This window comes from uncultured Tissierella sp. (assembly GCF_902479755.1).
Lineage (GTDB): Bacteria > Bacillota > Clostridia > Tissierellales > Tissierellaceae > Tissierella > Tissierella carlieri.
Genome location: NZ_CABSQO010000022.1, coordinates 1 through 57671 on the forward strand (window position 1 = coordinate 1; position 57671 = coordinate 57671).

The window sequence follows — 57671 nt, forward strand, 5'->3', positions numbered from 1 at the left end:
TTGATTTGTTTTGTTCAATGTCGCAGCCGACTTTTACTATAATACTCTCTTTAGTGACCAAAGTCAATACTTATTTTAAAAAAGTTTTCAAGTTTTTCAAAATAAATGAATAAAGGCGAGCACAGCTCACCTTACATCCTTATATAAACTATTTATTTTCTTATTTAACGTTATACATTCCATGGGTATGCATATAATTGAAAAGCTCTTCACCATGTCTTTGTTCTTCCTTTTGAATATGCTGTAATGCTTCCCTTACCTCCTTATTTGCAGACTCAAACACTCCAATATCATAAAATCCAGATACATATTTTTCAGTGGCTAATAGGTCACTACAAAGTAAAGCATCTTCAGGATTGTTAAAAGACATATTATTAGCGGTAAATATAGCAGGGGTCTGGTCATTACTCATGCTTTGATCACTATGTGTTAAGTTTGGCTTCTTGCCTTGCAACAACTCATTAATAATATTATAGTGATGTTGCTCCTCTGAAGCTAATTTATTTAGTAATTGCTTTAGATTAGGATCTTTTGCTTGATTGGCAAAGCTTTGATATTTTTTAACACAGACATCTTCTTGATGTTTTCCATCCTCTAAAATCATTCTTTCTTTTTGACTCAAATTTATTTGCATAATATACCTCCCATTTGTTCTATTTAATGGTAGTTTTTACTTTGAGCCATGTTTTATTCATTGATTGGTGTTAGAAAATAAAAAAAGCTTCTATCAAAGTGTTAATGAATTAAAGAAACCTTTTTTTGAACTACATTTGGGTTAAGTTCATATTAAAGCAAGTAATATTTTCTTATAAGTTATAATAAAGGCTTTATATAAATAAGGACTAAAAATATTTTTCTATTCTATCAAATATACTATCCCAAGACATTTTCTTTATCTCTTTTTCAATGCTATAATCTATAATATATCCTCTATATATCTTTTGAATTTGCTTTTCAATTGCAATTTGAAGTCTATGTTCAAATAATGGTAACTCTTCTTCTAATGGTTTATCCACTTGAATCATTCTAGGTAATCCAACATATTCTATTGCTCCACTATTATTAATAATATTCCCTAAGTTAGATATTAACCCCGGAATTTCCGTTACAACTATTAACAATCCACTAGCTAAAGCTTCTATTGTGACTAGAGATAGACCTTCATAGAAGGAAGGTAATACAAATATGTCCGCCTCTCTAAAAATTCTCCCTAAATCTTCTTGGCTCAATTCACCTAGAAAATTTATATTTCCCTTCAGCCTAAATCCTAACTCTTTAATATACCGCTCTTCTTCTCCTGTACCTGATCCCACTAACAAAAGTTTAATATTATATTTTTCACTTATATTCTTAAATACCTTAAGTAAGGATACTACACCTTTAGCGTAACTTAATTTACCTGCATATACTATTTTTATATTTTCATCATATACTTTATTTAATGGAGGGAAGAATATATCTCCTTTATACCCTCCTCCCATAACTATTATTTTGTCATTAGAAATACCATATACCTTGTTAATGAGCTGTCTTTGTTCTTCGCTTAAGGATAAGATCAAATCAAGCTTTCTACAACCATTTAATACTTCTTTTCTATATTGAGGGCATTTTTCAAGTTGTCTAATATCTGTACCATGGCATATACCTATTACCTTAATATCCTCAGCAATTTCCTTTACTAAAGAGGTAGATAGCCATAGATGATGAGATAATATAATATCAGGCTTTAAATTCTCTATAGCATTAGTTATTGCTTTTATAAAACCTTCTTTCCATCTATTTAACATATCCTCAGTTAAATCACAATACTTAGTACTTTCATAAGGCATGATATCACTCATGCCTACTATTGGGAATGGAATCTCTTTTGTATTAAAGGTTACGGGATAGAAGTTGTCTATATTTTTCAAATTAATAATATCTCCATTATGTATTCCTGAAACAAGGCCTTGAATATGTCCTTTTTTCTTTCCCTCAGATATTAATGCCTGTAAATATGTTCCACTTCCTGTCTTTCCAGGATATTGAGATATAATATGCAAAATCTTCTTCATTTGTATTCCTCCTTATTTAAGGCAAGAGATTCATATAATATGCTCAGATATAGTTAAAAAAATAAGGCAGGAATTTTTTATCCTGCCACATAGTTCAATGACTTATTATTCATCTAAAAATTTCATAGTTGTCCTACGACGCTCCTATCTTATGGACTATTCGTCCAAAGGCTTCATGGTTGGAAATAACAATATATCTCTAATGCTTGGTTGATCTGTAAGTAGTATTATCATTCTATCTATACCAATACCAAGCCCTCCTGTAGGTGGAAGCCCTACCTCTATTGCATTTAGGAAATCTGTATCCATAGGATGTGCTTCATCATCTCCTAGATCCTTTTGTTTAACTTGATCTTCAAATCTTTGTCTTTGATCAATTGGATCATTTAACTCTGAGAAAGCATTAGCTAGCTCCCAAGTATTGATAAATGCTTCAAACCTATTGGTCTTTCTCGGATCTTCTGGATTTCTCTTAGCAAGAGGTGATATCTCTACTGGATGTCCTGTAATAAACGTAGGCTGAATTAAATGTGCTTCACAAAATTCTTCAAACATCTCTGATATTATATGACCTCTAGTCATACCAGGTTTAACCTCAAGTCCCTTTGCCTTAGCAATAGCAATAGCTTCTTCATCAGTATTAATTGTAGAGAAGTCTACACCAGTAAATTCTTTTACTGCATCTTCCATATCTAATCTTCTCCATGGCGGAGATAATTCTATTTCAGTACCTTGGTAATTTATTTTAGTCGTTCCTAAAGCCTTCTCTGCTACATAAGCAAAAAGGTTTTCGGTTAATCTCATCATTTCTTCATAATCAACATATGCCTGATAAAGCTCTATATTCGTAAACTCAGGATTATGTTTTGGACTCATACCTTCATTTCTGAACATTCTACCCATTTCATAAACTTTTTCAAACCCACCAACTATAAGTCTTTTTAGGTATAGTTCATTTGCTATTCTTAAGTACATGTCGATATCTAATGCATTATGATGTGTAGCAAAAGGTCTTGCATTTGCTCCGCCTGCTATTGGACTTAAAATTGGAGTCTCTACTTCCAAAAATCCTTTTTCATCTAAATATTCTCTTACTGCCTTAATAATCTTTGTTCTAATAATAAAGGTTTCTTTAACCTCAGGATTTACTATTAAATCTACATATCTTTGTCTATATCTTAAGTCTTGATCTTTTAGTCCATGGAATTTTTCTGGTAGGATTTGTAAGGATTTGCTCATTATAATTATTTCTTCAGCCCTTATAGATATCTCACCAGCGTTTGTTTTAAATACTTCTCCATTTACTCCTATAATATCTCCAAGATCTAAAAGACTTAAATCTTTGTAAGCTTCTTCACCTAATACATCTTGTTTTGCAAAGATTTGAATACGTCCTTCGCTATCTTGTAAATCTATAAAACTAACCTTTCCATGTCCACGTCTAGACATAACTCTTCCTGCAACTGCTACCTTCTTCCCGTCTAACTCTTCGAATTTGTCCTTAATAGTAGAGCTATGATGTGTATAATCAAATTTTTCAACTAGGAAAGGATTCTTGCCCTTTTGAATTAATTCTTTAAGCTTTTCCCTTCTCATCATCAGCATTTCATTTAAGTTTAATTCCGTTTCTCCCATTACTCTACCTCCTTAGTTTGTTAATACTTTTTATCTAGTAATAGTTAGTATTTGATATTCTATTTTCCCGTCTGGAACTACTACTTCCACAATGTCACCAGACATATGTCCTAAAAGTGCAGACCCTACAGGAGACTCATTTGATATTTTACCATTATAGGGATCAGCCTCTGCGGACCCTACTATAATAAATTCCATTTCTTCATCATATTCTAAATCTTTTACTAAAACTTTAGAACCAATACCTACAACATCAGTTGTAATATCATCTTCATCTATTATTTTTGCATTTCTCAGCATCATCTCTAATTTTGCAATTCTTTCTTCCAATTGAGCTTGATCATTTTTCGCTTGGTCATATTCTGAATTTTCACTTATATCTCCAAAGCTTAAAGCTTGCTTTATCTTTTCAGCAATTTCCTTTCTTCTAACAGTCTTTAGATCATCTAATTCATCTTCTAGCCTTTTTAATCCATCTTCTGTTAAGAATACATCTCTTTCTGGCATTTCACTCTCTCCTTTAACTAATAAATATTAGTGCTTTTTAAACTTACTTATAATATTATTTATCTATGCAAAACTATTAACATTAATAGAAATAAAGTACATTTCCTACTTGTATGCAAGATATTATAATCAAGTGGAACCATAATGTCAAGTACTTAGAACTTTCCTTTGACTTTTATAAACAAATTTACATAATCTTTTATTGAATAGTAGTTTCCTTCTGAATATAAATATTTTATATCTTTTTTTCTATCCTCTACTAAAGCCTCAAATAAATTAGAAAGAACCCTATTTTGCATCATTCTATTTTTATTAACGCCTAAATCATTGAAATTAAATGCAAAATCTTGGATAAAAGGAGGTCTTTTATTATTATGCAAGGAGTTTCCCTGTCCAAAGTCAAAGACTATACAATTTCTCCTTACCTTAGAAAAATCTAGACTCAAATCATCCATTAAGTTAATTATCATACTATAATTTTCTAAGATTCTATCAATATTTACTGGATAAAATAGAGATAATCCTGTTTCCTCCAAAATATATTCATAAATTTCATCATTATATTCTTCACAGCCTATTGCAGTTACAAACCTAACATCCTTTGAAATTTCTTTGATTGTTCGTTTTGTTTTCTCTTTGTCATCACATATAACTAAAATCTCCTTTTCAGCTATATCCTCTTTCATTAAATTACATATATCTTTCATTACTAAAGGAAGATTATTTATTCTAGTTTCTTCTCCATCTAGTATTTTCATATTTGTAAATTCTTGAATATGATATATAGTTTCCTTATTTAACTTCTCATATCCTTCAATAAATAATTTTGTACAGTCTTCATCCTTAAGTTTCATTATAGCATTTAAATATTCTTTAAGCTTATATTCATCATCAAAATCAATAGGTTTCAAATTTATTCCAGCCATCCTACCTATTATATCATTTTCTCTCATAATATTATCTATTATTTTAGGCTTAATTCTAGGTAAAATAAACTCTGGAATATATTTTATAAATCCTTCTTTATAGTACTCTAAATATTTCTCACTATCTAATATATATAAAAGTCCTATAATAACCCTCCTCTCTAATTTTAACTCTATTATATGAGAAAGGCATTATATTCATTACATATTGCTATGAATAAAGACCAATATATTCAAGCAATATTCTTTCCATCTCTTCTTTATTATCAATTGTATATATAAGATTTTTTACCTCATTTGAATTCCTCAACCCTTTTAAATACCAAGCAGTATGTTTTCTCATTTCTCTTACTCCAACTCTCTCACCTTTTATAGAACAAACAAGATTTAAATGTTTTATACACATACGAACAATTTCTTCAGGAGAAGGTAATATATCTTCTTTTCCTGTCATCAAGTTAATTATCCTTTTAAATATCCATGGATTTCCTTGAGAACCTCTACCTATGGCTATAGCATCACAATTAGTCAACTCAAACATTCTAACCCCGTCCTCTGGTTCAAAAATATCGCCATTTCCTATGACAGGTATAGTAACACTTTCTTTAACTTTCTTGATAAAATTCCAATCAGCTTCTCCAGAATAAAACATATCTCGAGTTCTTGCATGAACAGTTAATGCAGAAATTCCTTCTTCCTCTGCTATCTTTGCTAAATCTACCCCATTAATATTATCATGATCCCATCCCATTCGTATCTTTAGGGTAACAGGCTTATTGGACACCTTCACCACCTCTCTTAGTATTTTTCTAGCTAATATAATATCTTTCATTAAAGCACTACCATCGCCATTTTTAACTATCTTAGGTGCAGGACAGCCCATATTTATATCTATAATATCTATATCTTCTCTAGGATTTAAATATTCTTCTACAATATTTGCCATTATTTCTGGATCAGATCCAAATATTTGAATTGCTATCGGTCTTTCTTTAGGATTTACTTGTAATAAAGTCTTAGTTCCAGGATCCTTATAATATATCCCCTTGCTACTAACCATCTCAGAAACTACTAATCCCGCTCCCATTTCCTTACATAGTATTCTAAAAGCTAAATCTGTGACTCCTGCCATAGGAGCTAAGAATACATTATTCTCCAATTTTACATTTCCTATTCTCATACATTCACCTCGAATATTAGAAAAGTAAGTAGCTATTTAGCTACTTACTTATTTCTTTCAAATACTATCCTCAAGCCTTCTAAAGTCAGTAATTTATCTATCTTTTTAATATATTTACTTTCTGCTGCGATAAGGTTTGAAAATCCTCCAGTTGCTATGATATTTACTGTTCTTTCATTTTCTCCCATTTCCTTAATCATCTTTTCTATTATATAGTCAACCATTCCTATATATCCAAATACTAATCCTGACTGAATACTATTTATTGTATTCTTTGCTATTACTCTATCTGGCTTTGCGATTTCTACCTTAGGAAGTTTTGCTGTTCTCATAAATAATGCTTCAGAAGAAATTTTAATTCCTGGAGTAATAGCACCTCCTAGATAATCTCCTTCTTTAGATACTGCACAAAATGTAATTGCCGTACCAAAATCTACGATTATTAAAGGACCACCATATTTTTCATAAGCGGCTACAGCATTTACTATTCTATCAGCCCCTACTTCTCTTGGGTTATCATATTTTATATTCATTCCAGTTTTAACTCCAGGACCTACTACAATAGGATCTATACCAAAGTATTTTATACTCATAGCTGGTAAAGTATGCATCAATGGTGGTACTACAGAAGAAATAATAACATCTTTTACTTCTTTTGGGTCTAATCCATGATATCTAAAAATTTGCTCAAATAAAAGTCCATATTCATCAGACGTTCTATCCTTTTCTGTTGCAATTCTCCAATCGTATAATAATTGTTTATCTTTATATACTCCGAATACTACATTAGTGTTACCAACATCTATTACTAATAACAATAGCTTCACACCTCGTTTCTTATCCCTTACTCTTCAAAGCTCCTACTACAGAAGTCACTATTATAATCCCTATAATAGCCTCAGGTATACCATTAGTTATACCTATCCCAAAAATAATTTTTCTTGCAGTGGAAACATCTCCCCCTATAGCTTCTACAAATCTTTCAGCATAAAACAAATATATCATGGAAAGAACTCCCATAGTATTGGTTAATGTTCCTATAGCAGAAGCTATTACAACATCTAATGCTTTATCCTTAAACTTAATCTGAGTAAAATAAGCTATTACTAAAGTCAATATTATAAGAACCATATTCATTAAAGTCATCCACATGCTCTGTGAATTTATAATATTTATATATATTCCATAAGATAAATATCCTATTATTCCTACCCACATCAAATATAATATTGCCATAGTCTTATTCTTACCTAAATTACTTAGAGCATTATATACATAGTATGACACTATTCCTATTAATACTCTTGGTAATACTGAAACCAATGGATTTAAAAATACAAATGATACTGGTGTTGGATTAGTTAGAGCTTGAAAAATACTAAATAATCCAAATATCAAACCTACAAATCCACCCACTATCGGACCTTCCATTACTGCCCCAATAATAACAGGTATATGCATTATTGTTGCCCTTGTAGGCCCTACAGGTATAAAGCCTAATGGAGTCATACCTAATACTGCCGAAATAGCACCTAACACTCCAATAATGGCCATCTTTCTTACATTAAATCCTTTTTCTTTTACCATTAAAATCCCTCCCGCTCTAGTTCCTTTTATTTTTGGATACCAGTCGATAAAATATTCAACTTTAAAATCCATTCAGTCCAACTCTAGTTGATGTTGGCCTTCTGACAAAAACATTATAATTCTATTTTTATATTAATGCAATATTATTTTTATGACCTAACCCGATTTATGGTGAATTTCCATAAATTGATGGTAGGTCAAACGGAGCGTAGGTCCTATCGGACACCACTGAATTATACCCTACGGGGTAGATAGAGGCAGCAAGTAAATAGATTGGAGTTGCGAGACTGCGAAATTGTTCATTATTGATTATCAATTCTCAACTTTTAATATCTCTATATGCATTTAATCCGTGACTACCTTCTGCAAACAATACTCCATTTATTATAGCCTTACTCATAACTTCAGCTGCTAATGTTCCTATAAGGCTAATGTCTGCCTTTATTTCATTAGTGGCCATAGTAAATATAGTATCGCCATCTAACATGGTATGTATTGGATCTATAGATCTTGCATAACCATTATGAGCCATTTCAGAAATTTTATTTGCTTCTGCCTTAGTTAGAATTGCATTTGTTCCTATTACACCTATAGTTGTATTCTGTACATTAAATCCTAAATCTTTATTCATATCTTTCATAATTTCTACAGTGTTTAATAGGCTATTATTTTTATAATCATATACTCCTGCAATTTGCCTATTCAATCTAAAATCATATATATCACCAAAACTATTTACAGAAACTATAGCTGATACCATCAAATCCCCTACTTTTACAGTTGCTGAACCTAGTCCCGATTTCATAGCCCCCTGTGGTCCTAGAATCTTTCCTATTGTAGCTCCCATGCCACATCCTATATTCCCTTGCCTATTTTCATAAGAGGTTGCAATTTCAGCAGCCCTATATCCCATATTAAAATCAGGTCTAATCTTATAATTTCCGATATTTAAATCAAATATAACAGCAGAAGCCACTATGGGAACTTTAGTCACTCCCACGTCAAGTCCAATATTTTGTTCTTCTAGATATTTCATAACACCAGATGCAGCCTCCAAACCAAATGCAGACCCACCGGATAAAACTATAGCATGAACCTTATCTACCATCTTTTCTGCCTTAAATAAATCTGTCTCTCTAGTCCCCGGAGCCGATCCCCTTACATCTACTCCACCTGTTGCCCCTTGCTCACATATAATCACAGTACACCCAGTCATGCCTTCCTCTGACTGTACATGGCCTACTTTAATACCTTGAACATCAGTTATATAACCTTGATACATAATTTCACCCCTTTATTCAATTAACAATTCACAGTTCACAATTCACAATTAAAAGATAAAACCTTAAATAATACACATATACAAGATATTGATAACAAATAATAAATAGGATTACAATAGATGTTTTTTCTATTGTAATCCATAATTTATCATCTTTTAATAATTGTGCACTATGCATTGTGCATTGTGAATTGTCTTTAGCCTCCGAAGAAATTCAATAGCAGACCTGCCGCTATAGCTGAACCTATTACTCCTGCTACGTTTGGTCCCATAGCATGCATCAACAAGAAGTTTCTTGGATTAGCTTCCTGCCCAACTTTTTGAGATACTCTAGCTGCCATTGGCACCGCTGATACTCCAGCAGATCCTATAAGTGGATTAACCTTACCACCTGAAACCTTATACATAATTTTACCAAATAATACTCCTGCTGCTGTACCTATACAAAACGCTATAAGTCCTAACCCTATTATTTTTAAAGTCTCCAATTTTAAGAATGTCTCAGCATTAGCTGTAGCTCCTACTGTTGTTCCTAAAAATATTGTAACTATGTTTATCAATTCATTTTGTGCTGTTTTTGACAATCTATCAGTTAGTAAAGATTCTCTAAATAAATTACCCAACATTAGCATACCTACTAAAGATGCTGCTGATGGCAATAGTAAAGAAACTATTATTGTAACCATAATAGGAAAAATTACCTTCTCCTTTTTTGATACTGGTCTTAGCTGATCCATTACTACTTCTCTTTCAGCTTTAGTAGTCAAAGCCTTCATAATTGGTGGCTGAATAATAGGAACTAAAGCCATATATGAATAAGCCGCAACTGCTATTGGCCCTAATAAATGTGGTGCTAGCTTAGATGTTAAATATAATGCTGTTGGTCCATCTGCACCACCAATGATACCAATACTAGCTGCTTCTGGGCCTGTAAACCCTAATAAAATTGCACCTACGAAAGTAACAAAAATACCAAATTGCGCTGCTGCTCCAAGTAATATACTTTTTGGGTTTGCAATAAGTGGTCCAAAATCTGTCATAGCTCCTACACCTAAGAATATAAGCGGTGGATATATACCTAGTTTAACACCTTGGTATAAGTAATATAAAAGTCCTCCATTTTCCACAGTTTTGGAGACTAACTCTCCAGTTACTGGGTCTGGAACTATTTGTACAACTGGCGGTGCCATTAGACCTGCTTCAGGTAGGTTAGCTAACAGCATACCAAATGCAATTGGAATAAGTAACAGTGGTTCAAATCCTTTAGCGATTGCTAAATATAGCAATACACAGGATACCAAGATCATTAAAGCCTGTCCCCAAGTTAAGGCAGCAATTCCTGTGCTCTGGAAAAAATCCAGCAATATATCTCCTAAGTTCATGAAATTTACCTTCCTTTCTTAGTGGAATTAGTCTAATACTACTAATCTATCACCTGTGTTAACAGTAGCCCCTTGTGTAGTATTGATACTAGCAACAACCCCATCTCTAGGAGCTAGTATTTCATTTTCCATCTTCATAGCTTCTAGGATTAATAAAATATCTCCAGCCTTAACCTTATCTCCTTCTTTTACTTCTATCTTCCAAATGTTACCTGGCATCGGAGCTTCTACTACTTCTTGTCCATCTGATACTACTACTTCCTTTTTCTCTTCCTTTGGAGCTGGTGCTGGCGTAGCTTTTGGTGCTGGTGCCGCTACTGGTGCTGGCGCCACTGGAGCTGCTGGTCTTTTTGACTCTCCCCCTGCTATCTCTTCAACTTCTACTTCATAAGAATTACCGTTAACACTTATTATAAACTTTCTCATTGCTATGCCTCCTTAGAAATTTTTATTATAACGAATAGGAAAATTCTACTTTTTTATTTATATCTAGGAATTTTCCGTCAATGAGTTTTAAGCAGATTACCCAAATCTTTGATTTTGTGCAAGTCGCTTATGCAATAGCCAATAAAAGCTTCCTTAGTTATACTTCCAATGAAGCTTCTATTATAGTTTACCGTATATCTGTTCTTGTCTGCCAGCTGTTGCCCAAGCAGGAGAATTTTGAGGTATTCTTCTAATACTTTTTATATTTACCTCTGGTGCACTAACTCCTAAACTTGCCGCTATAGCCGCAGCAATAACCGCTACCAATTCCTCATCATTTGTAGTAGCTTCTTGTCTCTTCTCCTTCACTGGCTCTTTAGCTTTAATCGGTGTTTCTGGTTTCTTAGTATCTTCAGCTTTATTTTTCCCACCTATACTCTTCAGCACAGATATAAACATTGCCAGTACTATTAAACCTACAAACACTACTACCATACTAAATACCGTGATTATTAAACTATCTCCAAAACTAATAATATCACCCAATTATTTCACCTCTTTATACTGGCATGTTGCCATGTTTTTTTGCAGGTCTATTTTCTCTCTTAGACTCTAACATATCAAAAGCAGAAATTAATCTAGGTCTTGTAATGCTTGGAACTAATATATCATCTACGAATCCCCTTTGAGCTGCAATATATGGATTAGCTACAGTATCTCTGTATTCGGCAATCTTTTCTTGTCTAGTTTCTATTGGATTATCAGAGTTCTCAATATCCTTTTTAAATATGATATTCGCAGCACCATCAGGTCCCATAACTGCTATCTCAGCATTTGGCCATGCAAATACTTGATCTGCTCCTAAATCCTTAGAACACATTGCAAGGTAAGCTCCGCCATAAGCTTTTCTAACTATTAAAGTAACCTTTGGTACAGTTGCTTCACTATAGGCATATAGCATTTTAGCACCATGTCTAATGATTCCACCATATTCTTGCTCAGTACCCGGTAAGAATCCTGGAACATCTACTAAATTAAGTAGTGGAATATTAAAAGCATCACAAGTCCTAATAAATCTTCCTGCCTTATCTGATGCGTTGATATCTAAACATCCAGCTAATATCTTAGGTTGATTAGCAATAACTCCTATGGTCTTGCCGTTTAATCTAATATATCCAGTTATTATATTTTGTGCATAATATGGCTGAATTTCAAAGAAATCTCCACTGTCAGCTAAAAGTTTTATAATTTCTTTCATATCATAGGGTTTATTAGGATTAACAGGAACTATTTCATTTAATTTTTCTTCTACTCTATTTATTTCATCTTCTATAGCATAGATTGGTGCTTGTTCTAAATTATTTGAAGGTAGGAAAGATAATAACTCTTTAATTCTTTCAATACATTCAGCTTCTGTTTTGTCCACAAAATGTGCAACTCCAGATATTTTGTTGTGAGTATTTGCACCGCCCAGTTCTTCCTGTGTAACCTCTTCACCTGTTACAGATTTAATTACTTGAGGTCCAGTAATAAACATCATACTAGTCTTATCTACCATAAATATAAAGTCTGTTAAAGCTGGCGAATAAACTGCACCACCTGCTGAAGGCCCCATTATAACTGAAATTTGAGGTATAACTCCAGATGCAATAGTATTTCTATAGAATATCTTTCCATATCCTGATAAAGCATCTACTCCCTCTTGGATTCTAGCTCCACCCGAATCATTAAATCCTACAATTGGTGCTCCCATTTTCAATGCCATATCTTGTACCTTACAAATCTTAGCAGCATGCATCTCACCTAAAGATCCACCTACTACCGTAAAGTCTTGGGCATAAGTAAATACAAGTCTTCCATCTACTGTACCATAACCAGTAACTACCCCATCTGCAGGAGCCTCTACCTTTGCCATATCAAAGTTTGTACATCTATGTTCTACAAACTTGTCAACTTCTACAAAACTACCTTCATCAAATAGAAGGTTAATTCTCTCTCTTGCAGTAAGCTTTCCTGACTTATGATGCTTTTCAATTCTTTGCTCCCCACCACCAAGCTCAATTTTCTTAGCAGTTTCTAGAAGCCTTTCAATTTTTTCCTTCATATTTACCCTCCTTTTTTTGTTAAGTACTTAATCCCTTTGACAAAGCTCTATAAGCACTCCAAATGTTGACTTTGGATGTAAAAAGGCAATTTTTGCACCGCCAGCACCATATCTTGGTTTCTCATCAATCATCTTAATTCCTTTTTCCTTTAGTTCTTCTATAGCCTTTTCAATATCATCTACTCTATAAGCAATATGTTGGATTCCTTCACCCTTTTTCTCGATAAACTTAGCTATGGGACCATCTTCTTCAGTAGATTCAAGTAATTCTACTTCCGTATCTCCTATAGGCAAAAAAGCCACCTTAACTTTTTGCTCTTCAACTACTTCCTTATCTACACATTTCATACCTAGGATATCTTCATAAAATTTTAATGTTTCATCTAAATTTTTTACAGCAATACCTATATGATCAACCTTACCAACCATTTGATTACCTCCCTTTCTTCAATTATCAATTAATAATTAACGATTAACAATGTTTAAGCAATAGTCAATTAACTGTTAATTGTTCTTTATTAATTGTTAATTAATTTTATTATCTCATCTCTGGCAGTATAAGGATCTGTTTCTCTTAAAGTAACTTCCCTTGCTAGGTTTTCAATTAGATCTTCCTTAACTGCCTTATCTAATATCAATTTCATTAAATCTTCTTCAACCATCTTCAAAATTTCTAATTTATTATTTCTTATTCTTATCTTTTCTAGCTCATTATTTTTTTCTAGATATTCTCTGTGCTCTAAAATCTTTTCTAGAAGAATATCTATATCTTTATTTTGTCCTGCTGATACTTTAATCACTGGTGGTCTATAATCACTATATTCATTTAAGTCTAAATTCATCTCTATTTCTACCTTAGTTTTATCTGCACCGTCTAAGTCAGATTTATTAATTGCAAACACATCTGCTATCTCCATTATTCCTGCTTTTATAGCTTGAATATCATCACCTAAATTGGGAACCATAACCATAAGTACAGTATCTGCAGTCTTTACTATATCTACTTCTGATTGTCCAACTCCCACTGTTTCTATGAAAATGTAATCACAACCAAAAATATCTAGTACCTTTATAGCACCCCAAGTAGCTTTTGACATACCTCCTAAAGAACCACGGGTACCCATGCTTCTTATAAATACATCTTTATCTAGGGCAAGATCACTCATTCTAATTCTATCCCCTAATATAGCCCCGCCGCTAAAGGGACTGGTAGGGTCCACAGCTATTATACCTACCTTTTTACCTTGTTTTCTAAGTTCCTTAGTCAACTTATCAGTTAAAGTAGATTTACCAGCTCCAGGAGGTCCTGTTATTCCGATCACATAGGCCTTACCTGATTCCTTATATAGTTTCTTTAATATATCTATTGCTTCCTTTTCATTGTTTTCCAACATAGTAATAAGTCTTCCACATGCTCTCTTACTACCTTGTAATAAACGTTCGCTTATATTCAAATAAGACACCACCTATTTTCTTTTAAGGTTATTTGTAATAAACTCTATTACATCCTTTGTTGGTGTACCTGGAGTAAAAATAGCCTCTATACCTGATTCTATTAGATAAGGAATATCATCTTCTGGGATAACTCCTCCTCCAATTACAAGCATATCATCTACTCCCTCTTCTCTTAATAAATTAACTACCTTTGGAAATAAGTGATTATGAGCTCCTGACAATATACTCATAGCTACTACATCAACATCCTCTTGAACAGCAGCAGCTACTATTTGTTCAGGTGTCTGTCTTAGCCCTGTGTATATAACTTCCATACCTGCATCTCTTAATGATCTTGCAATTACCTTTGCACCTCTATCATGTCCATCAAGTCCAGGCTTAGCTACTAAAACTCTGATTGGTCTATCCATATTTTTATATACCTCCCGATTTATTCAGTTCACAATTCACAATTGTTGTGGGTCTAGCTGTAGGGTCCCTTCTCAGCAGCCTGTGGTCGTTGTTTTAATTGTGAATTGTGCATTACTCATTATTATAATATTACTGATTGCTGATATTCACCGAATACTTGGCGTAAAACATTACAAATTTCTCCAAGGGTTGCGTATGCTTTTACAGCATTCAATATAAATGGCATTAAGTTTTCTTCCGTATTAGCCTTTTCCTTTAGTGTACTTAATGCTCTTTCTACTTCTTCATTATTTCTTTCCGCTCTTAAGGTTTTTAGTTTCTCTCTCTGATTTATTTCAACCGTCCTATCTACCTTTAACAATTCCTTCTTGTCCGTTTCTTCAATTTGGAATTTGTTTACCCCTACAACTATTCTATCAAGGGATTCTACTTCCATTTGATATCTATACGCTGCATTTTGAATTTCTTTTTGAATATATCCTTTTTCTATCGCTTTAGGCGCTCCACCTAATTCATCTATTGTTTCTATATATTTAGTTGCTTCTTCTTCAATCTTATTAGTTAAACTCTCGATATAGTAGGAGCCAGCCAATGGATCTATTGTCTCAGTTACTCCAGATTCATGAGCTACAATTTGCTGAGTTCTAAGTGCTATTCTAACGGAGTCTTCAGTAGGTAGTGCCAAAGCCTCATCCCTTGAATTTGTATGAAGTGATTGAGTTCCACCAAGAACTGCCGCTAATGTTTGAATAGTAACTCTTATTATGTTATTATCAGGTTGTTGAGCCGTTAGTGTAGATCCTGCTGTTTGAGTATGGAATTTAAGTTGCATTGATTTTGGATTTTTTGCATTAAATCTTTCCCTCATTATTTTGGCCCAAAGTCTTCTAGCTGCCCTATATTTAGCTACTTCCTCTAATAAGTCATTGTGAGCATTAAAGAAGAAGGATAATCTTGGTGCAAAATCATCTACGTCAAGTCCAGCATCAATAGCTGCTTCAACATACGCTATACCATCTGCTAATGTAAATGCAACTTCTTGTGATGCAGTAGAACCTGCTTCTCTTATATGGTATCCACTAATACTTATTGTGTTCCAAGCTGGAACTTCCTTTGAACAATATTCAAAAATATTAGTAATTAATCTCATAGATGGTTCTGGCGGGAATATATAAGTTCCTCTTGCTATGTATTCTTTCAAAATATCATTTTGTATTGTTCCTCTTAATTTCTCCTTTGAAACACCTTGCTTTTCTGCAACAGCAATATACATTGCTAACAAAACAGATGCTGGTGCATTTATAGTCATAGAAGTACTAACTTTATCTAAAGGTATACCATCAAACAATACTTCCATATCCTTTAGTGAATCTATAGCTACTCCAACTTTACCAACTTCACCTTCAGATAATCCATCATCTGAATCATATCCTATTTGTGTAGGCAAATCGAAAGCAACACTTAATCCAGTTTGGCCTTGTTCTAGCAAATATTTATATCTCTGATTTGATTCTTCAGCAGATGCAAACCCTGCATATTGTCTCATAGTCCAAAGTCTACCTCTATACATCGTAGATTGAACACCTCTTGTAAATGGGTATTCTCCCGGAAGTCCTAGATCCTCATTATAATCCATATCTTCTATGTCTATAGGAGTATATAGTCTATCTACTTCAATATTGGAACCTGTAGTAAACTTCTGTTTCCTTTCAGGAAATCTTGATAAAGACTTCTGAACTACCTCTTTATCCCATTGCTCAACTGATGCTTTAACTTCTTCAATCTTATTATCATCAAACAACTCATTTACCTCCTTATTATGGTGATTTTGTAAATTTCCTCAAAAGTTATCTTCATAGTCTATTATAGTAATAAGTAGTAGAATTTTGCAACATATATTTCAATATATTTTAAAAATGAATGGAATATTGCATTTTTATATATGAGTATGTATAGATTCCTTCAGAAATGCATAAAAGAAATGCATAGAAAATAATACTAATGATATTTATCTTTCATTAGTATTAAACTTCAAATCGTTAGCAAAATATTTTTTATTTAATAAACTTTTTTATTTGTTTGCTTCCATTGTAAATATCTAGCATGTACTCCTTTAACACATACCATAATTGCTTTTTGAGAATATCCAAAAAAACGTTTATCAATCTTGTCAACAATTTCATCTACACCATCTTTATCAATATTATGTCCAACTATTAAATATGCTAAAAATTCCTTACACAAGTCAGAAATTAATGTTACCATGATATCTTCTATAATTCCTGTTTCTGTGTTAATTAAAAACCCAACCCCTACTACTTTATGTACATAGGTGGCAGAAATATCATCTGGAAGTTTAGAATAATGAACAAAATATACAGTTTCTTGACCAAAATCTTTTACTTCTCTCATTAGATACATCCTTTCTATATATTTATTTAGAAGGCTGCACTAAAATGCGCAGCCTTCTCTTCATTATTGTATACCCAATGTTTTCCTTGCTTCATCTGGAGTTGCAATTTCTCTCCCTAGTTCCTTTGCTATTCGTACTACCCTCTCTACTAGCATTTGATTAGTTGCTAATAATCCTCTATCATATAATATTGTATCTTCAAGTCCTGTTCGTGTATGTCCTCCTAACAATATGGACATAGTCAGCATAGGTATTTGACTATATCCAATTCCTGATACTGTAAATGTGGAGCCTTCTGGTAGAGACTCAATCATATGCAAAAGATTCCTAGGGGTGCCCTTTACTGATCCTCTTACATTCATTACTAGGTTAAATTGCAATGGTTCCTTAAGTACTCCTTCCTTTAATAACAATGCTGCATTATCGATCATACCTAAATCAAAAGCTTCTATCTCTGGCTTTATATTATTAGCATACATTTTAGCCGCTAATTCTTTTATTAGCTCAAAGGAATTAGCATTTACTTGTGAAGCAAAATTAGATGATCCAGTAGATAAGCTTGCCATTTCAGCATTTAGATCCAACATTTGCCCACGCCACTCAGCAGTATTGCCTCCACCCCTTGCACCAGTAGATAATTGAGTTATAATATTACAATCTCTTTCCTTCAATTTATTTAATACTTCATTATATAAATTTTTATCACAAGTAGGTTCTCCTTTTTCATCTCTTACATGAATATGAGCTACAGATGCTCCCGCTTGTCTGCATTTAATAATATCTTCCACTATCTCATCTACAGTAATAGGCGTATATGGATTCATTTCTTTAGTTGGAACATTTCCTGTTAGTGCTATAGTTATTATTAACTTTTCCTTTCTATAGGTCATGCTATTACCCCCTGCAATTCCTCAGATGTTTTTTTTATTGCATTTTCTAATTTTTCATATAGTAAATCTATTTCTTCTTTAGTTATATTTATTGGAGGAGCTAACAATATATGATCACCTCTTACTCCATCAACTGATCCTCCACCTGGATATGGAACTAAACCTTCCTTTAAACAATTATTAGTAATTTTACCTCTCACATTGCTGGATACATCAAATGGCTCTTTTGTTTCTTGATCTTTAACAAACTCAACACCTATCATAAGACCTTTTCCTCTAATGTCTCCCACTATAGGATAATTATATAAATCTTCTAATTTCTTCATTAGATAATTTCCTTGTACAGCACAATTTTCAATAAAATTATCTCTTTCAATGATTTCCATTACCTTATCAGCAATTCCACAGGACAATGGATTACCTGCGTAAGTATGACCATGAATAAAATTACCTGAACCTCTAACCATAATTGTTTCAAAGACTTCAGAACTACATACTGCTGCACCTATTGGAGTATATCCACTACTTAAACCTTTGGCAACTACTATGATGTCTGGCTTAACATCGAAATGATTTGATGCCATTTTCTTTCCTGTTCTACCTGAGCCTGACATGACCTCATCCATTATAAATAGAATGTCATATTTATCACAGATTTCTCTTACCATATCAAAATAGATTTTTTCAGGATAGGAACCCGGTGCTGCCGATCCTACTACTGGCTCAGAAATAAATGCAGCAATATTATCTGATCCATGACGCTGAATCTCTATTTCCAATTCTTTGGCAGCAAGTATACTGGTTTCTTCTAAAGTTTTTGCTCCCCAAGGGTTTCTATAATGATAGAATTGGCTGATCTTAGGGAAATTAGTTAACAAAGGATCATAAATTTTTCTTCTTCCTATGGTTCCTGTCATTGATAGAGATCCTAATGTTGCACCATGATAAGAATTCCATTTGGATATAATCTTCCACTTACTCGATTTGTTCCCATCTCTTTCGACATAATATTGCCTTGCCATCTTCATTGCAGTTTCTGTTGCTTCAGAACCACCAGATACAAAATATACATGATTTAATCCCTTGGGACACCAAGACACAATTCTTTCTGCACATTTTTCAATTGAGTCAACTGTCCATCTAGATAAGTGAGTAAAAGCAATTCTTTCAATATGTTCCTTTGCAAACTCAGCAATCTCCTTATTGCCATGACCTATATTCGCTACTGCAGACCCAGAACATCCATCTATATATTTTTTTCCATCTTCCCCAATTAAATATATTCCTTCTCCCTTTTCAATCCTAGGATAAATCCAATTTTGATTTCTATAAAATACACAGTTCTTTGGTGCCTTGTTTGAACTCATTGTAATTCTCCCTTCTTAAGATATACAGTTAATATTTATTTCTAACTAACTTCTTTTGCCGTGAGAATGCCTCCATATTTAAATATTTCTCTATTCAAGTCTTTTTCTAGTGATGCTACAGAAACCGCCACTACTAAATCACCAACAGAGTTAGTAGAAGTATGAATTTGATCAACAATTCTATAAACTCCAGCTATTAATGCTATACCATCTAATGGAATTCCTAGATTGGTTAATAATGCTATTGAAATAATAAGCCCTGTCTGAGGTGCAGCAGCACACCCGATAGCCAGCATTGTGGCTGTTAAAACTAACATTATCTGTTGACTCAAAGAAATATCTATGCCATAAAGCTGAGCAGCAAACATTACAACAACTCCAAAATATATACCAGTTCCGTTCATATTTGCAGTCGCACCTAGAGGTAAAACAAAACTTGCAGTCTCCTTTGGAATTCCCATTTCATTAGTACCTATCTTCATGGCCACTGGCAGAGCAGCAGCACTACTACACGTACTAAATGCTATGGCCCAAGACTGAAATGCTTTTTTAAAGAACTTAATAGGATCTACCTTTCCTATAAAATATAGTATTAATGAATAATACACTGCAATTGTAAATATATTTGCACCATAATCAACTAATATAAACTTAAATACAGGGCCAAATATTCCTACACCAAATGCTGTAACTGCTTTTGCCATAAGTCCAAATACTCCAATTGGAGTAAACTCTATAACAATATCAACTACTTTATACATCATTTCAGAACATCTATCTACCAAATCAATAATAGGTCTTCCCCTTTCACCCATTAGTAATAACCCCGCACCACAGAAAATACCAAATGAAATTATATGAAGCATCTCACCTTGTGCTAATGATTCAAAAATGTTCGCAGGGAATAATCCTAATATTGATTCGAATACTGTTGGAAGTTCTCTAATAACAACTTCACCAGCATTCAACTCTGTAATATTTAGTCCAGCACCTGGTTTAAATATATTAGCCATTACAACACCAGTTCCTATGGATAAAAAACCTGTTAACATAAAGAAAAATAGTGTTTTTATACCAACTGATCTAAGTTTTCTAATTTCACTTAAATTTGCAACTCCGCTAATTATTGAGAAAAGCACTAAGGGAACAACTATCATACGAATAAGCCTCAAGAAAATATCTCCTAAAAGTCCCAGCCACGGTACCAAATAAGTGACAAAAGGCTCATCTTTACCTATTGCTGATAATATAGCTCCTGCCATAATACCTAAAAATAAACCGATGAAAATTTTATGAAACAATTTCAGTTTTTTTGGTTTTGACATTAATATACCTCCTCTTTTCTCCTATCAATAATTAATCTACTACCCTCCTTTCACAAAAATAAAAAACCCAGTATTAATGGAAATGGCAAACCATTAATACTGGGTTTTATTTGCTTCGCAAACTGGGGATACCATTTTGCTACAAATAAAGCAGTATTGCTCTATTATTTAAAATTATCTAATAACATTATATAGCATTCTGTTAAAGGTGTAAAGTGTTTTTCAGAAAATTGTATAAATTTTGTCACAAATTAATATTTAGTAAATTTGTATATAAAAAATGGGCTCCTCCTAACTGAGGATTGCCCAACTTTTATGCTCCAACAAATAGCTCTTCGAATTCCTTACCATCTATGGTTTCTTTTTCTAGTAAAGTTTCTGCTACTTTATGAAGTTTATGAATATTATCTTTTAATAATTGTTCTGCTTTATTATATGCAGTATCAATTAGTTGTCTCATTTCTTTGTCTATGGCAGCTGCCACATCTTCACTATAATTTCTAGTTCTACCAAAGTCTCTCCCTACAAATACCTCTTCATCATCAGTACCGTAAGTCATAGGTCCAAGTTTATCACTCATACCATAATGAGTAACCATAGATCTAGCAATCTTAGTAGCTCTTTCAATATCATTTTGAGCACCTGTACTTATATCTCCTAAAACTAAAGCCTCTGCTACCCTACCGCCAAGAAGAGTTACAAGTCTTCCTTCCATTTGTTTTTTCGTTAAAAAGCTTCTGTCTTCTTCTGGTATATAGGCAGTAAACCCTCCAGCCATTCCTCTTGGTATAATCGTTACCATATGAACTGGGTCTGTATCAGGAGTAAGCCTAGAGGTAAGTGCATGACCTGCCTCATGATAAGCTGTAAGTTTTCTTTCTTTTTCACTAACAACTTTGGATTTCTTTTCAGGTCCTGCTTGAACTTTTATAGATGCTTCTTCTATCAAATGCATAGGTATAGTTCTTAGCCCAAACCTTGCTGTAAGTAATGCTGCCTCATTTACTAAGTTCTCTAAGTCTGCAGGAGTAAATCCTACTGTTCTCTTAGCAACTACTTGTAAGTCTACATCACTATCTAATGGTTTGTTCTTTGTATGAACCTTTAATATTTCCTCCCTACCTCTTACATCAGGTAATCCTACATAAATTGTTCTATCAAATCTACCTGGACGAAGAAGTGCTGGGTCAAGTATATCAGCTCTATTAGTTGCTGCCATTACAATTATTCCTTCATTAGTCGCAAATCCATCCATCTCAACTAATAGTTGGTTTAGTGTTTGCTCCCTTTCATCATGACCTCCACCAAGTCCTGCTCCTCTTCTTCTACCTACAGCATCAATCTCATCAATAAACACTATACAAGGAGCATTTTTCTTTGCCTGCTCAAATAAATCTCTAACACGACTGGCACCAACACCTACAAACATCTCTACAAAATCAGAACCTGATATAGTAAAGAAAGGCACTCCCGCTTCACCTGCTACAGCTTTAGATAAATAGGTCTTACCTGTTCCAGGAGGTCCAACTAATAATACTCCAGTTGGAATTCTAGCACCAATTTCAATATATTTTCTAGGCGTTCTTAAGAAATCTACTATTTCTTTTAGTTCTTCTTTTTCTTCTTCCAATCCTGCTACATCAGAAAATGTAATTATTTTTCCATCTTCTTCCTTGACCATCCTAGCTCTGGATTTTCCAAAGGACATTACTTTTCCTCCACCACCCTGGGACTGCTGCATAAATACAAACCAAAATACTGCAAAAACAAGAAGCATTAATATAGTTGGAATCGCACTTACAAACCAAGGAGTTGTAGGTTCTAACTCAGAACTTAGGGTAATTTGTTTACTATCTACTAAGTCCTTTAAATAATCGGAATAAAACGTATATCTCATTTCATCAGGTAATATGGTGGTAAACTGGGTATTATCCTTTAGTTTACCTTGTACTTCTTTACCTATTATCTTGATACTTTCAACTCTACCATTATGCAAATGTCCTACCAATTCAGTTACGTCGATTTTCTTGACCTGTTCTACATCATTTCCAAACGTTGTTACTAGAAACATTATTACAATTACTATTAGTAGGTACACACTAATACCTTTGAAAAATCTTCTCAATACAAGTCCTCCCTCCTCTTATGAGTAGATAATATCTTTTTATTATACCATCATTATATAGTTTTTTCAACCTTGGCCTAACTATATACTTCTTCCTTAAGTGCTGCTACATAAGGTAGATTTCTCCCTATTTCAGAATAATCTAGTCCATATCCTACTACAAATTCATCTGGAATAGCAAAGCCTAAATAATCTACAGATACATCAACTTTTCTTCTCTCTGGTTTATCCAAAAGAGTACAAACTTTAACAGATGCAGCTCCTCTTTTCTTTAAATTGTCTGTTAAATAAGCTAATGTATAGCCAGTATCTATTATGTCCTCTACAATTAGTACATCCTTATTCTCTACACTAAAATCTAAATCCTTTATTATTCTAACTTCACCAGTAGAAGTTGATGATCTTCCATAGCTTGACACAGCCATAAAATCCATACCTATTGGCATCTTTATATTTCTAGCTAAATCTGACATGAAAATAACAGCACCCTTCAATATCCCTACCAAAATTAAATCTTTACCTTTATAGTCCTCCATAATTTGTTTTCCTAGTTCTTTTACCTTCTCTTCAATTTCATCTTCTGTTACTAATACGCTCTTGATTATATTTTCCATTATAATCCTCCTTCTTATGTATTGTTAATTAATTATTAAAAAGGCTTCTATCGAAACATTATAAGGTTGCCTTTTGGGAATCTATGTAGGTCAAGTTCATATTAACATAAATTATAGAGTAAGAACTTTCCTATAGATTATAAGATATGGATAAAATTCTTTTTGTTTTCTTAGTAATTTTATATAAATCATTAATCCTATATCCTACTACCCATAAAATATTTTCATCATCTACTATTAAAGGAATCTTATCTCTTATTTCCTTCGGAACTTTTTCATCAATAAAATAATCTTTAAGCTTTTTTGTACCTCTCATACCAAATGGCATCAATCTGTCTCCATCTAATCTATTTCTTACAGCTAAGCTCCCTCTAATCATATCAAAATCAAAATATTTAATATTTGTACCCTTATTCATAGTAAAACCATCATTCATAGGAAGAATTTCAATATTAAATGAATACCCTATATCCTCAAGATCATTAAACCCTGGAAATTTTAACCTATATAGATATTTCTTTACCTCTTTTTCAATATCGTTTTTAATTATCAAATCCCCATAACTAATCTTACCAACTATATTATTTGACAAATGAACTTCTTTTCCTGTATCGGAGTTCATAAAAAGATTTATAACTGAAGATATTTGAGTTTCTGTAATTCCCTGTAAAGAACCATTGATTTTTAATATAGAATGCCTTATAACCCTTTGCTGAATACTTCTATGCTCCTGTAATAATTTCTCACCATCTAAAATTATACTATGTTTATCCTGACTTTTCACTATAATATTATATCTTCCCTCAGAAAATTCTTCTAAAAACCTACTATCCATAGAAGAAATTCTAGACATCCTCCAAAGAGTATTTACTATATTAGGATTGAAATTTTCTTCTATATAAGGCATCAACTCTAATCTAATCTTATTTCTACTATAAATAGGTTCTAAATTTGTTTTGTCCAATACGGTTTCTATCTTATTATTATCTATATATGCTTCAATTTCCTTTCTATCTATACCCAGTATTGGTCTAATTATATCTTGAGTTATAAAATCCATACCCTTTAATCCATCAATTCCTGTTCCTCTCAAAAACCTCATAAATAAAGTTTCTGCTTGATCATTCATATTATGAGCTACGGCTATCTTTCCACCTGATTCGGAAAGGATTTCTCTGAAAAATCCATATCGTAATTCTCTTCCAGCTTCTTCAGCTGATATTCCTTCTTCTTTCCCATACTCAATCATATTTACATTCTTAGTATAATAAGGTAAATTAAGTTTTTTGGCAATCTTTTCAACAAATAGTTGATCTGATTTAGCATCCTCACCTCTTACACCATGATTTACATGAGCAACATGTATATTAAAGTTAATTAAACTTCTAATCTCCAGTAAAACATATAGCAGCGCCATAGAATCTGGTCCCCCAGAAACTCCCACCACTATATTATCATTTTCTTCAATCAAATTATACTCCCTAATAGTAAATAATACTTTATTTTTCAAAATAACCACCCTTAATTATAGAACTTAATATGAACTATACCCTTATTATAACCTAATTGTCAACAGAATTTAAGGTTGCATGAATAATATTTATTCTTTGCAACCTTATTTTATAAACCAAAGATATTACCTACTATTTTATATTTACTATTTTATACGTTTTTCCAAACTTTTGTTACTAAAACTGTCATATCATCTCTAGTGTTAGATGCCGTCAATTGAGCTCTTTTTAATATTTCATTGGCTATAGTCTGAGGATTGATACTATTTATATTTATTATGATATCTTTCATCCAAACTTCTGCATTCTCTATATCTCTATTTGCATCTAATACTCCATCTGACATCATAATAATAATATCTCCATCTTCAACATACTCCTCATAAAGATTGAAATCAATATCTTTTAATATCCCTACAGGTAAAGTCCCAGAATTAATTATTTCAACTCTATCCTTCTTTTTTATAAAAGTTGCAGGTGCCCCTGTTTTTATCATCTGTAATTTACCTAGATACAAGTCTATAAAAGAAATATCTAAAGTGGCAAACATTTCTTCGTTAGATTTTGCTCTTAGAACAGAATTTATTGTCTTCAGTATTATATCTTTATCTACATTTGCTTCCATCAACCTTTCTAAAAGAGAAATCGCCACTTTACTTTCTTCATTAGCTCTTCTTCCAATACCCATTCCATCACTTAATGCTGAATAATGAGTGTTTTCAATTTCTCCAAAAGTAAAGCTATCTCCCGATATTTTATTCTCTGAATTAGACAAAACTGCCATTTTAGTCATAGCACTAAATCTATTAGATCTTAAAAGTTTAAACCTTTGCCTTCTGTTAGATATACTATTAAAACTAGAATCACTTATCACCGGAAAATCCAAGCTTTGAGATATCATCGCTTTTAATTTATTATCATTTCTTACTGGTGTATTTAAATCTATAAATATCTCGAAATCTTCTTCTCCTATTTGTACTACAGATACATCTTTAATATCTATCCTATTATTTTTTAAGTCTTTATATAAATTCTCTTCTATTTCTTTATTAAATGTAGGATTTGTATAAATATCTGTAGTTATATTTTGTATTACCTTACCAACCCCATCTAATTGCTCTGATAATAAAATCCTGTTTTCCCTTAATTTCAATTCCCAGTTATGGTTTAGTTTAAGTCTTTCTACAGCTCTATCTACAGCCTCTATTATTTCTCCATGTCTGATACAAAACTTCCTTGCTTCTGAATCAACAGATTCATTGTCAGTACTTTTTATTTCTGCAAGGGCTACTAGGTTAAAAAAATTCTGATAAGTACTGTAATAATTTCTCTCCCAACAACTTTCATATTTGGAACAGCCTGTACATATACAATTCGCTATGCCGTCCACCATGCTATATACCTCTCCTGTAGAGTGAAACTCTCTTTCCTCTGCAGATTCTTTAAATGTAGCACTTAAGTTATTAAATAGTTCAATCATTCTATTCAGCTTTTTAACTACAATTTCATCTCTCTTCTGAGCATAATCTTTCTTAAACTCTAAATCCATATTAAATATCTCTGATACTTTTATGCCTATTTTATCTACACTCATTAAAAAGAATAATGTTGCTATTATTATTTCCTTAAAATTAAGAAAAGACGTTCCTAATCCGTTTATATAAAAAGAAATAATTCCATTTCCAAGTAAAAATCCTAATGCTGACCCAAAACTTCCTAAGTCTTTAAATATGCCTGATAATAATCCTGCAATTCCAAATATTCCTATAATAAAAGGCATTTCTGGATGGGATATATAGGCTACCATACCCAGAATTATTCCTGTAGTTCCGCCAAAAAATGCTCCATAGCTATAGGATAAATATAATATTATGACTATACTAACTAAGTTTTTGATTGCAATGCCTAATATCATAGTATTTTTAATTCCTGCTAATGCTAGTGCCAATGTTATAAAGGAACAAATTGTTTTTTCATTATTTAAAATTGCTCCACCAGTTCTTTCTATAGGAAGACTAAAAGAAAAAATATAGGTCATAGTAAAGACAATTATTCCTTCAAACAAGGCTAAAAATAGATCATAAATAAAAATTGTATTCCCTAATACAACCCCAAGAACTCTGCAGCTAGTAAATATTAAAGCTGCCACCAAGGATGCTTTTAATAAGGAATAGGATTTTTCTTCCTTTAACAGAGCAAAAAAGATATAAATCAAAAGGTAAGCCAATATATAACTTACTCCTCTTGCTCCCTGTATCGTTAAGGTTCCAACTAGCACTGATAGTAATATGTGAATATTCAAGCTCTTCATTATTATATAAGCAGATAAAAATGCAAATCCAAAAGGAGTAAGCTTATTAAGTATATTTGCTCGAGCTAGAAAAAATCCCATAATCATTGTTATGATTATACCTTTATCCATCCTAAGTCCTAAATCGTACCAAGATCTTTTAGCAGTTAAAGAATCAGTCCTCATCATAAAAATCACTCCCGTTATTTGTATTTAATTCAATACTAGCAAAATAAGTATTAATAATTTGTCAAATCACAGTATGTACTTTTAAGAAATTTCAGACATAAAACATGGCTATGTCCTATAACCTTAAGTTTTCCTAAGGAAATCTTAATATTATTTACTTTAACTCCTAAGTATTATATTTTCAATGTTTATAACTGTAAGCACCTGCTTTTATATTAAATGTATAATTTTGTAGTTTTATTGTAGTAAAGAGCAAATCAAAAAATAAAAAAACCGGATTTAACCGGTTTTATGAATCTATTCCACTCATTTTCTTTTGTTTAATACTACTTCTTCTATTATCTCTTGTTTTTAATTGATCTTGTTTCTCATTACTATCTTTCAAAAATTTACTAATCTTGTCTTCGAAAGACATATACTTTTGTTTGTCATCTGGTTTATTCCACTCAATCTCAACTGGCTTTGTAGTTTTAGGCTTTGCTTGTCTTATGGAAAGGCTAATTTTGCCTTCATTTGAAATTGACAGAATCTTAACCTTAACTTTTTGATCTTTTTTTAAATGATCACTTACTTTTTCCACGTAATCTTGTGATATCTCTGAAATATGAACAAGTCCACTTTTCCCTTCTGGTAGTTGAATAAAGGCTCCAAAGTTTGTTATCCCTGTTACAGTGCCATCAACTACTTCTCCTACGGATACCGGCATAAATTAATGATTCCTCCTTAAAAATAATTTTCTTAGTTTAGTATATATTAGAAATCTTTCAATGTCAATTAGTTCTGGTTCTTTATAACACTTAAGAAAGGATTTTTCTTTTTATTTTTATCAATATAAATTATTTCCCTTGGTTTTACCATTCCTAAATCGTCTCTTGCTACCTTTTCCACAAATTGCAAGCTATCACTATTTTCAATTTCTTTATTTAAATTCTCTATATCTTTTTCTAAAGCTTGAACTTCAGATGCAATCTCTTGTTTTTTAAATTCTAAATTCTTCATCAAATTCCTTTGATTCCAAAATATAACTCCCACATATATAAATAAAAACCAAACTGCTATATGCATTAGTTTTATTTTTTTCTTCTTTCGATTTTTTTTCACACTATCACCACCTATATATACTATTCTACAAAAATTTAAAAAATCCTCTATTTTTTTGTAGAAATTATTTTTTTATATTTTTTTGTTTGTCTTATGATTTCTATCGGAACTTTTTTTATTTTTTTTAGAGCTGGAGATGACTTACTTTTCAAAAATTTAAAAGGATATAAGATTAAAGATATAATTCCCATTGTAGTTTTTTTTATGACTCCTCCTATCTTAATACAAATTGTATAAATAAACTTACTAAATATCTTGTAATATACAAAAATACCTAAAATAAATCCAAGTATAATATATCCCCTAATCTCTCCCCAGTTAATTTTTATAAGGACATAAAAAGATACGGAAGCAATTACTGTCCAAAGTAAAAGATCACCTAGGTAAGTAATAAATTTACTAGGCTTAGAAAAATACCTGATTGTCCTATATATATCATAAATAAACCCAGCTATCAATCCTCCATAAATAGCAGTAAAGAACATATGTATTTCTAATATTAATGAAGTATCCATTTTCTTCTCCTTAAATAGATTTATTTGAATATCTTACCCATTATATTCTTTGGTGTTGCATCCTTAGTCATATAGTTTACTCCATTAATTTTTCCCTCTATTTTCACACTGCCATCATCCAAATTTAGTTTAGATATATTTAGACCCTCTCCCTTTATGGTCATTCCTCCCTTTACAGTTGTTAATACGATCGTATTATCATTAAAACTTTCCACCTGCTCTACACCTGTTACTGTCATCCTATCCCTATCTTCAATTACTATATTTTGATTTCTAAATTTAATTTTGTTTTCAGTCATTCTTATCCCCTCCATTTTCTCGACTACTAATATTTATGAAAAAAAAAAGACTTTTATTACAAAGTCTTTATCCTATCTTCTTATATAATTCTAATGCATTATCTTTTCTTACATTATCTGATATATCTAAAACTTGAATCTTCATAGATTCATTCCCAAAGGTAATATTAATTATATCACCAACCTTAACTTCATCTCCAGGTTTAGCCTGTCTTTCATTTATGGATACTCTACCCTGTTCACATGCTTCCTTGGCTATAGTTCTTCTTTTTATAATTCTTGCATTCTTTAGAAATTTATCAATTCTCATATTAATCCTCCTGATAAAAAAATCAGGTCAGAGACCTGATTTTATTATTTATTTACTATTTCTTTTAAAGCCTTTCCTGCTTTAAATACTGGTGCTTTTGAAGCTGCTATTTTAATTACTTCTTCTGGATTTCTAGGGTTTCTACCTTCTCTAGCTTTTCTTTCTCTTACTTCAAAAGTACCAAAACCAACAAGTTGTACTTTTTCTCCTTTTGCTAATGTTTCTTCTACTGCTTTCATAAATGCGTTTAATGCACCTTCTGCATCCTTTTTAGTTAAGTTACTTTTCTCTGCTATACTCGCCACTAATTCAGCTTTGTTCATAATAATTTCCTCCTCATAGTTTTATTGTTTAATTTAGTAATTCTATATAAATTTAAAAAATCCTTCTTTTATTATATAATTGTTAGCATTTTAATGGATTTTATGTATTTTTGCTTGATTCCATAATTCATCCATTTCATCTAAGGTCATTTCTTCGAATTTTTTGCCAAGTTCTCCTAGTTTTTCCTCCATAAATTCAAATCGCTTAATAAACTTATTTATAGTTCTATTTAAAGCCACTTCTGGATTTACTTTTAAAAATCTAGAAAGATTAACTATTGCAAAAAGTAAATCTCCTAATTCCTCCTCTGTTCTTTGATCACCCCCTCCAAATTTTTCCATAGCTTCTAAGACCTCTTGATACTCTTCAATTACTTTATTTAATGGTCCATCTATATTGTCCCAATCAAATCCAATTTCTGCTGCCTTTTCTTGAATTTTAAAACTGGTCATGAGAGCTGGTAGCTTTGGTATATCTTTTAGTTTATCTGTGAAACTATGGATATCCCTTTTAGCATATTTTAGCATATTCCAATTATATACTACTTCTTCAGAGTTTTCCACACTTTTTTGAGAAAAAACGTGTGGATGTCTATAAATTAATTTATTTGCAAGTGATGATGTTACATCATATAGACTAAACTCCCCTTCTTCAAATGCAATTTGCGAATGAAATATAACTTGAAGCAGTAAATCACCTAATTCTTCCATAAGTCCATCAATATCATTTTTATCAATTGCATCAACTACTTCATAAGCTTCTTCAATTACCGATTGGCGTATAGATTCATGAGTTTGCTCCATATCCCAGGGGCAGCCATTTTCAGATCTCAATATTTTCATTATACCCAATAAATCATTGAAATCAAATACTTTCTTATGCTTTTTGTCTATTTTTGGGACGAATATACTAGTTAGAGGCCCAACTTCTTCAAATCTATCCAATTCATAGATAGGTACAAGGTGCTTTTTCTCGTTTTCCTTCACTCCAGCACTATTGACTAAATAGACTTTATACTCATCACCATAAATCTCTGATAGTATAATCTTAACTTCAGATATTATTCTATAATTATACACTTGTGTGATTATCATGTCTACATTAATATCTACTATTAATCCATTAAATTCTGCACCATCTACTATTTTAAGACCATTGATTGGATCCCTTCCTACTAACTCAATCATAGGTTCAATAAAGCTCATGCCAGATATTACTTCTATATCTACCTCTCTCTCCATTAAAAGCTCTACAGTTTTCTCTGCAACTAAAGGATTCCCAGGTACCAAGTAATTTATACTTGAATTTTTCTTGGATTCTTCAATTAAATCTTCAGCTATCCTCTCATATACCTGTCCAAAACTATCTTTAGTATCATATAAAAAATCATATGATTGATAAGGAATATTTTTATCTACAAAATATTTAACAGTGGGATGTTTTTCTGTTCTTAAAAAATTTTTATCTCCTGCATTTATTCTATCTACCGCTCCTAACGTAAGAGAGTCAATGCTTCCAGGCCCTAAACCTATTATATATATTTTACCCATAACTCTTCTCCTTTGTATATGCCTTAACTATTTAATTAATTTAAATTTTTCTAATTTTTTTCCTATTTTATCACCTTTAGGTAATAAACTCCAGTCCTCTTCAGTAATAGAACCTGTTAGAACTAAGAGTACCACATAAACTATAACACCAACTAAGACTGCACCTAGTGTAGAAAGTTTTTCTAGTCTAGTTATCATTTCATTTGCAGCATTTATTTTAGCTACAATATTAATTAATCCCAAATAAGAGATAAATGCTGCTATGGCCATACCTAATGATGCAATAAATGGCTTAATGAATATATCCTTAATATTTAATCTTATCTTAGCATATTTTATTACACTAATTAAATCTAAAATAGCTGCAATCCCAAAAGCCACAACAGTAGAGATGGCCGCACCATAAATATTTATGCTTGGTATAACAGTTAAAGTATATGAAAGAAAGATTTTAACCACTGCTCCAACAAATAAATTAATTGCTGGTACACCAGGTCTACCTAAACCTTGTAATATAGCAGATAGTGCTTGAACCATTGTCAGGAATATTACACTAAAGGCTAAAATAGATAAAGAATTACTAACATTAATTATAGTTGCCACATCATTCTTATAATATAACAATTCTATTATAGGTCTTGCTAGTACAAATAATCCTAATGTACATGGCAATCCTATTAATAGAGTAATCCTTATCCCTGAAGCAATGGTAGATTCCATCTCCTTCTTATTTTTTCTGGCATTTGCATCAGATACAGCAGGTACTAAGCTCATTGATATGGCTATAGAAAATACTTGAGGTAGATTGATTAATGTCTGTGCCATTCCCTTTAAGTTTCCATATAAACCATTTGCTTCTGCCTCTGTATACCCGATAATTTGAAGTCTTGTAAGTACTAGTTCTAAATCTATATAATCCATAATAGGCACAATAGAAGCACCTATTGTAATTGGAATAGCTATTATAAGAAGGTCCTTTATAATTTGATTTATCTCATACTCATCAGTATCTATGCTGCTCTTTAATTCTTTTTTAATTTCTTTTCTTCCATAAAAATAAATAAGTGCCATAGTAGCAGCTCCTGCTATAGCTCCTGCAGATCCTCCAAATGATGCTCCACCTGCTGCCATGGGAATTCCTTTATCTAATAACAAATATGTTAATGTTAATCCTGCCCCTACTCTAAATAACTGCTCAACTATTTGAGATAAGGCCGTTGGTACCATTAGTTGTCTTCCTTGAAAAAATCCTCTGAAAGCCGACATAATTGGTACGAAAAATAAAGCTGGTACTAGTGCAATCAAGGCATAATAGGCATTTTTATTTCCAAGTCTATCTACTATACTTTCTGCTCTAAAAAACAAGAATAAAGAAGTCAATAATCCTCCTATTGTTAATCCTAAGAGGGTTACCTTAAAAACCTTATATGCGGCCTTAAAATCTCCTACTGCTCTTTTCTCTGATACTAATTTAGCTATGGCTATAGGGAAGCCTGCTGTAGATATAGTAAGCAATAGTGTGTACAAAGGATAGGCTGTTTGATAATATCCCATACCCTCTGACTTTATTATATTTGATAATGGTATTCTATAAACTGCACCTAAAATCTTTACAATTACTCCAGCTATACTTAAAATAGCCGCTCCCCTCAGGAAGTTATTTTTCTTAGTCATGAAATTTCCCCCTAAAACATAATCTTTTATATTATATCATTTAATTTAATAAAATAATACAAGTAAAAAAGGCTTCTATCAACTGTTATTAAGATAGCCTTTTTCGAAATTCATTTAAAGCAAAATTTTTCTATTCGTTATAAAAGATAAACCTACCCTTATGGGTAGGTCTACTAATTTTCCATTTGCTTAGATAAAAAGCCTGCTGCTGTTTCTGTCAACTTTATTTCTAATTCACCCATAACTGCATTTGATTCTTTCGATATTAATATCACAGATCCAATAGGATCACCTTGCATAATTATAGGTGCAATAACTTGTGCTGTGTACTTATCCTGATTAGGGTCCTCATATGTTATTTTCATAGGTTTATTATCATCATTAGTTGAATAAGTACTTCTGTTTTCTGTTAACTTCTCTAACTCTGGGCTAATTCTTTTCTCTAAATATTCTCTTTTAGATCCTCCAGATATAGCTATTATAAAATCCCTATCTGATATCATAGCCGTATGATTTGTACTTTCATGAAGAGAATCGCAATACTCTTGAGCAAACTCATTTAATTCTCCAATAGGAGAATATTTCTTAAGTATAACCTGACCTTCTCTATCAGTGAATATCTCTAGAGGATCTCCTTCTCTTATCCTCAAGGTTCTTCTTATTTCTTTCGGAATTACAACTCTACCTAATTCATCTATTCTTCTAACAATTCCTGTAGCCTTCATTAGTTAACCTCCTATAACAATAATTGTGTAGTGAGATTATTATTTAACTAAAAGGAAATTTTTATACATCTTTGTAAGATTAGGTTAAAGTATTTACATTAATTAACTTAAAGTTAAAAATATAGACCTGACATAATGTCAGGTCCTTTGATATTAACATGTTTTTTATTATTTAGCTTTAATATCTAAATAAATCTTAACCTTAGAGTTATCTCTTAATTTTTGAATTTTTTCTAGATATTTATTATCTTTTAATAGTCCGATTATATCATCCTTTAATGCTTCATAAGTATCCTTTTTATCTTCAACATGAATAATATGATACCCTACTTCAGTATGAACTAAATCACTGGTTTCTCCAGGATTTAAAGCAAAAGCAGCTTCTTCAAATTCAGCAATCATATCTCCCTTACCAAAGTAGTTTAGACTTCCACCTTCTAAAGCAGATGCCTTATCAATAGATACCTCTTCTGCGAGTTTCCCAAAATCTTCTCCTGCTTTAAGTCTCTCTAATACTTTCTTACCCTCATCTTCAGTCTTAACTAAAATATGAGATGCTTTTACTACAACTAAATTTTCTTTATTATCATCAAAATATTTTTTGGCTTCTTTTTCATCTATAGAAGTACTATCTATAAAAGCTTCTCTATGTTTATTAAATAGTAACTCTTTTCTTAGATTTTCCTCAAAAAATTCTTTTGATAACTGATTACTCTTTAAAAATTCATCAAACTTTTCTTGTCCTTCCATAAGGGTAATATATTCTTCCATTTGTTTTTGAATTTCCTCTGGAGTAACTTCTATATTCATATCCTTCGCTTCTTTTGCCACAAGTCTTTCCATTATTAATTTTTCAATTATATTTTCTTTAAGGCTTTCCCCTAAGATTCTACCATCTTCTCCAACTTGAGTCATAGCATCTTCACCAAGCTGTTGCTCATATATTCTTTTAAATACTTGAAAATCACTTTCAAATTCTTCCACTGTGATTCCTTCTCCATCTACCTTTGCAACAAGACCTTCTTCTTTACTATTACATCCACTTACAGTTAAAATAAGTGCCAATAATAATCCTATTATTAAAAATCTTTTACTTCTTGTTTTGTTCAATACTAACATCCTTTCTAAGTCTATTTATTAAATCTGCATTCATTATCTATTATATATTATTTTTTCTATGATTAAAACCATTAATTTTTTCAACCAAAGATTTTAACTCATCTAAAATTTTATCCTTTGACCTAAATTTAAAGGATGGTTCAGTAGATAAATCAAATGATAATCTTCTTCCATATTCAGTAGATAAGAGGTGCAACAGCTCAACTGATATATTTTCTGTAGAGCTAAACTCTAAGATAACCTCTTTGTCTATTTGGATTATATTTCTAATATTATTTTTACTTCCTAAATACCTGATGTAAGAAATATCCATTAGATTTTCAACTTCCTTAGGTAAATCTCCAAATCTATCAATTAGTTCATCCAGTAATTCCCTATAATCATCCATATTAGAAATAGAAGCGATTTTTTTGTACACTTCTATCTTCTGTTCTTCATCTTCAATATACCTAGACTTAATATACCCATCTACCTTTATATCAACTGTAGTATCTATATGTTCTTCGACTTTCTCACCCTTCAGTCTCCTAATAGCCTCATTTAAGAACTTTACATATAAATCATATCCTATGGCCTCAATATGACCATGCTGTTCTAATCCTAGAAGATTTCCTGCACCTCTTATTTCCAAGTCTCTCATAGCTATTTTAAAACCTGAACCAAATTCTGTAAATTCCTTTATAGCTCTAAGTCTTTTTTCCGCTACCTCTGATAACACTTTATTTTTCTCATAGGTAAAGTATCCATAAGCTATCCTATTAGACCTTCCTACCCTTCCCCTAAGTTGGTATAGTTGAGATAGTCCCATCTTATCAGCATCATGTATTATTATAGTATTTACATTTGGAATATCTAATCCTGTTTCAATAATAGTAGTGCATACTAGAACGTCCACTTCTTTTTCTAAAAAGCTAACCATTACCTTCTCTAATTCTCGCTCACTCATTTGACCATGTCCTATGGAGAATTTTGCTTCTGGTACTAATTTTCTAAGCATGGAAGCAATCTTATCTATAGTCTCGACCCTATTATATACAAAATAAACCTGTCCTCCACGACCAACTTCCTTTAGTATTGCATCTCTGATCATTTGTTCATTAAATTCAACAACATAGGTTTGTACGGGATACCTTTCCTCTGGAGGATCTTCAATAACAGACATATCTCTAATGCCTGATAAGGACATATGTAATGTCCTAGGTATAGGTGTAGCTGTAAGAGTAAGTACATCCACTGTTTCTTTAAATTTTTTAAGTGCCTCTTTATGCTTTACGCCAAATCTCTGTTCTTCATCTATTATTAATAAACCCAAATCATTAAAAGAAACATCTTTAGATAATAATCTATGAGTACCTACTACAATATCAACAACACCTCTTCTGATGCTATCAATTGCAAGTTTTTGTTCTGCTTTAGTTCTGAACCTACTAAGGGTAGCTATTTTAACGGGAAAATTGGTAAATCTCTCCATTATTGTATTATAATGCTGCTGTGCAAGAATAGTAGTAGGTACTAGAAAAGCTACTTGTTTTCCATCCATGACAGCTTTAAATGCTGCTCTTAAAGCCACTTCCGTTTTCCCATATCCAACATCACCACAAAGAAGTCTATCCATTGGTTTTGGTCTTTCCATATCCTTCTTGATTTCTATAATACTCCTAGACTGTCCTTCTGTCTCTTCATAAGGGAATAAATCTTCAAATTGTCGTTGCCATTCACCATCCTTAGAGAAAACAAATCCCTTATAACTCTCTCTCTTTGCATATAGCTCTAATAAATCATGAGCCATATCTTCTACAGCCTTCTTAGCTTTTTCCTTAGTTCTAGCCCATTCTGAACTAGATAGTTTATTTACTTTTGGTTTTATGCTATCAGAGCCGATATACTTCTGGATTAAATGCATTTGATCTATAGGTACATATAGCTTATCTTCGCCTTTATACCTTATAGTAAGATAATCCTTCTTTATTCCTTGAATGTTAAGCTGCTCTACACCTTCATATCTACCTATTCCATGGTTTTCATGTACTACATAATCGCCAACATTCAAATCAGAAAAGCTAATGGATTTGCTAGGATCTTTTTTCCTTAATTTCCCTGTTTTTTTCTTTCCCGCACCAAATATTTCTTTATCACTGATAACAATAAGCTTTAAAGCTGGATATTCAAATCCTCCATGAATACTACCAGGTGTAATAAAAACTTGTGAGGACTTAATCTCAGCATTTTTATCTATCATAAAGTTTGATTCTATACCCATTTCCAATAATGTTTTATAAAGCCTTCTACCTCTTTCTTCTGTTCCTGAAAGTATAATTATTTTATATCCTCTATATTTAAAATGATCGATATCCTCTTTTAAAATATCCATCTTATTATGATAAGATGGCATTCCTTTTACGGAGAAATTATGAATTACTTTAGGTTTAAAACTATTATCTCCACTTAAAAGTGCACTATTTGCGATACATGTTCTTTTCTTTATTTCTTCTAATAGTTCATCATAACTATAAAGAATATTGGCATGTAAAGGTAATACCTCTCCAACTTCATAGAGGTCTGTAAACTTTAGATTAAAATCACTTCCAGCATTTTTTACACTTTCTTCTATTCTTTTAGGCTCGTCTATATAAATTATTGCGTCTTCTTTTAAATAACTAATTATAGATGACAGATATTCTTTTGGTATATAAGGAATTATCATATCCATATTAGATATAAATAATTTTTCAGTTAAATGCTCCTTATATTTATTAAACTTACTTTCTAAGTTTTCTTTTTCTATTACACTAATCTTTGACTTAGATAAAGATTTAATTAAATCTTTATTCAAGTTGTCAATTATATTCTCTCTATATTCATCTAATATCAAAGTTTCTTTTACTGGAAATATGAATGTATAATCGAGGACTTCAATAGATCTTTGATTCGTAATATCAAAAGTCCTTATAGAATCAATTTCCTCATCAAACAATTCAATTCTAATAGGGTTCCCGCTATATGGCGGAAAGAAATCCATAATTCCACCTCTTAAGCTAAACTGTCCTATACCTTCCACCATATTTACTCTTTCATATCCACCATCTGTCAACAACTTAATTAAATCATCTAAGTTTATTTCTTCTCCTAATCTCAATTCATGGGAATAGGACTTCAAAACATCTCTAGACATAAGCTTATGAAATATGGCTTCTATAGAGGTAACTAATAATAAATCTTCGCCTTTTACAAGTCTAGATACAATCCCAAGCCTTTCATTGGTACTTTCATAGCTGAAGGCATCTACTTCATAAAAAACTAATTCCCTTTTTGGAAGCAGAAATACATTATTATTTCCTAAGTTTCTTATATCTTCATAAATCTTTCTACTTCTTACCTCGTTGTAAGTTACCAATAGTATTTGCCTTTTAGTATGCTCCCTTAGGGCATAAAGAATATGTCCTATGCTTTCATCAATAATACCATAAGTGGCCATAGGACTATTCTTCTTTTCTATATCTGTCTTCAGCTTATTATAAACATCTAAGTTATTTAGCGGATCTACTAAAAAATTTAGCATACCTTCACTCCTTCGGAAAAGACCATAGCCCAGGTCTAATCCTGGGCTCTATTTCCTTTAGTATTGAATTCATTCATTGCTTGCTCTATACCATGTTTTATAATTGCTTCTACTGATTCGGCTCCAGTTAAAATAGATATTTCAATAATTTCCCTCTCTTCTTTTGGAAATCTACTTAAAACGAAATTTGCTAAATCTTGATTTTCATGTTTCTTTCCAATGCCTATTTTGACCCTAGGAAAATCATCTCTTTGAAGTAGATATATTATAGATTTTAATCCATTATGAGATCCAGCACTTCCCCTTCTCTTTATTCTTACTGCAGCAAAATCAATATCAATATCATCAACTATAACTATAATATTATCAATAGGAACTTTATAAAAATTATATATATCTCTAACAGTAATTCCACTATTATTCATATAAGTTTGTGGCTTTACAAGAAGAACCTTTTCACTACCAATTATTCCTTCTCCATAAACTGATTTAAATTTTATTTTATTAATTTTAATATTATTCCTCTCTGCTAATAAATCTATTGTATCAAACCCTATATTATGTCTCGTATTAGTATATTCCTTTCCAGGATTTCCTAAACCTACTACAACAAACAAAAAATCATCTCCTGTTTATTCTATTCAAATAATTTGCTTACAGATTCATTATCATGAATCCTTCTTATAGCTTCAGCAAATAGTGGTGCAACAGATACCACTTCGATTTTTTCAATCCTCTTTTCTCCTGGAATAGGTATTGTATCTGTAATAATAAATTTCTCTAATTCAGAATCTCTTATTCTTTCTATAGCTGGACCTGATAACACCCCATGAGTAGCACAACCATAAACCTTCTTTGCTCCAAAGTTTTTAAGTACACTGGCTGCCTTAGCTATAGTTCCTGCCGTATCAATAATATCATCAATTAATATGACATTCTTACCATTGATATCCCCTATAACATTCATAACTTCTGAAACATTTGCTTTAGGTCTTCTTTTTTCTATTATAGCTATTGGGAGATCTAATAAATTAGCAAAAGCCCTAGCTCTAGTTACACCACCTAAGTCAGGAGAAACTACAACTGTTTCTTCATCCACAATATCCTTAAAATATTCTGCTAGTATTGATACGCCTGAGAGGTGATCAACTGGAATATCAAAATATCCTTGAATCTGTGCAGCATGTAAATCCATGCTTATTACTCTGTCTGCACCAGCCGTAGTAAATAAATTTGCTACTAACTTTGCTGTTATTGGTTCTCTGGCCTTAGTCTTTCTATCTTGCCTAGCATATCCATAATACGGAATTACAGCATTTACTCTGCCTGCAGATGCTCTTTTTACCGCATCTATAAGTATTAAAGTCTCCATTAAGTTATCATTCACAGGAGTACAAGTTGGCTGTACTATAAAAACATCTATCCCTCTAACAGTCTCACTGATGTTTACATTTATTTCTCCATCACTAAATTGACTAACATCACATGTCCCAAGTGGTATGCCCAGTTCTTTACAGATTTTTTCTGCTAGCTCTCTGTTTGCATTACCTGAAAAAACTTTCATTCCGCCCATACATAAATTCATTTTTATATATTCCTCCTAAGTTTATTTATTATTTTTTATATCCTTTTTTTTCTATCCAGCCATCTATATTTTTTTGCTCTGCTCTAGCAATAGACAAAGCTCCTTCTGGCACTTCTTTAGTTATAGTAGAGCCTGCTGCTACAAATCCCCATGGTTCTACATTAACTGGAGCAACTAAATTAGCATTACTGCCTATAAAAGCATTATCTCCTACTATTGTCCTAAACTTTTCCCTGCCATTATAATTTACAAATACAACACCACATCCGATATTTACATTATAACCAACATCTGCATCTCCTATATAAGATAAATGACTGGCTTTTGTATTATCCTTGAGAGTTGAATTTTTAACTTCAACGAAATTACCAATTTTTACATTCTTACCAATATTGCTATTGGGTCTAAGATGAGCATGAGGCCCTATATGTGTATTTTCTCCGACAATACTATCCTCTATAGTTGAAGATTCAATACTAACTTCATTATGGATTATACTATTTATAATCCTAGAATTGTTCCTAATAATGCAATCTTCACCTATTTCAGTATTTCCTTCTAAACTTACTCCGGGATAAATAACTGTATCTCTTCCAATTTGAACTCCATCTTCAATGTATGTGTTCTCCGGATTTATTATAGTGACACCATTTACCATATGATATTCATTTATCCTTTTTCTCATTACCTCTTCAGTAAATGCCAATTGAACTCTTGAATTGACACCATGTATTTCAATGGAATCTTCAATAACATAAGCTCCAACTCTATATCCTTCTTTCTTTAATATACCTATAACATCTGTGGCATAGTATTCATTCTGAGCATTATTGTTATCAATTTTACTTAAAGCATCCTTTAACAGTTTACCATTGAAGCAATATATACCAGAGTTGATTTCTTTTACTTTCTTTTCTTCATCTAAGGCATCTTTTTCTTCTACGATTTTAAGTATATCTCCAGTATCTTCCCTAATGATTCTACCATATCCTGTAGGATTATCTAAAATAGCAGTAAGTACTGTTGCCTGAAACTCATTTTCTTTGTGATAGTTAATTAACTTATTTATAGTCAACTCCGTAATAAGTGGTGTGTCCCCATAAAGAATGATTACAGTACTATTATCTTCTATATGATCTACTGCTTGCATTAAAGCAAAACCAGTGCCATAGGGAACATCTTCACCAATAGGCTGGTCCTTAAATACTATAGGATCATCCTTAAAATATTCTTTAACCATATCACCACCATGACCTACAACAACTACATTTTTTTCTGTACCTGCACCTCTACTAGCCTTTATTACATATTCTAATATAGGTTTTCCACAAACCTTATGTAATACCTTAGAAAGCTTTGATTTCATTCTTGTGCCTTCACCCGCTGCTAATATAATAGAAATATTCATTTTTTACACCTCGATTTAAATTATCTATCAAGTAATATTTTAACCCATTTCTTATATAAGTCTACACTAAAATCTATAAAATTTATATAATTTCCTTGACATATATATAAAAGTTTCCTAATTGAACCATCAATAAGCCGAGTAAGTTTTTATAAAATCTATTTATTTCAAACATTAAAGAGAGCTTTCATATAGTTATAAAAAAGGCTTCTATACGAAATATTATAAGGAAGTCTTTTTGAGTCACTGCATAAACAACTTGTACGAAATCAAAGATTTTAGAAATCTGCTCAAAAATCATTTAAGTAAAATTCTTAATACTAAAAATAAAAGTAAATCTTTCCTATTCGTTATAAAAAAGAGCCCTGCGGCTCTTTTTTATTCTGTAGCTAAACTCTTTTCATATTCTCTAAAAATTGCTTCCTGAATTTTTTGCCTAGTTTCAGCATTAATAGGGTGAGCTATATCTCTGAACTCACCATCCGCCATTTTTCTACTTGGCATAGCAACAAATAATCCATTTTGACCTTCGATTATTTTGATATCATGAACTACAAATTCCTCATCAAAAGTAACGGATACTATTGCTTTCATTTTCCCCTCTTCTGATATTTTTCTTAATCTCACATCTGTAATCTTCATTACGTTTTAGCCCCCTTTATTTAAGTCACAAAAACTATTGAATATTCTCTATATTCTATAAAAGTTTTAAAAATCCTTCTTTTTTAAAAATTTTTTTTATTTTTTTATAATTTATGGGAAAATCCTAATTTATTTTTCACTTTACAAAAGAACTTGGAGTCAATTAATTCCAAAAAACTACCTATAATGTTTAAATAGGAACTTTTTTTACTTTTTTATACTAATATGTTATAAACTTTACATAATCTCAAGATTTATCTTTAATTTTTTTTTTATTATGATATAATCTATCAGTGACAATTTAATACTATTAGAATAAAATAATATTAATATATAAGATGGCAATAATAAATATAGAAAGTAATTTTTTTATTTAGGAGGAAAGCTTATGTTTGAATTTTGCATAACTGATAATAAATATCCTAGGGTTCACTTTATTGGAATTGGCGGCATATCTATGAGTGGTTTAGCTGAAATTTTATTGTCTGAAGGATATATTGTGACTGGTTCTGACGCAAAGGATAGTTTAATAATTGAAAGATTAAAAAATTTAGGAGCCAATATTTACATAAATCATAAGGAAAGTAATGTAAATGGTGCCGATCTAATAATATACACAGATGCTATATCAAAAGATAATGAAGAACTTGTGAAAGCACATTCTCTTGGAGTACCTGTAATAGATAGGGCCACCTTCTTAGGTGCCTTAATGAAAAACTATAAAAACTCAATTGCAGTATCTGGCACTCATGGGAAAACTACTACTACTAGTATGTTATCTACTATATTGAATCGTTCGACACTAAACCCTACCATTCTTTTGGGTGGACAATTAGATGAAATAGGAGGCAATGTAAAATTAGGATCTAAAGAATACATTCTTACTGAAGCCTGTGAATATAGAGGAAATATATTAAAGTATTTTCCTACAATGGCTATTATATTAAATGTTGATGCTGACCATTTAGACTTCTTTAAAAATATGGATCATGTTTTAAGTACCTTCGTTGAATATGGTAAGAATCTCAATGAAGATAGCTATTTATTAATTAACATAGATGATGCAAGCTACAAAAAAATAATGGATAATACAAAGGCTAAAGTAATTACCTTTGGAATAGATAAAGATGCAGATTATACTGCGGAGAATATTAGTTTTTCTGAGGAAGGTTTTCCTTCTTATACCCTAAAAGTTAAGGATGAAGGATTATATCCTATTAAGTTAAGTGTCATTGGGAAACATAATATATATAACTCTTTAGCAAGCATTGCTGCTGCTCATATTTATGGTATTCCAATGGAGGATATTCAGAAAAATATTTCCATCTATACAGGAGTTCATAGAAGACAGGAATTAAAAGGATATTATAATGGTATTAAAATTATTGATGATTATGCACATCATCCTACTGAGATTAGAGTTACTTTAAATGCATTGAAAAACTCTGCTGTTGGTAATATTTACTGTGTATTTCAACCACATACCTATACTAGAACAAAAATTTTATTAAATAGCTTTGCGGAGGCCTTCATTGATGCTGATAAAGTCATAATCACAGATATTTATGCTGCAAGGGAGAAAGATGATGGATCAATCCACTCAAGGGATTTAGCAAATGCCATATCTGACAAAGGCTCAGATGCTGTTTATCTAGGAACTTTTGATGAAGTGGAAGCTTATCTATTAAGTCATGTTAAGGAAAATGATATTATTCTCACTATGGGAGCTGGAAATGTTTATCTTATAGGTGATTCAATAATAGCACAAGATAAGGATAAAGAAAAAGCAGCAGTATAGCCTAGCAGAAATTTTGGATTGTGATTGTTGATTTTTAGATTTGAAATATTAATGAAATATATAAAAAGCCCCCTCCCTATAAATTTAAGGGTTGGGGCTTTTTACATTATATATTTTTTCAAGTAATTTTGTGGTTTCCTTTTTATCATAAATAAAATAAGATAATACTTTTTTCTGTATTTTTCTAAATTCTGCTTTACCTGGCAATGTAAGTGTTTCAAAATCTTCATTGGTCATTCCGATTGTTTTCCTGCCATAAGAAAGTGTATCCATTAAGTTAAGATCTGTTTTAACATGGCTAAATCCCTTTGTAATGACTGTTAAAATATTATCTGATGCTTTTCCTATAAAAGATTGTATAAATCCTTGCTGTGCCTTTATTCTACCTAAATCACCATCAATATATCCTCCCTTATTATTATTTCCTTTTCTATACCTTAGAAATTCTATCGATTTTTTTCCATCTAATGTCTGCTTCCCTGGTGAAATATCTATATGCAATGGAGGTTTGGCTGTAGGATCCCTATATTTCATAGGAAATGGTACATCTACTTCGATTCCTCCCAATCCATCTACAATTTTTTCTACACCCTTATAGTCTAGCATAACATAATGATGAATTGGTATATCCTCTAATATATGAGATATAGTTTTTTTAACTCCTTCTACTCCATGGTCTCCATATATACTGTTGATTTTTCTTTGTTCTGCTGTATTATATCCTTTTCTATGGATATAGGTGTCCCTTGGTACATTCACTAAACTAACCTTTTTTGTATCAGGGCAAAGGGAGGCAAATATAATTGTATCCGTCCTTACATCCTCCATGCCTAGTACTATAAAATTCACTCTATTACTCTTTTCTATAGCTTCCTTCAAGTTAGAATATACCTCTGGTTCCTTTGGTGCTATTTCCAGCTTTTTAGCAATTGTCTTACCTATATCCATTTTCTCTGCTATTGGATAACTTTGCTCACTTTCAAGCTTTATATCCTTTTCTTTTACATAAGAATAAGAGCCAATAAATATTGCAATCAAAAAACAAATGAACGATACAATAAAAACCTTAGAAAAAGTTCTCATAGGAAACCACCCTTCTTGAGTAAAATCTTTCTAATATATTGTAACCAAAAAGATAATTTTTAATTGCTAATTTAAAATTTCAAATTCATATAAAAAAGGCTTCCATCAAATCATAAATAAATTAAGGAAGTCTTTTTTGAAACCCATCTAAGCCAAATTTTACCTACTAATGAAATTAAACTTTCCTATGAGTCATAAAAAGACCCTTCTGTATAATATTGAAGGGTCTTCACTATAATTAATTTTAATATTCAAAGAATCCTTTTTTAGTCTTTCTACCTAATAAACCACCTCTAACCATCTTTCTTAGTAGAGGATGAGCTCTATATTTTGAATCACCAAATTCTTCATATAAAACATCCATAATAGCTAAGCAAACATCAAGACCTACTAAATCTCCTAATGCTAAAGGTCCCATTGGATGATTTGCACCTAATTTCATAGCTTCATCTATATCTGATGCACTAGCTACTCCATCTGCAAGAATTCCCACTGCTTCATTTATCATTGGTATAAGTATTCTATTTACTACAAATCCTGGAGCTTCTTCTACTTCTACTGGAGTTTTTCCTAACCCTTGTGATAATTCTACTATTGTATTTTTAGTTTCTTCTGAAGTAGCAATCCCCTTTATAACTTCTACTAATTTCATCATTGGTACTGGATTAAAGAAGTGCATTCCAATAACCTTATCTGGTCTATTAGTTGAATTAGCAATTTCAGTAATAGATAATGAAGAGGTATTTGTAGCAAGAATTGAATCTTCTTTGCATAATTTATCTAATTTACCAAATATTTCTCTCTTTAAATCCATGTCTTCAGCTATAGCTTCAATAACTAAATCACAGTCCTTTAAATCTTCATAGGATGTAGTTATGGAAATATTATTTAATGTATTATCCATAAGTTCTTTCGTAATCTTTTCTTTCTCAACAAGTCTACTTAAACCTTTTTCTATAGATTTAATGCTTCCCCTCGGATTAGCCTCGTCAATAGATCTAACCCACATAATTACATCATAATCCTTCTGTGCAAAAATCTGTACTATGCCACAAGCCATAGTTCCTCTACCTAATATACCTATTTTTTTCATGATGCACCTCCAAATTATTTTAATTTATAGTTAGGTGTACGTTTTTCTAAAAACGCCCCCATCCCTTCTTTTTGATCTTCCGTTGCAAAACATAAACCGAATAGATCTTTTTCAATAGCCATTCCAGTATCTAAATCCGTTTCTATACCTCTATTTATAGCAGCATTCGCATATCTTATAGCTAGCTGGCTCTTTGACAATATTTTATTTGCCATTTCAATAGCAGAAGTCATTAGTTCTTGGCCTGGTACAACTTTATTAACTAAACCAATTCTATATGCTTCTTCCGCACTAATTATATCACAAGTAAAAATAAGTTCCTTTGCTCTACCTATTCCCACAAGCCTAGATAGCCTTTGAGTACCTGCAAATCCTGGAGTTATACCAAGACCAACTTCTGGTTGTCCAAACTTAGCCTTTTCTGATGCTATCCTAATATCACAACTCATAGAAAGTTCACATCCACCACCTAAAGCAAAACCATTTATAGCAGCTATAACTGGCTTTTCTAAAAGCTCTATCTTTCTAAATAATGATAATCCCTTTTCAGCAAAAGCCCTAGCTTCTATAGGATTCATATTCTTCATTTCTCCTATATCTGCTCCAGCTACAAAAGCTCTTCCTTCTCCAGTTAATATAATTACATGGACATCTTCGTCATTATTAATTACATCTATAGCTTCATTTAATTCATCTAATACTATTGAATTTAGCGCATTCAATGCATCTGGTCTGTTGATAGATAAAATTCCAATATTTCTCTCTTTCTTAAATAACAAATTGCTCCAGCTCAAAACATCAGCCCCCTTTTGTTAATATTATATCAAACTCTTTATTGGGAATCAATTCCTATTTCAGATATATTATACCATAAAAATAGACTGAAGAATTCAGTCCATTTTATTTAATAACTTCCATTAATACTAAAGCGAAATCATCATGCTGCTCACCCCAGCTATGGGTTACAATATTGTTATTTATCTCGTTTAAAATATTTTCTTCGTGATTGTTTATAATTTGCATTACACTTTCTATGCCAAACTCTTCTCCTGATTTATCCTTGGCTTCTGTAATTCCATCTGTGTAAAATAATATCTTATCACCTTTACTTAGTTTAATAACCTTTTCCTCATAGAATATTTCATCAAATAGCAAAGTCATAGGATATCCCTTTATTTCTAGCATCTCCATATTATCTTTATTATACTTAATAGGTATTGCATTGTGTCCAGCATTAGAATATTTAAATTCATAAGTTGATTTATTAAAAACACCATAAAATATTGTAAAATACTTATCTACATCCAAATTTAATGTACTAAATCTTCGATATAATTCTGATAATGCAGCCGATGGCCCCGATATATCATCTTTTATAGATCTCATGGTCTGCCTAATAAACATAGTCATCATAGCTGCTGCCACACCATGACCTGAAACATCTGATATATATATTCCTATATTTTCATCATCAATATAAAAAACATCAAACATATCGCCGCTTAACATTTCAGAAGGTCTATAAATATAATCGATACTTATGTTTCCTAATATTTCTTTATTAGGTAGGATTCTCTCTTGAATCCTCTTAGCAAATCCAAGATCCTTACTCATTTTCTTATTTTTTTCAATTAATTCTAACTCCAATTTTCTTTCTCTAGTTACATCTCTAAAAACTTCTACAGCTGCAAAGACTTTACCATCTGAATTAGTAACAGGAGAAGATTTCACAGAAAAATATCTTCCGTTTATTTTCTCCTCTTTCTGTACAATTTCACCAGTATTTATACTCCTATCTGTAATACAGAAGCTACATGGCATTTCCTTACCATGGGATTTATAGCATTTCATACCTACAATATTATGTCCTAAAGCTTCTTTCATCGTCTTATTTGCATATATAATAGTCCCCTCTTTATCCACAACACGAACCCAATCTGCCATCCCCTCAAGTACGTGGTAGTTTAGCATACCGTATTCTTCTATTTTCTTTTCTACATAATTCAAATCTTCTTTTCTTAGCATGCTTATCACCCATATAGAATATTTAATGATGTTAAATATTTTGTAAATTAATTCTTGTATTTATTTTATACCATTTAATAAATTAATTCTACATATTTTTGCAATTTAATACTTTAGTACCTAACAGTTACTTCTTTCTCTTCAGAATACCTTGCCATTGCATATAGCGCATCTGACAGCCTATTTACGTATTTCATAACTAGTGGATCTATTTCTGCAATTTTCGACAAGGTAATAATTCTTCTTTCTGCTCTTCTACATATAGTCCTAGCCACATGAAGATGTGCTGATTTCTTACCAGAGCCTGGTATGATAAATCCCGTAGGATTATTGAGTCTGCCCATATAAAGATCTATTATCTTCTCTAAATCATCTATATCTTTCTCTACTATATGATATTTAACCTTTGCGCTATCCTCTGTAGCTAAATTTGTAGCTACTGTAAATAATTTATTTTGTATGTTTTGAATTTTTTCATACATTTCCTCATCATCAACGTAGTTCTTGGCTAATCCCATAAATGATCCTAGTTCATCAACTGTTCCATAGCTCTCCACTCTTATATCATCCTTTGAAACCCTCTTGTTATCAAAGAGGCTAGTCGTTCCCTTATCCCCTGTTTTAGTATAAATTGTCATTTTTATCCCTCCATTTGTTTAATGTTCAACTAACAATTAACAGTTACAATGTTTCAACAATGCACAATTTACAATTAACGATTGAAAAACACTAAAACATATAAAGTTGTTAAAATAATATATTAATTTTTGTTCTTTAATCCTTTATCTTTTCATTGTTCTTTACTAATTGTTCTTCGTTAATTATCGTGGGTTTTGGTCCAAAATATTGATAATAATCCACTTTAATCCTTCCATTATATAGTTTTCTTTTTCTATCCGCTGTTTTTCCATAGTCTTTTTCAAAATTTTCGTTAGATGTAATTACATAAACTGACCAAGTATCTAGTTCTTTAAATTTAATACCCAAATCTTTATGAAGTCTTTCAACCTCTCTCTTTTCACTTATACGTTCACCATAAGGTGGATTAGTAATAACCACACCATATTCATTTTTTAATTCTGCATCTCTGAAATCCTTTATGAAAAATGCAATGTCATCTTCTAATCCAAAATTAGCAGCATTATCTCTTGCACGAAGAATTGATTTCCTATCTATATCGCATCCTAATATGTGTAATTTAGTTTTATTGTCTATAGCTTGAAAAGCTTCTTTTTTGGCATCACGCCAATATTCACTATTAACCCTAGGCCATTCTTCTGCTGCAAAACTCCTATCAAGACCAGGAGCCATATTTCTACCTATCATAGCTGCTTCTATTGGAATAGTACCTGATCCACAAAATGGGTCAAATAATACTCTATCTTTATTCCAATAGCTAAGCAATATCATAGCAGCAGCCAAAGTTTCTTTTATAGGTGCATCACCTTGTCTATCCCTATATCCTCTCTTATGAAGTCCTTCTCCTGAAGTATCTATCGTCAAAGTCGCTATATCTTTTAATAGAGAAACCTCTATAGTATACTTTGGTCCAGTCTTCTCAAACCACTCTACATTATATTTAGTTTTGAGCTTTTCTACTACTGCTTTCTCCACTATTCTCTGGCAATCAGATATACTAAATAATTTCGAGTCTATACTTTTGCCTTCCACAACAAAATTTCCATCTTCTGTTATCCACTCTTCCCATGGAAGTTTTTTTGTTTGCTGGAATAACTCTTCAAAAGTTAGAGCTTTAAATTCACCCATTTTTAAAAGAACTCTATCTGCTGTCCTAAGCCATAAATTAGTCTTTGGTATATCCTTTTCTGTCCCTGTAAATGTGACCTTACCGTTCTCCACTTTTAAATCATTATATCCTAAGTTCATTAGTTCTCTCTTAACTACAGCCTCCAAACCAAAAGTTGCAGTGGCTATCAATTCAATGTTTCCCATATCATCTCTCCTTAAAGAATATCTAACTCTATTATACTCTATATCACAATTATTTAGTTAATAATATTGATTATTTTTTTCAATATTTGGGTATAACAACTATTGAATGTAAAACAATAATTAATATGGAGGGATTTATATATGAAAAATTTAAGTAGCTTATATCAAAGTGGGGATTGGAAAGGTGAAAAACACGTACCTGTAATTCATGTATCTGAAACAGTTAAAAAAGGTGACTTAGTAGATGTTAAAGTTCTTGTTGGAGAAGAAATAGCACATCCAAATACATTCGAGCATTACATATCTTGGATAAAGGTATATTTCCAACCAGAAGGACATAAATTCCCAATTGAAATTGGTTCTTGTAATTTTACTTCTCACGGAGAAAGTGGATTACTTACTGAGCCAAATGTGTCCCTTAGATTTAAAGCTGAAAAATCAGGTACATTATATGCGTCATCCTATTGTAATATTCATGGATTATGGGAAAATAGCGTAGAACTTAAAGTGGAAGAATAAAATCATCTAAATGATTAGCTAACATTTAAGTCCAGAATCTTTCTGGACTCTTTTCACCTCTTGACATTATTCTTATATTATATTAATATATAGTAAAATTATATAATAAACTATGAAAGATTCTAGTAGCTAATTAAAGGTAAATCCACAGAGAATAGACTATTGGTGAGAAGTCTATATCCTTAAGTTAGTGAATTACAGTTCTGGAGTTTCAATATTTTATTGCGTTTCCCACACGTTACGTGGTTGAGGCTTTATGCGAATTAAGGTGGTACCACGGGTTTCCTCTCGTCCTTTAGATGAGATGAAGCCCTTTTTTTATGACCTAACACAACGAACGATAGTGAGTTGATGTAGGTCAAACTCAACGAGAACCAAATTCATATGAGCGTAGCGAGTAAATGAATTTGAGTTTCGAGACTGCGGCAAATGACCTAACTTAGCGAACGACAGTGAGCTTTAGTAGGTCAAACGCAACGAACGCCAAATTCATGCGAATGATAATGAGCAAATGAATTTGTGCAGTGAGACTGCGGAAGATGACCTAACACAACGAATGACAGTGAGCTTTAGTAGGTCAAACGCAACGAGAACCAAATTCATATGAGCGTAGGTCCTATCGGACACCACTGAATTATACCCTACGGGGTAGATAGAGGTAGCGAGTAAATGAATTTGAGTTGCGAAACTGCATGATATGACATTAATAATTTAGGAGGGATATTTATGCAAAATGTATTTGATGTCCTAAAAGAAAGAGGATATATAGATCAAGCTACTTATGAAGAAGATTTAAGAGAACTACTAGGCAAAGAATCCGTTCCATTCTATATTGGGTTCGATGCTACTGCCGATAGCTTAACCTTAGGACATTTCCTACAAATCATGGTTATGATGCATATGCAGAAACATGGCCATAAACCTATAGCGCTACTTGGTGGAGGAACAACTATGATAGGTGACCCTTCAGGTAAGGCTGATATGAGAAAGGTAATGACTAAGGAAATCATTGACTACAATGCAAGCAGATTTAGAGAACAATTAGGTCATTTCCTTAATTTTAGTGAAGGAAAGGCTATAATAGTAAACAATGCAGATTGGTTATTAGATCTAAACTTTGTTAATTTTATGAGAGAAATAGGTGTTCACTTCTCAGTTAATAGAATGCTTACATTTGATTGTTATAAAAATAGAATGGAGCAGGGTCTAACTTTCTTTGAATTTGGATATATGCTTATGCAATCCTATGACTTTTTACATCTATACAGAAACCACAAATGTAAGCTGCAATTAGGCGGAAGTGACCAATGGTCTAATATGCTTGGAGGATATGAATTAGTTAGGAAATTAGAGCAAGATAAAGTATATTCCATGACATTTAAGTTGTTAACTACAGCAGCTGGAATAAAAATGGGTAAAACTGAAGCTGGTACTATCTGGCTTGATCCAGAAAAAACACCACCATATGAGTTATATCAATACATGAGAAATGTAGATGATAGAGATGTAGAAAAATTCTTGGCACTTCTTACTTTCTTACCAATGGATGAAGTAAGAAGGCTGGGAGCTTTAGAAGGATCAGAAATCAATAAAGCTAAGGAAGTATTAGCATTTGAAGTAACTAAAATGATTCATGGAGAAGAAGAAGCTAGTAAAGCTCAACAAGCAGCTCGAGCATTATTTGCAGGAGGAATGGAAGAAGGATCCATTCCATTTACAGAAATGGATAAGGCTATATTTGAAAAAGGCATTGGAATACTTGATCTATTGAAGGAACTAGAACTTACTAAATCCAATGGTGAAGGAAGAAGGCTTGTAGAGCAAGGTGGTATCACCATTGATGATGTAAAAGTAGACTCCATAGACAAGCAAGTTACCTTAGATGATTTCAAAGATGGAAAAATAATGATTAGAAAAGGTAAGAAAGTATACCATCAAGTAAGAATATAAATATCGACATTTTATAAAGAATAAGTAACAAAAACGGTGCCTGACACCGTTTTTGTTACTTATTTATTAAGTCATTAGAATTCTTTTTTTCGCTGCTTTTTTCAATTCAATCATATCATATAGCTTAGAAAGCTGACTACAACTATAGGTTAGTTTTAGAGTATGAACATCTGTTGATTCTCTCCCCATACTAATTATATTATTCCATGAAAAATCTATAATCCTATCTTTTTTGCTAATGAACGACAAATCGTCTTGTGTTAGCAAATGAGTAATGATACAAGTAGTTAGAATATCTAAGACATTCTCAAAATCATCATAGTATTCTTTAAGTACTATTAGAGCATGTAAACCTGTTATACAATGTAATATAACTATGCTTCCGGATTTAATGAAGGATGGTAATAGTATATGAAGCAAAGTTTTTACTTTTTCCTCTTCCTTCCCATCAATAACGAAGCCTAATTTAAGATACTCTTCATCATCGTAGAGTGCCCTTATCTTTTGCCCCATTGTGTTTTTAGATTCTAGTAACTCTCTTATATGTGAATTATTCATTATGCCATCCATTTCTTCTATAATTTTTAAACCACTGATTTTCCTTCTAAATAAATCTGCCTCTCTGTAAGTAGTAATATAATAAGCTAGAGATCTGGCAACCTCATCAACTAAATCTTCTTCAATCTTTAACCCTTCTACTGCATAAGCTACTCTAATTAATGCGTGAAAAAGACCAGATGACATACCTAAAGAATAGGTATTAAGTACATATCTTATAACCTCATTTATGTTCTTTTTCTGTATTTCTTTCTTTACAAGTTCTAAGCAGGATTCATATAGTTCTCTTTTCCCAAGACATTCTTCAAAGGAATTACACTGTGGATATTCTGTTTTGATTAGATCAATATTAACTATTTTCACATATGATTCAGTATAGGATTTTACCTTCTCCAAGTCTTTAGTCATTTGATATAGAGCTAGCTGTGCCATAGGTAAATGATTTACCAACCCTCTCATATATGGAGAAAATTCTTTTCCATATTCATTGATTAGCTTCCCAATACTCATACAAAGTCCCCCTTTTATATATTACAGTAATATAGTGATACCCTGTTTTTAGCATTATAAGCTAATTACTTTTTTGACAATCCCATTTTACTCTACTAGTAAGATTTATATTTCTCAAATATATGAATTAAAAAATCTTCTTATGTTTCATAAGAAGATTTTTTAATATCAATTTTTCATAATTCTTATTTTTGATTGTGGATTTTTACAAGGGATTCTAATGCTAAAATAATCTCTCTTTTTTCTCCTTCTACTGGTCCTACACCTTCCATAGCATAATCTACAATGCCTTCTTTTATATCTGATTTATATTCCACTACATTATTTAATATACTAGCAGTTTTTACACCTCTAAGTTGCCCTACTACAAATAAAGATGCTGTTTCCATATCTGATGCCAATATATTTCTGCTACTCCACTTTTCCATTATTTCATCTTCTTCATCAATATAGAAGGAATCATGGGATCTAACTAATCCATAATGATAATTATATTTTAATTCTTCACATGTATTTATAATTAAATTTGTAAGTTTAATATCTGACACTGCTGGATAGTTTGGTGAAATATACATATTCGTAGTTCCATCTTCTCTTACTGCCGCAGAGCAAATAACCAAATCTCCTAGTTTGATATTTGATTGAACTGCTCCTGCTGAACCAATTCTAATAAGATATTTTGCCCCGCAAGATATTAACTCCTCTATAGCGATTGCAGCAGATGGCCCACCTATTCCAGTAGAAGTAACGGTTATAGGTACACCTTTATAATATCCCCTTATAGTTCTAAATTCTCTATTATAGGCTATTTCCTCATATGAGTCTAAAAATTCCCCAACCTTCATCACCCTCGCTGGATCTCCTGGCAGTATTACATATTCTGATATATCCTTATCTTCACATAATATATGAGGTTGCTTCATTTTATCACCTTCTTATCTTTTGATTCGATCAAAGCTTCTAATATGGATTCTGTCAAACTAGGATGAATGACTAAATTAGATAATATTTCCTCTGCTGTTTTTTCTTCTTTTATCAAATATCCCATTAATCCAATGTATTCAGATACATTTTCGCCTACCATCCATATGCCTAAAATTTTATTATTTTCATCTAGTATGATTTTCACAAAGCCTTCTTCTATGCTTCTTGCCCAACCTCTCCAGCTATCTTTAAATGAGTAAGTTCCTAATTTATATGGAATATTATCTCTTTTTAACTCCCACTCCTGCCTGCCTACTCCAGCCATTTCTGGTAATGTGAATACTGCCCTAGGCAAAATTTCATATGATATATTTACTGAGATATTTTTTAAAATATAATCTGCTACTTTCAAACCCTGTTGAACAGCCACATGAGCCATTCCTAAAATCCCATTAATATCACCTATAGCAAAAATATTTTTTTCATCAGTTAATAAATTCTCATTCACTATAATTTTATTTTCACTGATCTTAATATTGGTATTCTCAATCCCTCTCGGAAAATTTGGTTTTCTCATAAATGTGACCAATGCCTTTTCACTTGAAATCATTCTTCCATCATCAAGTAATACTTTTACACCTGTCCGACCTACTTCTGCATTTTTAGCACCTATCCCTTTTAGTATCCTTACACCTCTTGACTTAAGATGTTCTTCTATGGGATACACCAAATCTACATCGTTCTCAAATAGAATATTGTTTTCTTTTTCTATGATGGTAACCTCTACTCCCATTTCAGCATATAAAGCTGCAAATTCTATGCCTTCCACATTTCCACCTAAAATAGTTATACTCTTAGGCATATTTTTTAAATCTATAGCCTCTCTGTGAGTTATTATATTTGTCCCGTCAATTACAATATCTTTTATACTAGCAGGTTCACTTCCTGTAGCAATGATAAAATATTCAGTCTCTATTACATCCTCTCTCAATTTAAAGGTTTCTGAGTCTAAAAATTCACCATCTCCAAAGTATATGTCGATCTTATCTTCCAATAGATTATCTTTTATTTTACTCTCTAATCTCCTTAAATCTTCGTCCCATTTTCTTATAAGATATTCCCTAGTTTTCTTTATTTCAGTATGATCATGTTTTTTTATACCTTTAAATGAATCCAATACCTTTTTTACAGGTAATGCTCCCCATCTAAGAGCAGTACCTCCAAATGAATTTTTTTCTATTATAGCTACAGCCTTTCCTTCTCTCTTTAAAGCTCTAGCACTATAATATCCTCCTATTCCTCCACCTATAACGACTACATCATATCTTTTAACTTTCAATGCTCTTTACCCCTTCACTATTTTTCTTCATTTTCGCTACTTGTCTCCTAGTTACAATAACTAATGCAAATATAGTTGCTAAATAAGGAATCATTTGAGTAAATTGAGAAGGAATTCCTATTACTTGTAATCTAGTACCTAAAGCATCAAAAAAACCAAATAATAAAGCTGCAAAAAAAGTGCCTATTGGATTAGCCTTACCAAATATTATTGCCGCTAAGGCGATAAACCCTCTATTCGCACTCATATTTTCTGTAAATAGGGTTAAATATCCTAAAGAAAGGTGAGCACCAGCTAAGCCACATAATATTCCACAAGCCATTGAGCTAATATATTTCATTTTTCTTGGACTAATTCCAGCTGTCTCCAGTGCTTTTGGATATTCTCCAGACGCACGTAACCAGATACCTTGTGGAGTCTTATATAGATATATATAAGTCAGTATTACAAAAATCCAGCTAATATAAATAAATATAGTATGATTGTTAAATATAGTATTTAATAAGGGAATATTTGCTATAAATGGAAAGCTCAATCTTGGTAAAGGTATTATATCTGGTGAAGAAAAAGCTCCTTTAACTCCAAATATGCTTCTTAATAAAAATACTGTTAGTCCTCCTGCGAAAATATTGATAGCTATACCTATTACAAATTCATCTGATTTTAGATCTATAACAAATAATGCAAATATCAATCCTATCAATAGACCTATAAATGCTGCTAAAGCTACTCCAGCAAAGGCACTACCAAAGAAGTAACTTCCTACTACACCAAAAAATGCTCCTAGGAGAATCATCCCCTCCATACCTATATTAAGTATTCCTGCTTGTTGAGTAAGTAATCCTCCTAATGCAGCTAGAATAAGTGGTGTAGCAGTTCTTATGGTATGTTGCACTAATGCTAGATTGAAAAGTTCCTTAAACATTTTCTTCACCTACCTTCCTTTGAGCAACTTTCTTCAATCTCCAATTTTTATAGATATTTTTGAATCCTGATTCCCCAGCAATAAATAGAATTATTATAGATTGAATCACTAGAACTAATTCTGATGGTATTCCTGTAGCATTCTCCATAGAAATGGAACCTGTTTTTAAACCGCCAAAGAATATGGACATTAATATTACTCCTATAGGATTGTTTCTTACTATTAGAGCTATTAACATACCATCAAATGCATATCCTGGAGATATATGCTGTAAAAATCTATAGTGAACTCCAACAACCTCAAATACTCCAGCAATACCACATAGCCCTCCTGATATTACCATGGCTATTACCATTTGTTTCTTATCCTTTATTCCTCCATATCTTCCAAATAAGCTGTTTTGTCCAACCATTTTGGAATCATATCCAAAGGAAGTTTTCTCCATTAAATAATAGATAACTATGGCGATGATACCCATATAAAATATACTAGTATTTAATTTAGATAGCT

At 31.9% G+C, this 57671-nt stretch carries 54 protein-coding genes (1 of these 54 running past the window's edge); 3 read left to right on the plus strand and 51 right to left on the minus strand.

From position 1 onward, the window contains the following. Positions 1-160: 160 nt before the first annotated feature. From RDK80_RS12195 to spoVG, 40 genes are all read right to left on the minus strand, one after another. On the minus strand, positions 161-634 hold the full coding sequence (locus RDK80_RS12195) for a spore coat protein (protein ID WP_094902694.1): 474 nt from the start codon (positions 632-634) through the stop codon (positions 161-163). Positions 635-842: 208 nt separating this feature from the next. Next, a complete protein-coding gene (locus RDK80_RS12200; protein ID WP_094902692.1) occupies positions 843-2054 on the minus strand; it encodes a glycosyltransferase family 4 protein in 1212 nt (403 codons plus the stop codon). A 156-nt stretch (positions 2055-2210) separates the two neighbouring features. Beyond that, the gene (gene lysS / locus RDK80_RS12205) at positions 2211-3689 is read right to left on the minus strand and encodes a lysine--tRNA ligase (RefSeq protein WP_094902690.1); all 1479 of its coding nucleotides are present in this window, start codon (positions 3687-3689) and stop codon (positions 2211-2213) included. A gap of 30 nt (positions 3690-3719) precedes the next feature. Beyond that, a complete protein-coding gene (gene greA, locus RDK80_RS12210) occupies positions 3720-4196 on the minus strand; it encodes a transcription elongation factor GreA (protein ID WP_216560734.1) in 477 nt (158 codons plus the stop codon). A 155-nt stretch (positions 4197-4351) separates the two neighbouring features. After that, positions 4352-5149, minus strand: a complete 798-nt coding sequence (locus tag RDK80_RS12215; protein WP_308524414.1) for a hypothetical protein — start codon at positions 5147-5149, stop codon at positions 4352-4354. Positions 5150-5333: 184 nt separating this feature from the next. Further along, a complete protein-coding gene (gene dusB / locus RDK80_RS12220; protein ID WP_216560738.1) occupies positions 5334-6302 on the minus strand; it encodes a tRNA dihydrouridine synthase DusB in 969 nt (322 codons plus the stop codon). Between the two features lie 44 nt (positions 6303-6346). After that, entirely contained in the window at positions 6347-7120 is a 774-nt protein-coding gene (locus RDK80_RS12225; RefSeq protein ID WP_216560740.1) for a type III pantothenate kinase, read from the minus strand. A gap of 19 nt (positions 7121-7139) precedes the next feature. Next, positions 7140-7889 (minus strand): ECF transporter S component, encoded by a 750-nt coding sequence (locus RDK80_RS12230; protein WP_094902684.1) that lies wholly within the window; start codon positions 7887-7889, stop codon positions 7140-7142. 319 nt (positions 7890-8208) lie between these two features. Continuing rightward, positions 8209-9171, minus strand: coding sequence for a P1 family peptidase (locus tag RDK80_RS12235; protein WP_308524415.1), 963 nt, complete (start codon positions 9169-9171; stop codon positions 8209-8211). 197 nt (positions 9172-9368) lie between these two features. Then, positions 9369-10553, minus strand: coding sequence for a sodium ion-translocating decarboxylase subunit beta (locus RDK80_RS12240; RefSeq protein ID WP_094902680.1), 1185 nt, complete (start codon positions 10551-10553; stop codon positions 9369-9371). Positions 10554-10580: 27 nt separating this feature from the next. Beyond that, positions 10581-10979, minus strand: coding sequence for a DUF2118 domain-containing protein (locus RDK80_RS12245; RefSeq protein ID WP_094902678.1), 399 nt, complete (start codon positions 10977-10979; stop codon positions 10581-10583). Positions 10980-11159: 180 nt separating this feature from the next. After that, a complete protein-coding gene (locus RDK80_RS12250; protein ID WP_094902676.1) occupies positions 11160-11525 on the minus strand; it encodes an OadG family protein in 366 nt (121 codons plus the stop codon). 13 nt (positions 11526-11538) lie between these two features. Next, the gene (locus RDK80_RS12255; RefSeq protein WP_094902674.1) at positions 11539-13083 is read right to left on the minus strand and encodes an acyl-CoA carboxylase subunit beta; all 1545 of its coding nucleotides are present in this window, start codon (positions 13081-13083) and stop codon (positions 11539-11541) included. Positions 13084-13110: 27 nt separating this feature from the next. Next, positions 13111-13512: a methylmalonyl-CoA epimerase gene (gene mce, locus RDK80_RS12260; protein ID WP_094902672.1), complete on the minus strand. Its 402-nt coding sequence runs from the start codon at positions 13510-13512 to the stop codon at positions 13111-13113. 89 nt (positions 13513-13601) lie between these two features. Next, positions 13602-14537: a methylmalonyl Co-A mutase-associated GTPase MeaB gene (gene meaB, locus RDK80_RS12265; RefSeq protein ID WP_308524416.1), complete on the minus strand. Its 936-nt coding sequence runs from the start codon at positions 14535-14537 to the stop codon at positions 13602-13604. Between the two features lie 12 nt (positions 14538-14549). Beyond that, a complete protein-coding gene (locus RDK80_RS12270; protein ID WP_094902670.1) occupies positions 14550-14948 on the minus strand; it encodes a cobalamin B12-binding domain-containing protein in 399 nt (132 codons plus the stop codon). A gap of 122 nt (positions 14949-15070) precedes the next feature. After that, complete coding sequence (locus RDK80_RS12275; protein ID WP_308524417.1) at positions 15071-16750, minus strand: methylmalonyl-CoA mutase family protein; 1680 nt, start codon at positions 16748-16750, stop codon at positions 15071-15073. Positions 16751-17007: 257 nt separating this feature from the next. Then, on the minus strand, positions 17008-17361 hold the full coding sequence (locus RDK80_RS12280; protein ID WP_158220142.1) for a DUF3870 domain-containing protein: 354 nt from the start codon (positions 17359-17361) through the stop codon (positions 17008-17010). A gap of 63 nt (positions 17362-17424) precedes the next feature. After that, positions 17425-18252 (minus strand): 3-keto-5-aminohexanoate cleavage protein, encoded by an 828-nt coding sequence (locus tag RDK80_RS12285; RefSeq protein ID WP_094902664.1) that lies wholly within the window; start codon positions 18250-18252, stop codon positions 17425-17427. Continuing rightward, on the minus strand, positions 18249-19619 hold the full coding sequence (locus RDK80_RS12290; RefSeq protein WP_308524418.1) for an aspartate aminotransferase family protein: 1371 nt from the start codon (positions 19617-19619) through the stop codon (positions 18249-18251). Before RDK80_RS12290 ends, RDK80_RS12285 begins: the two co-directional genes overlap by 4 nt. 41 nt (positions 19620-19660) lie before the next feature. Continuing rightward, positions 19661-20944, minus strand: coding sequence for a dicarboxylate/amino acid:cation symporter (locus RDK80_RS12295; protein ID WP_308524419.1), 1284 nt, complete (start codon positions 20942-20944; stop codon positions 19661-19663). A 313-nt stretch (positions 20945-21257) separates the two neighbouring features. Next, positions 21258-23069 (minus strand): ATP-dependent zinc metalloprotease FtsH, encoded by a 1812-nt coding sequence (gene ftsH / locus RDK80_RS12300; RefSeq protein ID WP_216560772.1) that lies wholly within the window; start codon positions 23067-23069, stop codon positions 21258-21260. Between the two features lie 77 nt (positions 23070-23146). Continuing rightward, on the minus strand, positions 23147-23683 hold the full coding sequence (gene hpt / locus RDK80_RS12305) for a hypoxanthine phosphoribosyltransferase (RefSeq protein WP_094902658.1): 537 nt from the start codon (positions 23681-23683) through the stop codon (positions 23147-23149). A gap of 130 nt (positions 23684-23813) precedes the next feature. After that, positions 23814-25193 (minus strand): tRNA lysidine(34) synthetase TilS, encoded by a 1380-nt coding sequence (gene tilS, locus RDK80_RS12310; RefSeq protein ID WP_308524420.1) that lies wholly within the window; start codon positions 25191-25193, stop codon positions 23814-23816. Between the two features lie 152 nt (positions 25194-25345). Next, positions 25346-27673, minus strand: a complete 2328-nt coding sequence (gene spoIIE / locus RDK80_RS12315; protein ID WP_308524421.1) for a stage II sporulation protein E — start codon at positions 27671-27673, stop codon at positions 25346-25348. 289 nt (positions 27674-27962) lie between these two features. Next, the gene (locus RDK80_RS12320) at positions 27963-28379 is read right to left on the minus strand and encodes a S1 RNA-binding domain-containing protein (protein WP_094902652.1); all 417 of its coding nucleotides are present in this window, start codon (positions 28377-28379) and stop codon (positions 27963-27965) included. A 68-nt stretch (positions 28380-28447) separates the two neighbouring features. Beyond that, positions 28448-28774 carry a septum formation initiator family protein gene (locus tag RDK80_RS12325; RefSeq protein WP_235601354.1) on the minus strand — a complete coding sequence of 109 codons (327 nt, stop codon included), beginning with the start codon at positions 28772-28774 and terminating at the stop codon, positions 28448-28450. A gap of 47 nt (positions 28775-28821) precedes the next feature. After that, on the minus strand, positions 28822-29289 hold the full coding sequence (yabQ, locus tag RDK80_RS12330; RefSeq protein ID WP_308524422.1) for a spore cortex biosynthesis protein YabQ: 468 nt from the start codon (positions 29287-29289) through the stop codon (positions 28822-28824). Between the two features lie 20 nt (positions 29290-29309). Further along, entirely contained in the window at positions 29310-29588 is a 279-nt protein-coding gene (gene yabP / locus RDK80_RS12335; protein ID WP_094902648.1) for a sporulation protein YabP, read from the minus strand. Positions 29589-29655: 67 nt separating this feature from the next. Then, entirely contained in the window at positions 29656-29898 is a 243-nt protein-coding gene (locus tag RDK80_RS12340; protein ID WP_308524423.1) for an RNA-binding S4 domain-containing protein, read from the minus strand. A gap of 44 nt (positions 29899-29942) precedes the next feature. Continuing rightward, a complete protein-coding gene (locus RDK80_RS12345; RefSeq protein ID WP_094902646.1) occupies positions 29943-30221 on the minus strand; it encodes an HU family DNA-binding protein in 279 nt (92 codons plus the stop codon). A gap of 90 nt (positions 30222-30311) precedes the next feature. Then, on the minus strand, positions 30312-31772 hold the full coding sequence (gene mazG, locus RDK80_RS12350; RefSeq protein WP_308524424.1) for a nucleoside triphosphate pyrophosphohydrolase: 1461 nt from the start codon (positions 31770-31772) through the stop codon (positions 30312-30314). Between the two features lie 27 nt (positions 31773-31799). Continuing rightward, positions 31800-33446 (minus strand): polysaccharide biosynthesis protein, encoded by a 1647-nt coding sequence (locus RDK80_RS12355; protein WP_308524425.1) that lies wholly within the window; start codon positions 33444-33446, stop codon positions 31800-31802. Between the two features lie 173 nt (positions 33447-33619). Then, a complete protein-coding gene (spoVT, locus tag RDK80_RS12360) occupies positions 33620-34171 on the minus strand; it encodes a stage V sporulation protein T (RefSeq protein ID WP_216560801.1) in 552 nt (183 codons plus the stop codon). A 168-nt stretch (positions 34172-34339) separates the two neighbouring features. After that, complete coding sequence (locus tag RDK80_RS12365) at positions 34340-35281, minus strand: peptidylprolyl isomerase (RefSeq protein WP_216560803.1); 942 nt, start codon at positions 35279-35281, stop codon at positions 34340-34342. A gap of 49 nt (positions 35282-35330) precedes the next feature. Further along, positions 35331-38849, minus strand: coding sequence for a transcription-repair coupling factor (gene mfd / locus RDK80_RS12370; protein ID WP_308524426.1), 3519 nt, complete (start codon positions 38847-38849; stop codon positions 35331-35333). 35 nt (positions 38850-38884) lie between these two features. Then, positions 38885-39466: an aminoacyl-tRNA hydrolase gene (gene pth, locus RDK80_RS12375; protein ID WP_256312755.1), complete on the minus strand. Its 582-nt coding sequence runs from the start codon at positions 39464-39466 to the stop codon at positions 38885-38887. A 20-nt stretch (positions 39467-39486) separates the two neighbouring features. Beyond that, positions 39487-40434, minus strand: a complete 948-nt coding sequence (locus tag RDK80_RS12380) for a ribose-phosphate pyrophosphokinase (RefSeq protein WP_094902531.1) — start codon at positions 40432-40434, stop codon at positions 39487-39489. Positions 40435-40462: 28 nt separating this feature from the next. Further along, positions 40463-41842, minus strand: a complete 1380-nt coding sequence (glmU, locus tag RDK80_RS12385; protein ID WP_308524427.1) for a bifunctional UDP-N-acetylglucosamine diphosphorylase/glucosamine-1-phosphate N-acetyltransferase GlmU — start codon at positions 41840-41842, stop codon at positions 40463-40465. Positions 41843-42220: 378 nt separating this feature from the next. Beyond that, a complete protein-coding gene (spoVG, locus tag RDK80_RS12390) occupies positions 42221-42484 on the minus strand; it encodes a septation regulator SpoVG (RefSeq protein ID WP_094902529.1) in 264 nt (87 codons plus the stop codon). Positions 42485-42872: 388 nt separating this feature from the next. Between spoVG and murC the strand changes: the two genes are divergently transcribed. After that, positions 42873-44282 carry a UDP-N-acetylmuramate--L-alanine ligase gene (gene murC / locus RDK80_RS12395; protein WP_256312753.1) on the plus strand — a complete coding sequence of 470 codons (1410 nt, stop codon included), beginning with the start codon at positions 42873-42875 and terminating at the stop codon, positions 44280-44282. Positions 44283-44366: 84 nt separating this feature from the next. Here murC and RDK80_RS12400 read toward each other — a convergent pair whose 3' ends face one another. The 6 genes from RDK80_RS12400 to RDK80_RS12425 form a co-directional block, all read right to left on the minus strand. Beyond that, entirely contained in the window at positions 44367-45365 is a 999-nt protein-coding gene (locus tag RDK80_RS12400) for an LCP family protein (RefSeq protein ID WP_308524428.1), read from the minus strand. Positions 45366-45609: 244 nt separating this feature from the next. After that, positions 45610-46458, minus strand: coding sequence for a 3-hydroxybutyryl-CoA dehydrogenase (locus tag RDK80_RS12405; RefSeq protein ID WP_216560815.1), 849 nt, complete (start codon positions 46456-46458; stop codon positions 45610-45612). Between the two features lie 14 nt (positions 46459-46472). Continuing rightward, positions 46473-47252, minus strand: a complete 780-nt coding sequence (locus RDK80_RS12410; protein ID WP_308524429.1) for a short-chain-enoyl-CoA hydratase — start codon at positions 47250-47252, stop codon at positions 46473-46475. 106 nt (positions 47253-47358) lie between these two features. Continuing rightward, complete coding sequence (locus tag RDK80_RS12415; RefSeq protein ID WP_094902517.1) at positions 47359-48483, minus strand: SpoIIE family protein phosphatase; 1125 nt, start codon at positions 48481-48483, stop codon at positions 47359-47361. A gap of 113 nt (positions 48484-48596) precedes the next feature. Continuing rightward, positions 48597-49121 (minus strand): cob(I)yrinic acid a,c-diamide adenosyltransferase, encoded by a 525-nt coding sequence (locus RDK80_RS12420; protein WP_308524430.1) that lies wholly within the window; start codon positions 49119-49121, stop codon positions 48597-48599. 136 nt (positions 49122-49257) lie between these two features. Further along, entirely contained in the window at positions 49258-50436 is a 1179-nt protein-coding gene (locus RDK80_RS12425) for a class I SAM-dependent RNA methyltransferase (protein WP_308524431.1), read from the minus strand. 141 nt (positions 50437-50577) lie between these two features. Between RDK80_RS12425 and RDK80_RS12430 the strand changes: the two genes are divergently transcribed. Together RDK80_RS12430 and tyrS are read left to right on the plus strand one after the other, a co-directional pair. Then, on the plus strand, positions 50578-50955 hold the full coding sequence (locus tag RDK80_RS12430) for a class II SORL domain-containing protein (protein WP_216560823.1): 378 nt from the start codon (positions 50578-50580) through the stop codon (positions 50953-50955). A gap of 726 nt (positions 50956-51681) precedes the next feature. Further along, positions 51682-52905: a tyrosine--tRNA ligase gene (gene tyrS / locus RDK80_RS12435; RefSeq protein ID WP_308524432.1), complete on the plus strand. Its 1224-nt coding sequence runs from the start codon at positions 51682-51684 to the stop codon at positions 52903-52905. Positions 52906-52971: 66 nt separating this feature from the next. Here tyrS and RDK80_RS12440 read toward each other — a convergent pair whose 3' ends face one another. The 5 genes from RDK80_RS12440 to RDK80_RS12460 form a co-directional block, all read right to left on the minus strand. Beyond that, complete coding sequence (locus RDK80_RS12440; RefSeq protein ID WP_308524433.1) at positions 52972-53973, minus strand: questin oxidase family protein; 1002 nt, start codon at positions 53971-53973, stop codon at positions 52972-52974. A gap of 185 nt (positions 53974-54158) precedes the next feature. Continuing rightward, positions 54159-54896 (minus strand): nucleoside phosphorylase, encoded by a 738-nt coding sequence (locus tag RDK80_RS12445; protein ID WP_308524434.1) that lies wholly within the window; start codon positions 54894-54896, stop codon positions 54159-54161. Continuing rightward, complete coding sequence (locus RDK80_RS12450; RefSeq protein ID WP_308524435.1) at positions 54893-56236, minus strand: NAD(P)/FAD-dependent oxidoreductase; 1344 nt, start codon at positions 56234-56236, stop codon at positions 54893-54895. Before RDK80_RS12450 ends, RDK80_RS12445 begins: the two co-directional genes overlap by 4 nt. Further along, on the minus strand, positions 56226-57161 hold the full coding sequence (locus RDK80_RS12455) for an ABC transporter permease (RefSeq protein ID WP_246565874.1): 936 nt from the start codon (positions 57159-57161) through the stop codon (positions 56226-56228). The genes RDK80_RS12450 and RDK80_RS12455 overlap by 11 nt, the downstream gene beginning before the upstream one ends. Next, on the minus strand, positions 57154-57671 hold the 3' portion of the coding sequence (locus tag RDK80_RS12460) for an ABC transporter permease (protein WP_216560834.1). 565 nt of this gene lie beyond the right edge of the window; 518 of the gene's 1083 nt are visible here — the last part of the coding sequence; its start codon lies beyond the right edge, outside the window; the stop codon is at positions 57154-57156. Before RDK80_RS12460 ends, RDK80_RS12455 begins: the two co-directional genes overlap by 8 nt.

Bases quoted from the DNA above. Each gene is read 5' to 3' on its own strand.
- yabQ (WP_308524422.1), bottom strand. From the start codon at position 29,289: ATGGATACTTCATTAATATTAGAAATACATATGTTCTTTACTGCTATT.
- RDK80_RS12235 (WP_308524415.1), bottom strand. From the start codon at position 9,171: ATGTATCAAGGTTATATAACTGATGTTCAAGGTATTAAAGTAGGCCAT.
- spoVG (WP_094902529.1), bottom strand. From the start codon at position 42,484: ATGAAGATTACAGATGTGAGATTAAGAAAAATATCAGAAGAGGGGAAA.
- RDK80_RS12280 (WP_158220142.1), bottom strand. From the start codon at position 17,361: ATGAGAGAAGTAAAAGATTTTGGTCAAGAAACTGTATATTTTGTTCAT.
- RDK80_RS12230 (WP_094902684.1), bottom strand. From the start codon at position 7,889: ATGGTAAAAGAAAAAGGATTTAATGTAAGAAAGATGGCCATTATTGGA.
- yabP (WP_094902648.1), bottom strand. From the start codon at position 29,588: ATGACTGAAAACAAAATTAAATTTAGAAATCAAAATATAGTAATTGAA.
- RDK80_RS12255 (WP_094902674.1), bottom strand. From the start codon at position 13,083: ATGAAGGAAAAAATTGAAAGGCTTCTAGAAACTGCTAAGAAAATTGAG.
- mfd (WP_308524426.1), bottom strand. From the start codon at position 38,849: ATGCTAAATTTTTTAGTAGATCCGCTAAATAACTTAGATGTTTATAAT.
- lysS (WP_094902690.1), bottom strand. From the start codon at position 3,689: ATGGGAGAAACGGAATTAAACTTAAATGAAATGCTGATGATGAGAAGG.
- RDK80_RS12295 (WP_308524419.1), bottom strand. From the start codon at position 20,944: ATGTCAAAACCAAAAAAACTGAAATTGTTTCATAAAATTTTCATCGGT.
- RDK80_RS12320 (WP_094902652.1), bottom strand. From the start codon at position 28,379: ATGCCGGTATCCGTAGGAGAAGTAGTTGATGGCACTGTAACAGGGATA.
- RDK80_RS12245 (WP_094902678.1), bottom strand. From the start codon at position 10,979: ATGAGAAAGTTTATAATAAGTGTTAACGGTAATTCTTATGAAGTAGAA.
- RDK80_RS12285 (WP_094902664.1), bottom strand. From the start codon at position 18,252: ATGACCTATAGAAAGGAAAAGTTAATAATAACTATAGCACTAACAGGA.
- RDK80_RS12340 (WP_308524423.1), bottom strand. From the start codon at position 29,898: ATGAGAATTGATAAATTTCTAAAGAATGCAAGAATTATAAAAAGAAGA.
- RDK80_RS12440 (WP_308524433.1), bottom strand. From the start codon at position 53,973: ATGAGTATTGGGAAGCTAATCAATGAATATGGAAAAGAATTTTCTCCA.
- RDK80_RS12270 (WP_094902670.1), bottom strand. From the start codon at position 14,948: ATGGATAGACCAATCAGAGTTTTAGTAGCTAAGCCTGGACTTGATGGA.
- RDK80_RS12240 (WP_094902680.1), bottom strand. From the start codon at position 10,553: ATGAACTTAGGAGATATATTGCTGGATTTTTTCCAGAGCACAGGAATT.
- RDK80_RS12215 (WP_308524414.1), bottom strand. From the start codon at position 5,149: ATGAGAGAAAATGATATAATAGGTAGGATGGCTGGAATAAATTTGAAA.
- RDK80_RS12380 (WP_094902531.1), bottom strand. From the start codon at position 40,434: ATGAATTTATGTATGGGCGGAATGAAAGTTTTTTCAGGTAATGCAAAC.
- RDK80_RS12290 (WP_308524418.1), bottom strand. From the start codon at position 19,619: ATGAGTTCAAACAAGGCACCAAAGAACTGTGTATTTTATAGAAATCAA.
- dusB (WP_216560738.1), bottom strand. From the start codon at position 6,302: ATGAGAATAGGAAATGTAAAATTGGAGAATAATGTATTCTTAGCTCCT.
- spoIIE (WP_308524421.1), bottom strand. From the start codon at position 27,673: ATGATGAGGACTGATTCTTTAACTGCTAAAAGATCTTGGTACGATTTA.
- RDK80_RS12200 (WP_094902692.1), bottom strand. From the start codon at position 2,054: ATGAAGAAGATTTTGCATATTATATCTCAATATCCTGGAAAGACAGGA.
- glmU (WP_308524427.1), bottom strand. From the start codon at position 41,842: ATGAATATTTCTATTATATTAGCAGCGGGTGAAGGCACAAGAATGAAA.
- mce (WP_094902672.1), bottom strand. From the start codon at position 13,512: ATGGTTGGTAAGGTTGATCATATAGGTATTGCTGTAAAAAATTTAGAT.
- hpt (WP_094902658.1), bottom strand. From the start codon at position 23,683: ATGGAAAATATAATCAAGAGCGTATTAGTAACAGAAGATGAAATTGAA.
- RDK80_RS12415 (WP_094902517.1), bottom strand. From the start codon at position 48,483: ATGCTAAGAAAAGAAGATTTGAATTATGTAGAAAAGAAAATAGAAGAA.
- tyrS (WP_308524432.1), top strand. From the start codon at position 51,682: ATGCAAAATGTATTTGATGTCCTAAAAGAAAGAGGATATATAGATCAA.
- spoVT (WP_216560801.1), bottom strand. From the start codon at position 34,171: ATGAAGGCTACAGGAATTGTTAGAAGAATAGATGAATTAGGTAGAGTT.
- RDK80_RS12455 (WP_246565874.1), bottom strand. From the start codon at position 57,161: ATGTTTAAGGAACTTTTCAATCTAGCATTAGTGCAACATACCATAAGA.
- RDK80_RS12425 (WP_308524431.1), bottom strand. From the start codon at position 50,436: ATGGGAAACATTGAATTGATAGCCACTGCAACTTTTGGTTTGGAGGCT.
- RDK80_RS12400 (WP_308524428.1), bottom strand. From the start codon at position 45,365: ATGAGAACTTTTTCTAAGGTTTTTATTGTATCGTTCATTTGTTTTTTG.
- RDK80_RS12405 (WP_216560815.1), bottom strand. From the start codon at position 46,458: ATGAAAAAAATAGGTATATTAGGTAGAGGAACTATGGCTTGTGGCATA.
- greA (WP_216560734.1), bottom strand. From the start codon at position 4,196: ATGCCAGAAAGAGATGTATTCTTAACAGAAGATGGATTAAAAAGGCTA.
- RDK80_RS12445 (WP_308524434.1), bottom strand. From the start codon at position 54,896: ATGAAGCAACCTCATATATTATGTGAAGATAAGGATATATCAGAATAT.
- mazG (WP_308524424.1), bottom strand. From the start codon at position 31,772: ATGGGTAAAATATATATAATAGGTTTAGGGCCTGGAAGCATTGACTCT.
- RDK80_RS12420 (WP_308524430.1), bottom strand. From the start codon at position 49,121: ATGACAATTTATACTAAAACAGGGGATAAGGGAACGACTAGCCTCTTT.
- RDK80_RS12345 (WP_094902646.1), bottom strand. From the start codon at position 30,221: ATGAACAAAGCTGAATTAGTGGCGAGTATAGCAGAGAAAAGTAACTTA.
- RDK80_RS12195 (WP_094902694.1), bottom strand. From the start codon at position 634: ATGCAAATAAATTTGAGTCAAAAAGAAAGAATGATTTTAGAGGATGGA.
- RDK80_RS12355 (WP_308524425.1), bottom strand. From the start codon at position 33,446: ATGACTAAGAAAAATAACTTCCTGAGGGGAGCGGCTATTTTAAGTATA.
- murC (WP_256312753.1), top strand. From the start codon at position 42,873: ATGTTTGAATTTTGCATAACTGATAATAAATATCCTAGGGTTCACTTT.
- RDK80_RS12430 (WP_216560823.1), top strand. From the start codon at position 50,578: ATGAAAAATTTAAGTAGCTTATATCAAAGTGGGGATTGGAAAGGTGAA.